Origin of the sequence: Vibrio sp. 10N.222.51.C5, from assembly GCF_041474575.1 — a bacterium.
In the GTDB taxonomy this organism is placed as follows: Bacteria; Pseudomonadota; Gammaproteobacteria; order Enterobacterales; family Vibrionaceae; genus Vibrio; species Vibrio crassostreae_C.
Genome location: NZ_JBFRUJ010000060.1, coordinates 1 through 49,059, shown reverse-complemented (window position 1 = coordinate 49,059; position 49,059 = coordinate 1). Strand labels below are relative to the sequence as shown.

The following is a 49,059-nucleotide window of genomic DNA, read 5'->3' as shown; positions in this document are numbered from 1 at the left end:
CTTAAGGTTCTGTCTATGAAGACCTAAAAACTTGTACCTAAACTCTAAACTATCAAGTCTTTCATCAAATGACTGCCTGTGCATCTGATACTTCTGAAAGTTCCGCATTTCATCCTGTTTTTCATCACGAATCTTAACTGCTCCCCTACTCTTTCGCCCATCATAGATTAAATATGCTAGTGTGCCTGCAGTCCCTAAAGAACCCAAAGTACTAGCCAATTTGTAAAAAGACTCAACCGGATCACGCCAAAGGAAGACGCCTACCAGAACACCTAGAGTCGTTCCGAGGATAATGAAGAGAACATAAAAAGAATGGTCATTATCTTTTCGATTTTTATTAGAATTGTTACCCTGCAAAACAACACCATATCAACATACCAATAAGATTAACCAATTGTTTCATAGGTAATATTCAGCTTCAAATACAAATTCAAATAATGAACGGACTATTCGATATAATATTGTTCCCTCCTCAAACGCTCTTAACGAAGATATTGGACACTTGATTAATACGATATGCCACACTGCCTTGAAAGTTAGTGATACCTTTAAGTGCGCTACCCACGTAAATGAACATCTTTTGAATTCAACCAAAAGCTATACAAAATCAACGAAAAATCACACCTTAACGGACAATCACCTAAATGATGCGAAGACTCAAACCTTAATCATCGCAACAATAAATAAAGAAGTGAGATATTAAATGATTCTCGGACAAAAGAGTTTTTGCTTATCTCTATCGATTGTTGTTATCACCAATCGATTATGTGTGACAGAGATAAGGTGACAAGCTCTATTGCGTCTGTTTAGATTTAATGTGATTGATGACCTTTGTTGTCTTCCGACAGATACATCAAATACATCAAGATACCCCATGACGTGAAAAACCGGCATGACTCCAATAAACATACTGTCTGTAGAGTATTAAATAATATGATAGAGAGTTAATGAGCACCTAATCAGACGGTGACGATTCAGATAGTATAGGCCCCGCCTACCGATTATCCCTTCAGGATGCTCTGTACCACACAATAACACGCCAAATATTATGTATATAAATACCCTTTGTCATACAAAGCCTCATTTACTAACAGAAAATCTATCATCGTTATTTTTATCAATGTCTATTTTCTAGTAGTCTATTCTACAAAATTTACTCAATAACAAAATAAACTGTTAGTAGGGAATCTTTGTATTTAAAATTTCACTTTGTATCTCTCGACTATTGCTAGACGCAGAACTATCACTCATTTACCTAACAGCCTAACAGAAAATCAGTCAGTATTTTGATTTGGTACAAGCGTCTAACAGTGCATGAGTACCATAGCCCAGAGCACAAAACAGCCAACTTTGTTTGAAAGAAAGCCCACGTTTTTTTGCAATCAGGTGATGCAGAACCAAAGCGCAGATCAAACTGCCAATGGGAATAAAGAAGAGTGAATGGGTAAATTGTCGATGAAATTCCAAAGCCAACAAAGGGTCACTTTGAGACTTAATCAGTGCATCCAAATCTGGTGCTAACCCGGAGAGCAGCCCTAATACCCCAGCAACAACCAAATGTTGTTTTTTGCTGGCCGATTGTGACAAAGAAGCGCCTAACACGCCCTGCGTTAAAGGATCCATAAATCACTCATTGATAGCATTCCGTTGAATCAAACAAAATACATTTAGCTATAGCGGTGAACTGTTCATAACTAAACGGTTTTATCAATATACTCATGTACATAGCTGTATAAGCATAGACCGATAAACAAAAAAAGAGCAGTTATGAAACTGCCCTTTTCTAATTATTGGTGGTTGATCAATTTATTCGTTTTTGTTCTGTATATTCACACTTGAACGATCTTTTATTAACGAGCAACCATGCTTGCTGCGATAACCACCAGCAGTACTGAGAAGATTTTCTTAATCGTTGGAACCGGTAAATGGTTGGTGGCTTTTGCGCCTAACGGAGCCGTAAACCAAGACGTGCACACAATACCCAACAGCGCAGGCAGATAAACAAAGCCAGCAAAGCCATCTGATAGAGCAAAGTGGCTGCTGCCTGAACTGATGTAACCTATCGAGCCAAACAACGCGATCACAATGCCACAAGCCGAGGCACAACCGATGGCCTTTTTCATATCGACAGAGAAGAACGTTAATAGCGGAACCAGCAATGCTCCGCCACCAATACCTATCATGGCAGATAAGCCACCCGTAATGGTTGTCAGCACAGTGAGCACGCCTTTGTTCGGCAGTTTTCGTTCCTTAGGCGCATCATTTTTGCTGCTTAAGAACATCTTGATCGCAATCAGAACCACACTCACAGCAAACACAATACGAACGACTTTTTCCGGTAACAACGCCGCCATAAAACCACTAACCAATGCACCCAGAGCAACACCGAGCATGATCCAAGGCGCCAGATCCCAAGGCACGTTGCCATTCTTGTGGTGAGCGAGTGCAGAAGATGTGGAAGTGAACAGTATCGATGCCAACGAGGTAGCAATCGCAGCGACAACAACTTGGTCGGAAGGTAGAACTTCTAAATACAGTAAAATGCTGCTTAACACAGGAACAATGATCAGCCCTCCGCCAATACCTAACAAACCGGCTAGAAACCCAACACCACTGCCCAGTAACGCACAGTAGAAAATCAACAACAGCAATTCACTCATTTCATCCATCTCTTAATTAAATTAATCGTCTTAAATAACACACTATTAATGCGGTTATATTTCCATCAAGCTAATTAATATAACTGACACCGACTAAAATATTCAAACAGAATAGATCATGAATATTCCTCATGTTGAATGTGAAGTAATACCATTGTTAATGGTCAACCTATCAACGTATAAAAACCTTAAGCGATTAACTTTATACGACATTAATTCTACTAAGCATTAATTTCAGACAGCATAGCCTTCGATTCTTAATCCGGTCACAAGCAAAAAATAAAAGCCGTTTTAATACTAAAGACCGAGAGAATCAGAAAAAAAATTGGGATACCAAATCAGCATGAATAAAGAATTTAATTTTACGATTAAGAGCATTAGCCTCGACGAAAACTACCAGCCTGCAGACAGCACGCGTATCACTACCAACTTTGCTAACCTGGCTCGCGGTGACAGCCGTCAAGCGAACTTACGCAATGCACTACAAATGATCGATAACAGTTTCAACGCGTTAGCGCACTGGGATAACCCTAAGGGCGACCGCTACTCTGTTGAGCTTGAAATCATTTCTGTTGATATGGATATTGAAAGCAACGGCGAAGCATTCCCTTCAATTGAAGTGCTGAAAACCAATATTGTAGACCGTAAAACTAACGAGCGTATTGAAGGCATTATCGGAAATAACTTCTCTTCTTATGTTCGAGATTATGACTTTAGCGTACGTCTATTGGATCATAATAAAGGCCAAGATAAATTCAGCATTCCAGAAGATTTTGGTGACTTACACGGTAAGCTTTTTAAATATTTCGTTAACTCTGACGCTTACAAAAAGAACTTTAATAAACGACCTGTTATTTGCTTAAGCGTGTCAGATAATAAAACCTATTACCGCACTGAAAACCAACACCCAGTATTAGGTTTTGAATACCAACCGAATGAGTCTTCTTTAACTGAACAATATTTCAAAAAGATGGGCTTACAGGTTCGTTATTTCATGCCGCCTAACAGTGTTGCACCTTTGGCCTTCTATTTCTTTGGTGATCTGCTGAACGATTACTCTAACCTAGAGCTTATCAGCACCATCAGTACCATGGGTACGTTCCAGAAAATCTACCGACCTGAGATTTACAACGCGAACGCGGTTGCGGGTAACTGTTACCAACCAAACTTGAAAAACTTGGATCACTCGCTGACTCAAATCGTGTACGACCGTGAAGAACGAAGCCAGCTAGCTGTTGAACAAGGTAAATTCGCAGAAGAGAAGTTCATTAAGCCATACCAATCAGTTCTAGAGAACTGGTCGGCAAATTACGCACTTTAATCGTCTATTGCGCTCTCAAACCACCCAAGGATAGGCAATATTATTATGAAAACACTATTACCGACTTCAACAGCGGGCAGCTTGCCGAAACCGTCTTGGCTTGCACAACCAGAGACGCTTTGGTCGCCATGGAAACTTCAAGGCGATGAACTCACAGACGGCAAACAAGATGCGCTGCGTGTCTCTCTGCACGAGCAACAGCAAGCAGGCATTGATATTGTGAGTGACGGCGAACAAACACGTCAACACTTTGTAACGACCTTCATTGAACACCTGAATGGCGTTGATTTTGAAAAGCGTGAAACCGTTAAAATCCGCGACCGTTACGATGCGAGTGTACCGACGGTTGTAGGCCCAGTTTCTCGTCAGAAATCTGTGTTTGTTGAAGATGCGAAGTTCTTACGTCAGCAAACCGACCAACCGATCAAATGGGCTCTGCCGGGGCCTATGACCATGATTGATACACTTTACGATGCGCATTACCAAAGCCGTGAAAAACTGGCGTGGGAATTTGCAAAGATCCTCAACGAAGAAGCCAAAGAACTTGAAGCGGCAGGCGTGGATATTATTCAGTTCGATGAACCTGCGTTTAACGTGTTTTTTGATGAAGTGAACAATTGGGGCATCGCTTGTTTGGAAAGAGCCATTGAAGGGCTTAAGTGCGAAACAGCAGTCCATATTTGTTATGGCTACGGCATTAAAGCGAATACGGATTGGAAAAAGACATTAGGCACCGAGTGGCGCCAATACGAAGAAGTCTTCCCTAAGCTGCAGCAATCGAATATCGACATTATCTCTTTAGAGTGTTACAACTCTCATGTACCTCTTGAGCTGCTTGAGCTCGTACGAGGCAAGAAAGTAATGGTCGGTGCGATTGATGTTGCAACCGATTCGATTGAAACACCGGAAGAAGTGGCTAGCACTCTACGTGAAACACTTAAGTACGTTGATGCCGACAAGCTCTACCCTTGCACCAACTGCGGCATGGCTCCCCTACCTCGCGAGATAGCCTCAGCGAAGCTTAATGCGCTAAGTGCTGGCGCAGAGATCGTTCGTAAAGAGCTTTCAGCGTAACGCTTTCCTAAAGAACAAAAACTATGCCTTTAAGCCTAAGTATCATATTGATGCTTAGGCTTTTTGTTATGTGAGTTAATGAGCTTTACGCGCTGCTTACCAGGTTTTATCTAGGTCTTGAGCATATAAAGAGATCGCTCGTTGGTACTCTTTAATCGCATCGCTATTCGTCGTGGAAACTAAAAGCTCAAGTAACAGCGATGTCGCTTCTTTATGGCGACCTAGTTCGACACGCTAACATACGGCTCCATTCTTCTTTGCTCATTGCGCCTTTAGAAAGGTAAATATTGTGTTTCTGCATTGCACCTTTCGTGTATGAAAGCTTGATGAATGAGCCAATTTCAAACGGAAGAAAGCTACGCTGTAAAGTCACATCACAAGCAACGCCATTTAAACGTACATGACCGTTCGTGATTTCAAACGAGCTATCGCGAAGCTTCCACCACAACATTAGAATTTTTATTAATGGAGGAACACAAATTATCAGCCCTATGGTTAGCAGCGATGAACGATCACCGTCTGATATCCAATAGACAAGACCTAGTGCAATAACAATAAACAGCAACTCTGAAAATAAGTATTTAACAAAATTTAGTTGGATACGGTTATCCATGACACTCTCTCAATGATGACCCTAAAGGCAGCTCCATTTCAACGAGCCCTTTCACTTCAGACAACTGAGTAAAACCTTTTGATTGATAAAGCTTAATGGCGGGGTTCTCACTGAACACGCGCAACACTAACTGAGCCGATGCTTGATTGTTCGCATGTTCAATAGCCAAATCGAGACACTTAGAGCCAAAACCTTGACCTTGACAGTCAGCTAATATCTGCAAGTCCCTAAGAAACGTTGTACCACTAGCGTAACTGAAGCGAACAACACCAATACGGCGATCCCCCACATAAATTTCATAGTTATCCAGCTCATCCCAGCTGCGTAAAAACTGGCTATGACCCCAAGCGATTCCACGAGCTTGATAGTAACTCGCCATATTCGTTTTGGTGATCGATTCAGCGAACTTAGGCTCTGAACCTTTGACCAACCTTACTTCCATATTGTGTCCTTTTTTTCCTAGGCTAAACATTGAGTAATATGTAATTAAAGCACCAAGAGTATTGCATCATGTTTGAGCCATTCTTATCACTCTGCTCCCTTGTTTAATGCCTTCTCTAACCACATTGAACTGATGTATTGGCCGTTTTTCTTCGCGTATTCATTGAGCACTCCTACTTCTCGAAATCCAAAACGTTTATGCAGTGCTATTGAAGCCTCATTAGGCAAAGCAACACCTGAGACTACGCGGTGAACATCATAATCACTAATCGATGCAAATAGCTGAGAATAAAGCTTAGAGCCTAAACCTTTACCTTGAGCTTCTGCCGCAAGATAAATAGTGACCTCTGCCGTATCTTCAAATGCCGACATAGCCCGGTATTGCTGAGAACACGCGAAGCCTAATACCACACCACCTTCTGTCGCGACATACAGTTGATGTTTACTTTGGCTCGAAAATTGAGAAAACCACTGTTGGCGATTTTCCAACGACAACTTCTCTTCTTCAAAGCGCGCATTGGTATGTTCAATATAAAAGTTGAAGATATCGGTGATGCCTGCAATATCAGGTAATGTCCCTACTCTGATTTCCATGTAATGTCCTTTTAGTTGTCTATTTTGAATGACTAATAAACAGGCATCAATAATGACTACAGAGCTGACTCTCGCAAGGAATACCATCACGATCACCATCTATTTTCACATTTGGACAGTTTGCCAAATAAAACTTTGCTTCATCACAAGATAGCATCTCACTACAATGCGTTTTACCTTGGCAACTAAACCCCATGTTCTCATATGCGGGATTTAACTTAGGCTCCAATACCAAAAGATACAAACCTGCGCAAATAAGACCGACGAAAAGTGCAGACAAAATAATTGAAAGAGGGTTAGATTTGGATGGTTCTATACCAACTAGTTGAGCACTCGAAGCGCTGAGTTTAGAGCCACTATTCGACAATTGAAATTCAACTTCATCCCCAACTTGAGGATGACGATAACCGTCCGTAAACTTCGATATATGAACAAAAACATCGCCCTCTAATTCATCTGAGTTGATGAAGCCGAAGCCTTTCTCATCAACCCAGCGAACAATTTTTCCATTCATAGCTATTCCTTCTTCAAACCGCTTTCAACTCTTGACTCATATCACCAACATTATGCAGATTACATTATGGCAGCTCAATAAAGGGCTTAGATTTAAGTAAAAGTATCTACCCCTTTAACGCATTGCGCCAATACTGAACGGTTTTCTCCGACACCGAGCCAGTCTCGGTCGCCGCTGATACTATGAAGTCACATAACCGAGCCGCAACCTCTTCATTACCCAACAAGTACAAACTGCGAATGGCTCGCGTTAACCTTAGCTGGTTATGGTCATGATTCTTTAACCATACGTGATTAGCCGGGCTAAGTGGTAACGATGAAGATATTTCACTCCCGTTTCGCTGCATACCCCAAAACTCAAGCATCAGGTCAAGCACTTGTAGATGAGCTGTGCGGAGCGCTTCTGAATTAGCAAAAAGCACCCTATCTTCTTGAGTAACCAACGGTGCATGTTGATTAAACTTAGTCCCCTCATCTATTGGGAAGAACACTTGAATGTACTTATGGTCATGCTCCAACCAAAAATGATTGTAAGCCAATAACTGTTCTATATTTCGACCAAATTTATCCGGCGCTTCACCAGATATAAAGCGAGCAATCTCACTCATTTTAAAATCCTACTGACTATAAACCCCCACTTGTGGGCGAATGCATTATTACGCAGTAAGCCGTCAAAAGCCTAGTCCTTTACGTTGTAAGTACCGATTTGGCTTAGAACTCCACGTCCCACCCGTTAGGAATCACTTTTGAATAATTTCGACTTACTTTTCTAACAAACGACACGGGAACTCTGCGACACATTTTAGCTCTGCTGTATGTTCAGGGAATCGTTCCTGAAGAAAACACAATGCATCCGTTGGCGTTGGCGTAGCGTATGAGTTTTAGACTAAAGCCAGCAACCAGTGTGTTAATAACTGAGTACCAAAACCTGAACGACTAAAAGAGGTAGGTAAAATAAGCAGCGAAAGATTACATCTTTCAAAGAAAAACCCTTCAGAAAGCGTCCTTCGGTGCATAGAATTTCAAGCGACTTACACTAGTGAATAATGTAAGTCGCTAACATAAGAGGCTAACGCAAGCGTCTGAACACAACCTGCTGGTCGAGCTCATTCTGATAGTCCGTGTAATCAAGCCCTTGATCAAATATGTACTCAGTGACAAGAGTACGAATGCACTCAACCAATGTGCTTGCTTGCCAAGGCTTTTCAAAGTAACGGTCGATGCCTGCTGCATTAATCGCATTGATGGTATCAGTATGAGTGGCCTGCCCCGTAAGAAGAATTTTCTTTGTATTCGGAAAGCGGCTGTCATGGAACACTTCAGTGAGTAACTCCACCCCCGTTTTCCCTGGCATCACATGATCAGACACGATGACGGTAATGTGTTCGCCTTCTGCGTCAAGTTCATCAATGAGATCAAGCACTTCTTGCGCTGATTCACAATCTTCAATATTCAGCCAACTCGCCAGCGGCTCTAAATCTTGTATCACTGCGCTCAGTACTTCTCTCTGGTCATCGACACAGATTAAATTAAGCTTCTCCATGTTCACCCTCTATTGGTAACTTGATTCTAAATACCGTTTTAGAAGCATCACTTTTCACAATAATACTTCCGCCATAACCTGCCACAATCCGCTTAACTACTGATAAACCCAAGCCCAATCCAAACGATAAACCACCTTTTTTAGTGGTGAAGTTGGGCTGAAATACCTTTCTACGAGTCGCCTCGTCTATCTCAGGGCCGTTATTCGCGATCGTAACTAATATCCTTTTCTTACTTAATCTGGTTTGAATCTCTATTGCGGCATCGTCTGAATTCGACATTGCATCACAAGCATTCTTTACAATGTTGACCCAAATCTGAACGAGCTCTGTTTTCGAGCCTTTAAAAGACGGTAAATCCGCAGGGCTCAATCGCACAGACACTCTACGTAACTCACTTTGTAGCAACGATAAGGCATGGTTAATGGAGTCGTTAATATCAACCGCTTCTTCGGTGTCGATATCAACTCTGCCAAGTTGTTTAACCGATTTTACGATGCCGACGGTGTGTCTAGATGCCAAACGCAAATCATGTAAATCACAGCCCATCTGCCAAAAACGAATCGCTTCTTCTGGTTTTTTCAGCCAATGCTTTGAAATAACGTCTGTTGCAGATAAAGCATCAATTGGAATCGCCTTTGCAAGAGAGCGAGCAATGTTTTTGTCTAAACCATATTTTCTTTCAAATTGTCGCCCACGTGTTCGTGCTTCTGACGACGACGTTTTCTGACCATGCATTAACCCAAAATCGAAAAATTGACTGGCTTCTGGATGCACTTCTTCAAGCAGATCCATGATGACCGTTTCAAGTCGACCAGATTTACTATTTACGACACCAATAGCGTTGTTAAGCTCATGAGCAATCCCTGCAGCCAATTGACCCAAGGTCGTCATTTGCTCAGCAGTATGTAACTTCTCTAGCGCTTTTTGTTTCGCTATCGCTTCTTGTGTTGCGCGGCGTTGACGACGCGACAACTCATTGACAATTACAGGTGTGAACTGTGCGGTAAGAGGACCAAATTTACGTTCATCTTCTGCAGGCGTGTCTTTATCGATCCACGCTAACTGAACATCGGTTTTAGCAACAACCGTTGAAGATGCTGTCCAATTACCTGAAAAGAAGCTATGAACGCCTATAAAAGCCCCACTACCCGCGCTAAATACTCGCACTTGCGGTGTATTCGCATCGGTATAAAACCCTTCCAGTTCTCCACTAAACACATAATATAAACGAGTGTTTAACGCTGATTGTTCAATAATGGTGTTACCGGCACAGCACGTCACCCGACGTTCTGTTTGGTTAAAATAGCGCTCGATCAGTGCTTCTAGCTTTTGTTGATACACGTATCGTTATCCTATGTGACCAATTGAATGTAGCACCCACACCATAACAAAACTCAGTAGCACACCAACCACACCCAAAATAATACCGATTCTGGCCATTTGATTACTTTGCACATGACCAGTGGCATGAGCCAACGCATTCGGTGGCGTACTGATTGGCAGCGACATACCCAATGAAGCGGCAAAAGTCACAACCAGAATTAACGTTAACTCACCGCCTAGTGGCGTGAGTGAAGCCATAGACGAACCTAATGCCGCCATAATTGGCATTAACAAGTTAGCCGTTGCGGTATGAGACATAAAGTTTGCCATTACCAAACACAAGAACGCCGCTCCGAACAACACCACATAGGGTGAGTAAGCATCAAACGGAATGCTGTGTACCACGAGCCTTGCTAAGCCAGTTTTATCGAGCGCTAAACCAAGCGCAATACCACCTGATACAAGCCACAGTACGTCCCAAGAAATCTTTTTCAGGTCTTCTTTATTGATGATCCCTGTGAGTGAGAACACAGCGACAGGAATCAGAGCGACGGTATAAGAGTTCATGCCATGGCTTGAACCCATTAACCAAAGAATGATGGTCAGCGCAAAAGTGACGTACACCGCAATGGCTTTAGGCGTTTTAAGGAATTTACCTTTGATGCTTAGCTCGATTTTCTTTTGGTCAGCTTTGTACATAAAGCCTATTAAAAACCACGCTAACGCCATCATAATCACAACAAACGGCACACCAAATGCCATCCATTCACCGAACGTAATGAGGTTATCGCCAACTAAATATTTAAGTGCGATAGCGTTCGGAGGGGTACCGATCGGAGTACCAATGCCACCGATGTTAGCGGCAACCGGGATACAAAGCGCAAACGCTACACGACCGGGGTCTTTCGGACCAAACACAGCCAGTACCGGCGTTAAAATAGAGAGCATCATTGCCGTTGTTGCCGTGTTAGACATAAACATCGAAAAGATACCAGTGATCAACATTAAGCCGAGCATCACAAACTTTGGGTCTTGTCCAAATGGCTTCAACAACACGCGAGCTAAGTTTACGTCTAATCGATATTTAGTGGCGGCCATCGCTAAGAAAAAACCGCCCAAAAACAGCATGATGATTGGGCTGGCGAATGTCGCCATGATATCGCTGTATTTTAACAACTCACCAAAATGTTCCTGCCCATGCTCAAACCTTAAAAAGATCAGCCCTTTATCCGACAACATCAACAATTGCAGAACGATAATAACAACAGACGTCGCGTAGATCGGGATAGGCTCGAACACCCAGCACAATGCCGCTAATAAAAAGATCGCGATAACACGTTGTTGAATAATCGTAAGGCCTTCAAATGGGAACGCTGATAGCGGCATTACGAGGATAATGAAAGGAATTAAAATAGGGATAATGTATTTAATATAGGGGCGCATAGCACAAAAACTCTTCCTGAGATAACAACTACTTAGAAATTAGATTTAAAGTTCTAATTTAGTCCGACAACGAATTATCGACCTCTTATCACTATCTCACTATCGGCTAGATCAATGATTACGTAATCGCGATATCCCCTTTTTCGATTTTGTGCGCTACCTCTACGTTTGTATGTCATTTATTGTTGCAATTAAATTCAGGAGAGTGGTTTCTGCGTTTCTAGTCATAATCCGTTCCGGTTATTCTAGGTACTGTCAGAACAGATCAGTCGCTTAAGTCATGTCCATAAATTGAGGACCGCTTCTGAGTAACCTCTCAAATATATGAGTTAGACTTACTCGGATTGTGCGTGGTTTTGCATTTCCTTTTGCCGTAAGTTTATTTTCAAGCTCGCTTAGTAGAGCATGGAAGAAATAATAAAAAGATACCTATTCTCCCCCGAAAACAGTTCTACACAACACAACTTTCGACCGGCTAATAACATGACTATTGTTACATCTAAAAAACGTCCTACCGTTGGCATTGTGCTGCCTATGCTCAGTGGCTTCTACATGGGCGAGCTAAATGCAACCCTTAGAAGGCTTGCGAAAAACCATAAAGTCAATCTGATCTTCATCCGCTCGGGTGAGCGAAGAGATTTTAAACTTCCTATATATTTTAATCATCTCGATGCCCTTGTGGTCGTTCTCCATGCAGCGACAGTAAAGTTGATCGAAGAAGCTATAAACGCAAACATTCCAGTCATTTCTATTGGAGCAAGCTATGCGCCGCTGCCCGTTGAGCAGTATTATAGTGTGCAAAGCGATGGTGTCACTAAGCTCTATGAATGGTTACAAAGTCAAGGACACGAAGAAATCGGCTTTTGTGGCGATCTCACTGTTAATGATATCAGGTCTCGCTTCAAAGCGTATCAACGCACGGTGATTGATCATAAAGGCTCATTCAACCAACGCCATTTCTTCCGCGTGTCGAATTGTTCTCTATCTGGGGGACGAGAAGCCGCAATAGAATTTATACAGCGTAAATCCAAATGCACTGCGGTTATCTGCGCAACTGACCACAATGCTGTAGGTATGATGGAGCAACTGTCTCACAGCAATATCTCGGTACCTGACGATGTCGCCATCGTAGGCATTGATAATATTTTCGTCGGTCAACAATTCAATCCCAAGTTAACAACAGTAGACCAACAGCTTGAGCTTCTAGCGACGCAAGTATTTCACCGCGTGTTGGAACGTATTTCTGGGAAGCCTTTTAATAATGCCAATAATAGTGTCCCGCAAAAGCTCATCGTTCATCAGTCTTGCGGTAACACAAACCCAGATCTCGAACATAAAGAAGATATCAACTCAACTCGCCAAATCCTCTTAAATGTGCAAGGGCGTTCTCCCGCTGAGATATTCGAAAATTTCTATTCACAAGCACAAGGAGGTTTTGACTCAATTAGAGATGCTCAAAGCCTTTACGGAAACAATCTTGACTGGGCCTGTCTCGCTGAGTGTAATTCGGAGCAATACACTATTAGGAAATGGGTAGAAAAAGGCATGACTCAGCCAACTACCCTACCGCAACAAACAGATATTCAAGACGATATTCGCAATTTCCCATTTTTCGAACGCTATGATCATTTCGTTGCTTCCATTCTTCCTATCAACTCAGGGCAAGAAGATCACTGGAAGCTCGTCGCTGTTGTTGATTCATTGCAAGATCACCAAGATATCGGTACACAATCGGTATTCAACAATTATTTAGATATGCTCGCACTGTTCATCGAGCGCGACGAGCTTATCAATACAAGTAACAATCGTCAGAAGAACTCCCAACAGTTGTTGCAACAGCTCAAAGTAGTATCTAACAGCTCAAACGATGGTATCTGGGATTGGGACTTACTAACCAATACTCTTGTCTGGAACAGTCGGTTAACCAAAATGATTGGCTGTCAAGATACCTTTTCTGATCGTAAGTTAGGATGTGACCATCTGTTCCAATATATACACTCAGAAGACTTAGAACTTCTCGAGTCCGCCATTCATAACCACTTAAACGAAGAAGTACCGTTCAAATGTGAATTCAGGATGAAGACGCAACATCGCGGATATATCTGGGTTCATGCCAATGGCTCAGCGGTTCATAATGCAGAAGGGCAGGCTGTGCGCTTCATTGGCTCAATGACGGATGTAACTCAAGAGCGAGAAGATGCGGAAAAGATTCAACACATGGCGTATTATGATGCGCTTACTGGCATCGCTAATCGCCGGAAAATAATGGAAAGCATCGCGCAACACATTGTGAATCGACCTAACCAAAAACGCGCGGTCATGTTGATGGATCTTAACCGTTTTAAGATTATCAACGACTCTTTTGGTCATCACGTCGGTGATGCACTTCTTTGCCACGTGACCAAACATATTCAGAACGTGCTATCAAGTGAACACCTTGTCGCACGTTTGGGAGGTGACGAATTCTTGTTTTTGTGTAATGTCAGTTCCGAAGCAGACATCAACGCACTCGCCACGCAGATTTTAAATGCCGTTCAAAACCCATTGATCGTTGATGATATTGAGATTATCAGCCAAGGAAGCCTAGGCATCGCTATGTATCCTTATGATGGCGTAAGTGCCGAAGAATTAATTAAGCAGGCCGACATTGCCATGTATCAAGCTAAAAAGCTGGGAGGACAAAGCTATCTCAACTTTCAAAGGTCAATGGCAAAAGAGACGGAAAACATAATCGAAATAGAGCACCAACTCAGTCGTGCCATCGCTCAACAAGAAATAAAGGTGCACTACCAACCTCAATATTGTGGGCAAGATGAAAAGATTACTGCTGTTGAAGCACTAGCAAGATGGGGATCTCCAACATTGGGGGATGTCCCTCCTGACCAGTTTATCGAGGTTGCTGAATCAGCTGGCCTAATCAGCAAGCTTGGTGAATGTATCATTCATCGAGTTTGTAAGGATGTTGAAGGATCTGAATGGCTACAAACCATGAGCCATATTTCCATTAATATCAGTGCAAAACAGCTGATACAGCCTCACTTCGCTCAAGAAATCATTCGAACTATTCGCCAATACCAGCTTCCTTTGACGTTATTCTGTATTGAGATAACCGAGTCAGCAGCAATTGTCGATTACGAGTTATGCATAAACTCACTTAAAGAACTACACGATGTAGGAATTTCTATCTCTCTTGACGATTTTGGCACGGGATTCTCTTCTCTATCTCTACTAAAGCAACTTCCACTAAGTGAAGTAAAGATCGACCGTTCATTTATCTCTGACATAACTCAAGGGCAGACCAACTTAGACTTCGTCAACACTATGATCATGATGGGTAAAAGCTTGGGCTATCGTGTTGTAGCTGAAGGGGTGGAAACTGCTGATCATAACCAACGCCTAAACGGACTGGGGATAGATCTGCTGCAAGGTTATTACTTCAGTAAACCTCGACCATTAAGTGAACTGGAATCAGAAGTGGCTATCAAATTGACTAGAGCTTAACCGTGGCACAACGGCATTATTTAAAAGTAATGCCATTCTTATTCACGCTTTGCGTTAACTTTACTGCCTATTGGCAGGTTAACGGAATAAAAATGAGCGTAAACAGTAGATGACATAAAGGTCGTTTAGAACCACAGATAGACCTCGTTGAGATGCCTTATCTGGACTACGACAAACAGACGTACTACCCCAATCAGACAGTTATCTTCTGGCCTCGCTACCGCTGGGGCGCAGGCGGGAATGCTGTCGCATCGTTTGCACCAGTCACTATTTCGCCAACAGAGTAAGTCGTTTCTTATTGAGTTAGGGCTTAATTGCTAGGCCCTAACCCTTCATTATTGAAGCTAAGTAAAACACAAGAGGCCTACTCAGAACCTAATTACAGGGAGTAATCAAACACGATAATGTCGTCTAGCAACGGACGAAACACATCTTTCAGCGCATCATGCTCTGGGTGCGGAAGGTAATTCTGACGGCCTTGTTCATCGGCGAATGTCATTAACACTGAGTGGGTATAACCTTGATTCTTGTTTTCAGGGCTGTCATTTAGCCCCCACTCGACTGAAGTGACCCCTTCAACTTTGTTTGGCATCGCTTCGAACAACATCTTTAGTTTTTGAACCTCTGAAGCCTCAGCGTTTTCTTTAAACTTAATCAATAAAATGTGACGAATCATTCCCGTTTCTTTTCGAGTCATTCCTATCCCTTTTCGAATCGTTCGCTTGCTCGTTTGTCATGCTTAACCAACACCGAGTCGCGTTCTTAAGTTAGAGGAGAACAAAATGCCACACGTTACACAACATGCCAAGGCTAGAACGCTGGATTTTATAAAATAACCCAAATCCCAACACAAAAATGCTGCACCCAAGGGCGCAGCATTTCTCATGACAATGGTAAGCACGTTTTAACGTTAATCACGACGACCTGTAAGCTGGATCGTTTGGTCTTGATCGACGCTCTTGTGGAATTTTATTCCGCCATTAGCGGCGTCATTTCTTCCTTCAAGCACTGGCTCAGATTCAACACGCTCAGCCTTTACTTGATTACCTTCGCTTCTCGTCATATCGAGAGTACTCGCATAAGTACCGTCAGCCGCGAAAGCCGTGTTCATAGATAAAGCCATCAATCCAAGTGCGATTAACTTGTTCATACATCACCTCGTTGTATTTCTAATTCTTTGTTCGTTTGGTATCTGTGTTTTTGTTGGAGTAACTTTAACAATCGAACATGAACCATAGATGTGAGCTATGTGATGAGCTGCCGCCGCTCGCAAAAAGACGCACCTTTGAATCAGTGGTTATTCCAAATGTTGAAGTCTACCCTGAAAAACAAACAAGCGTAGTTCAGCTTTTAACGGGTTAACTACTTAAAGGCTTAACTGCCTAACTCCTCTACCATCCAAAAAAGAAAAGGCTCCCGAGGGAGCCTTTGATTATGTTTCTAGTGACTATTCGCTTATGTTTTTATTTTAAAATGCTTCTTCGAGCGTTTGTTCATTCTTTTTTTCTGTCTGTTTTTCAACGGTTTCAACCTCTTTCAAGCGCGCAGTAAAGTGTCTTAACACTGGCGGTTCATAGGTAAAGTCGAGCCCTTTCACTTTGCTTGCGTTCTCTTTCACTTTTTCGAACGCTTCAATAATGAAATCCATATGGGTTTGCGTATAAGTGGCACGTGGAATGGTTAAGCGTAATAATTCTGCAGGACATGGATGTTGCTCGCCCGTTGCAGGGTCACGACCTTGCAGTAAAGAACCAATTTCAACCGCTCTAATACCTGCCACTTTATACAGTTCACACGCCAAAGCATGCGCCGGGAATTGGCCTGCTGGAATATGAGGAAGCAGTTTACCCGCATCGACAAACGCTGCATGACCGCCTGCTTGCTGGCACACGATGCCCATCGCTTCTAAGCCATCAACAAGGTATTGAACCTGGCCAATACGGTACTCTAACCAATCTTGGCGCATGCCGTCATAAAGGCCAACCGCAAGACGCTCCATCGCGCCACCTTCTAAGCCACCATAGGTTGGGAAGCCCTCTTGCACCACACACAAGGTTCGACACTCTGTGTACACATCCATGAAAGAGTCGTCTTTAAAGCACAACAAGCCGCCCATTTGTACCATGGCATCTTTCTTGGCAGACATAGCTAAACCATCCGCGTATTTGTAAGACTCACGCGTGATCTGTTCGATTGTCCAATCCTGATAACCCGCTTCACGTTGTTGAATGAAGTAGGCATTTTCTGCGTAGCGTGCCGAGTCCATGATCACAGGAATATCGTACTTCTGAGCGATTTCATACACGGCTTTTAGATTGGCGATAGACACTGGCTGTCCACCAGCAGAGTTACAAGTAATGGTGCTCACAATGTAGGGAACATTGGCTGCGCCCGCTTCTAAGATCGCTTCTTCCAGCTTCACCACATCGAAGTTGCCTTTGAAATCCGCGTTCACTGAGGTATCGAACGCTTCTTTGGTATAAACGTTCTTCGCCACACAGCAATTCACTTGGGTGTGGCCTTGTGTTGTATCGAAGAAGTAGTTCGACAAGGCGACCATTTTGCTGCGATCGAGCCCTTTCTCCATTTCACGCTTCTTAATAAGAACCGGAATGTAGATCTGCTCTGCACCGCGTCCTTGGTGTGTTGGAATCGTCAACTCGTAACCGAAGATATCCTTAACCGCATTCGACAATGCGTAGTAACTCCGGCTACCACTGTAAGCTTCATCACCCATTAACATCGCGGCTTGCATACGCTGAGTGATAGATCCTGTTCCGCTGTCTGTCAGTAAGTCGATAAACACATCATCACTGTCGAGCAAAAATGGGTTCATGCCCGCGTCGACAATGGCTTGTTCACGATAGGCGCGAGTTGTTCTTTTTACTGGCTCTACAACACGAATACGAAACGGTTCTGGTAGATGTTTGAAGTTTTCCATAATAATACCTTTCAATACATTCCGATCAGGTCGAAATGTATTTTCTTTAGATGTCACGAGTCCTCACTATTAAATTAATAGTTCCGTATAAAGATACACAGAAAATTAACAGTGAAAATAAAAAATTAAATAATGACTTATTAATCAAACCTAAACAGAGGCTAAGATAATTAGCGAGAACGACAAAAAACGAATACCCTACACGGAATAATAAGTGCGACATTCATACGTTCAAAGGTTATCAAAGCTGCTGATAGGTAAACAAAGCTCGCTGCTTTGCTGGCGCGTGACGCCTAGAGGGTACTACTCTGAAGAAAGGTGGAACGAGAGTTGGTGATCTAAGGTATACCAAGCTAACAAGGTTAGCCAAGTTGTTGATTGCCATTTCAGATACATGTTCACAATATATCCCTACGTTGAAATCAAGATGATCCGAAATTTAAATATAGTGTAATTGTTTTATAAATACAGCTTAGAAAAGTATAAATGTGATCAACATTTAGAATGATAATTAAATATGATAGCATGTTATATAAACTGTGAATCACAGCCGTTTATATACTATTAAACTAGTTCAGCGAGTTACTTAATAATATCAAATCTCTTTTAAACTCAATGCTTCCTCGAATAAGGGGCGAAGATGGCTGTTTTCTAAAAAGCTATCTTCTAGGAATCTACTGAGCTAAAAAGATAAGCTCTGATGAGGCTCAAACCTCACCAGAACCGTATTCGCAGTGAATAACTTACTTCTTCTTCACGACTTGCTTGATGGCCATTTCAGCCAGTTTTGGCGTCGCTGCTTTCAATGCACTGGGGGCAACCTTCTTACCCGCCTTGACCGCTTTATTCAGTTGGCCTTTAACCGACGTCCCTCTTTTCATGGCTTCTAAACGTTGGCGATTTCTCTGAACGTTATTTGCGTCAGCGATACGCTCGATCAACGTCTGCCTTAAAGTATCTAAACCAAACTGTACCTTTTCTGGCGCAATCGCCAGCGGTAACACGATATCGGTTTGCAGCAATATATGATTGTATTCGAGCGCTTGAGCAATGATCTTCGCTTTGGTCGATGTTGGATTCTCTAAGTCATACGGTGGCTGCCAATCGTCTACAGGCTTTAATCTGTCTACCTGATTCACAACCGACACCACAATCGGTTTCTTGCGTGAGATGTTCTTCGGATCGTCATAGAAAGCATCAAATCTATCTTTCAATTGCTTATCCAAATCACGCGCAGACTGATTGGCTTTCAATACCCATAGCACTACATCGGCTTGGGTCATCTCTTTCAGCATTAAGGCTTCGGTTTTAGAGTTGCCATCAAGCCCTTGAAGATCAACAACTCGAACATCATTGTCGTCGACAAACGCGTTATACACCGTTGAAGTGTCGGTTGATGGCAGCACATCCACTTCTGCAACCAACTCTTGCTTGAGTGCATTGATAAGTGAAGATTTACCCGAACTGGTTTGTCCCACCAGCACGATTCGCACAGGCTCTAGCTCTGGAGCAAAGCGTTGTTCGTCGAGTTCAGAAACATCAGACACTTTAAGTGCTTCATCTTCAATGCTGAAACGTCCGCTATAGAGGTCAATCGCGACCGCCGCGACTTCATCTAATAAGGCTTGTTTGGCGGCGTATTGCATGTCATCAACCACACCTCTTGTCATTGAAGATGTCGCTTGCTCTCTACCTAAATCAGAAACAACTTTTAGCGGGTTTAAATAGAGGTTTTTGAGGTGATTCCCCCAAATAGCGGCCTTAACGATCTTCTGTCCTAGCTCACCGTATTTATCGTAGGCTTCGTAGCCCGCTTTGATGTAAGAAACCTTGAGATACTCAATGCCGGGGATATGCTCTCGCACTACCAATTTGTAGCGTCGGCTGACCTCTTCGAACAGCTTTAGCCCTTCAGGAATCGAAAAATCGAGTGATTTCTTATCAAACTTTTTCGCAACAAATTCAAGTACCTCTAAACCGGTTTGGTCTAGTTTACCCCACTCTATGTCGACCATTAATTGTTGGCGTACATGGTGTTTTGAATCATTCCAGATCGACAGCTCTTTTTGAGACCAATCAGCCGAAGCCTTAACCAATGCATCGTTGATATCAGCTTTTTTATGCTGTGATTCAGCTTCAGCAGTATCCTCGCCAAGGCCGCCACTCTCTTTATTCGAGAAAGACTCTTTATTTGAAGAGCGGCTTGAAGAACGGCTAGAAATGAATAAAGGAATGGTGAACACCAAGGTACTCACGGCAATGGCAATCGACATTTCGAGTAGATAACCGTATTTGATCGCCAAGAAGACACCAAAACCCATCATGATAATGCTTGGGAAGATCGCCGAAATCAGGGCAATGCCCCAGCGTCCGCTCGATAGCACCGCCAGTAATCGAAATAGGTTTCTAATTTTCTTCATAACCCGACGCCGCCTTTCCTTTTTTCAGAGATTCTTTGTAGATCTTCTGCATCTCTTGTTCAGACACTTCTTCACCTTTGTTCTTATGATAGAAGTAAAAACAAGCCGCGCGACCTAAACCATAAGAGGTGCCGAAACTCATTGCCGCTGCAGCCACCGCACCTACCGTTTGACCATAAACTGGAATCAGCTTTATCAACTGTCGAGTGCCCAGCTTCATTCCGTATTGCAAAGCAAAGCTGCTTCCCAGAGTGCCTATCAACTCACTAAAGACTCTCTTATTCCATTCGACCCCATATTGATTGGCCAAGCTGTGAAGCATTTTGGCTTGAATCGCAGGTACCGACACCAAACCAACACCCGGAATCAGGTCACTCGCTGCGGCACTTCCTGCAAACCAAAGCACTTCGTTTTCTACTTGATCAAAGTTGGCTTCTTCTTGCGTGGAATGTTCTTTGTCTTGCACCATCATTCCTATCACCGGAAGAATACTGCTCAGCTTTTCTAACAAGATGTCATAGTTGTAAACCGCTTCGCTGTTAGACATAGCGTTGTCATCCGTTTCGAAATCGACCGCTACCGATTCAAACTCTTTACCCCAAGCCTTCTCTACTTGGTTGCTGTTGAACTGAATTTGCCTTGCTCGATCTGGTTCACTGGAAGACAACACCGCCGTATGAAGCAGCAACAAGTTTTTAATCTTCTTCTGTTTCTTAATCTGTTTTAGAGCCGTAAGCACAGCGGATTGTTCAGGTTCGTCGGCTTTCATTACAACGACTAACGCATTACCTGCCTGACCAATCTCTTCCAAATCCTCTTTCGCATCGTAATTCGCTTCGCTGAGTCCTCTGGTATCAAGAAACCTCATCACGGGTTTGTCTTGCGGAAACTCATACGACATCGCCGTCATGGTACAAGGCGCAAAACCATTGCCCACTTCTACAGAAGAGTCGCCCGTGACCGCTTGAATAAACGATGACTTGCCCGCCCCCGTTTTGCCCAACAGCCACAATGTAGGAAGATGCTTGCGCTGATATTCATGAGCCTGAGTCAAGTCTGGGTTCTTGCTCGGATTAATGAAGTCTTTTATTTGATCAAACATGTTTAGAGTAACGCTCACTTGATGTTGAGATTCGAGTTGATGACAAAGCAATACTGACTTATATAATCACAAATCATATTAAACTTATGTTTGTTCAGTCGCACAGGTTTACAATGCCTAAACGCTTGTTTTTATTTGCGCGCTCATTTTTATAGACGCTTTTTTATACGTGCGGGTATCATCGTATTAATTCAGGTACCTAACGAACATCAACAAACACAGAGAGCTCAAAGAGAAGTATGAAACAAATTTATTTAGCTGGCGGTTGCTTGTGGGGTGTACAAGAATTTATTAAGTACGTTCCTGGTGTTATCAGCACAGAAGCAGGCCGTGCCAATGGAAGCGCCCAGCCAACAGAAAACAAGACGGCTCAAAGCGACAGCACACAAAATGATTACGATGGCTACGCAGAGTGCGTACAAATAGAGTTTGATCCAAGCATCACGTCAGTAACGATTCTGATGGAACAATTGTTTGAGATTATCGACCCTTACAGCGTGAATAAACAAGGTGTCGATGTCGGAGAGAAATACCGCACAGGCGTTTACAGCACTAATGCAGAACACTTAACCGAAGCTAAGCACTATATTTCTTCAAGAGATGATGCCGACCGTATCGCTGTTGAGGTGTTGCCGTTGACCAATTATGTTGCCAGCGACGACATCCACCAGCATCACTTAAGTCACTTCCCTGAAGATCACCACTTATGTCATATCCCTTGGGATCTACTGCATAAGTATAAATCACAGTAGTCTCGACGTAAGATTGAAATGGTCACGACCTAAGATCGAGAAAGCCTCAACAGACATTATCCGTTGAGGCTTTTAAGTGTTATGGTCAGGACTGCTATCGTGAATTGATTTGATAGCTTAAACCATTAGCCATTAGCCATTAGCCATTAACTAATAAATTACTTAGTCGTATTCTCAAGCACGTAGTCTGGACCCGCTGTTTCAGCCGTCACGACCGCAAGTTTAGACACGTCTGCGCCTTCACCTTGATAAGCGTTCATGCCGTTTTCTACAACAACTTTTGGTAGCTCAACCGAGTAGCCTTCGATCAGTTCAGAATCCGTCACTTGACCCACGTAAGTTTCGTCTGTGTAAGTTGCGCCAACTAATGGGAAGTCTTGCGTTGCACGTACACTTACAAACTCAGGTGACTGCGAGTTATCAACCACGTTGTGTTTAAACGCCACATCAACGCCCGCATAAATGCCTTCCACTTCTGCGTTGTCAAACAAACTTACACGGTGGCTTTGGTTGCCGTAAACAATGCCCCACTCAGTATCGACTAGAGAGTTGTTCTCAATGGTGATGTTTTTCGGTGTCCACTGCTTGTTAAGCTCTTTGCCTTTCACCGATTGATCTAGCTGCTCACCATTCGCTACGTCGATGATGCCTGTGTTAATAACAATGCCGCCACGTAGGTCAGCGTTGCCTTCAATCAAGCCATCGCGGCCTCGAGTGTTTGCAATGTAGTTGTTACGAATCACATGATCTTCATCGTAGATACGGACGCCGCCGGTTAGGCGCTTTCCATTGCCAAGAATCATGTTGTTCTCAACCGTGTTGCCTTTTCCGTGACGCAGTGAAATAAGCGCGGTGCTTTGGAAAATAGTATTACCTGAGATCGTGTTGTCGCCCGACTTAATCGAGATAAGCTCACGCTCACCATCCATATCGATCATCAGGTTGTTCACGAACTTAGAACTTGAATCCCACTGTGAAGCTTTAGAATCACCAATACGGATCGCTTCCCAGCTGTTGCCGTTGTAACGAATCGCTTCTTTGATATCGAATTCATTGAATTGGTTAGGCTTTTGATCCATGAAGATATTATTTGCGATCAGGTGGTTGTCGGCTGTGTCATCTTTTTGTACACCGATCAAAGTGCCGCGTTTTTGCTTACCTTCGAAACGGTTGTTGATGACTTTGCCATCTTTACCCCATAGAGAAACCCATAGGTACTTTGGATACTCAGAACGACGCTCGTCTGGCTCGTACGTGTAATCATGGTTGAAGTAGTAGAATGTTGAGTTTTGCAGCGTGTTGCCATTACCCATCATACGTACTGCACCAAAGCGTTCGTTAGGACCGCCCTCAGTAAATACCAAGCCATCAAGCGTGATGTCATCGCCTTTCAGTTCAAACTGAATCAAACCAGTGATCCACGCAGAGCCTGCTTGCTCAGCCTTGATAGTGATGTCATTCGCCGTGATCGTCACTTGACCTAAGTTCGCGTATTTACCGGCAGGGATAACCACTTCGTCGCCATCTTTTAGGTTTTCAAATTGTGCTTTAAGCGCAGCCACTTGCTCTTCCGAAGCAACGGCTAAAGTGTCGCCATCTACCTCTGTTAAGCGGTCACTGCTCAATAGGTAACTACGGTCAATTTCGCTAACAGCAGGCGTAGCTTGTTCAGCGACACTGACTACGGGTGCTGTTTTTTCTTGTGTTGTACAGCCTGTTGCAAAAGCGAGTGTGAACGCGCTAATAATGCTTACCGATAATAGTTTTTTGTTCATCGTACATCTCACATTAAAGTTTGGATTATAAAAATGACGACCACCCGTTCAGGTGGCCGTGATGTTATTTAGGATGCGTATTAAATTAGCCTTCGGCTGGAGTCACTTCGTCTTGTTGCTCGACTTTGTCATCGACTGCTTTAACAAGTAACAGACCAACAGAGAACACAATCAAGCCACACAGAACGAATACCATGCGTCCCCACATTGGGTTTGGCAGTACGAACATAGTCATTACGCCCACACCCGCTACCGCGATAAGTGAACCCAACATACGACGTTGCTTGTTATCCAGTTTCTTCTGTTCATTACTTTCAGCAACTAGTGGCGTCGCTAGGTTGTTGAAGAACTTGTCTACGTCTTTCTCACGGTGCTCAGCAAGAGGCTTGTAGAACAGTGTTGAAAGAACAAAGAAGCCAGCAGTAAATATGATGTGACCGATAAGGCCGATAGCCACTTTCAGGTCAGCCCACTCACGGCCAGTTAGTTCATTTAGACCGAACCAGTTTTGAATCATGTCCGCAGTGATAACGAAACCAACGAAGTAAGAAACCACACCACCTACAACTAGCGTGCCCCAACCTGCCCAATCCGGTGTTTTACGGATGAAGAAGCCACAGAATGCTGGAATTGTCATTGGGAAGCCGATCAATGCGCCCACGTACATCATGGTGTCGAAAAGGCTCAGACCTTTAAGAGAGTTGATGAACAGAGCAACCAAGATGATCGCGATACCGAAGAAGGTAGACGTTAGTTTAGAAACAACCATTAGCTCTTTCTCTGTCGCTTTAGGACGAAGAATCGGCTCGTAGAAGTTCTTAACGAAGATACCTGAGTTACGGTTTAGACCTGAGTCCATTGAAGACATTGTTGCTGCGAACATAGCGGCAATCAGAAGGCCAACCATACCTGCAGGCATGTATTCTTGAACGAAGTAAAGGTAAGCGAAGTCAGCGGCTTTGCTGCCAGCTTCTGGGTAAGCTGCTGCTAAATCAACACCTTGACCTGCCATGAACCAAGAAGGCATGAACCAGATGATTGGACCAAGCGTCATTAGTACACAAGCAAGTAGAGCTGCTTTACGTGCGTTATTTGAATCTTTCGCAGCAAGGTAGCGGTAAGAGTTAAGCATGTTGTTGGTGATGCTGAACTGCTTTAAGAAGATGAACACAGCCCAGATGCTGAAGATGCTCATGTAGTTCAGGTTATCACCCGTAATGAATGAATCTGTTGGGAAGTCGTTAACGATCTGCGTAACGCCGCCACCGTGGTAAATCGCAACCACAGCACACGTCACCGTTACCGCCATGATGATAACCATCTGCATAAAGTCAGATGCGATTACCGCCCAAGAGCCGCCTGTTACTGACATTACTAGTACAACCAGACCCGTTAGGACAATCGTCGTTGTCATATCAAAGCCGAAGATACCCGATGCGATGATTGCTAGACCATTCAACCAAATACCTGCAGAGATAACGCTGTTTGGCATACCAGACCAAGTAAATACTTGCTCATTCACCTTACCAAAACGCATACGAATCGCTTCAATTACCGTCACAACACGCAGTTGACGGAACTTCGGAGCGAAGTAAAGGTAGTTCATTAGGTAACCGAATGCGTTCGCGATGAAGATAATCGCTACGGCAAAGCCATCGGTAAAGGCTTTACCTGCTGCACCAGTAAATGTCCAAGCACTGAACTGGGTCATAAATGCGGTTGCACCTACCATCCACCACAGCATATTACCTCCCCCACGGAAGTAATCACTTGTCGTACTTGTAAACGTTCGAAACATCCACCCTATCGCAATTAAGAATAGGAAGTAGATGCCAACTATCAGGGTATTGAGTTCCATCGTTAGACCTTTTATTTATGTTTTTTTGTTGAGGTCACTATAAATAAATGGCAAGTATATTTGTACTACAATAATCCAAATGCGTGACAATGATCTTACAGTCTGACACTCAATTAATCATACAAGTGATCGAGTTCAAAGTTGCACCACCTAGGAGCGCAATTCCTCAAGTCAGTGCAGTTATCCGCACTAAATTTCGACAAAAACCCCGAAAAACATGAACAAAGTCTCTAAAAATCGAAGATTCATCGTTAAAAACTATTATTCTTGACGATCAAAGCTTAAAGAAGAGCAGCAAAAATATCGTTAGATATAATTTATAAAAATGAATTAAACCAATATATTTGTAGTACAAATAAGATCGATAATTTGCTTTTAAAAGTTCCCTATATTAGGCAGCCAATAATGAAAACTTGAAAACCACTATTAGATACTGACAGGGATACACGGAAGTGAAATGCTTTTAACACACCCGTTACACTTTCCCCGTCCAATAAAAAGGTGTCATTATGAAGAAATACGTTCCAATCTTAATTGCTCTTAGTACGGTATCTTCTATGAGCTATGCAGCAACACCGCGTGAAGATGCTGTTGACTACTTACAGATGCGTAAAGGCGTGGCTTACCAAGTAAACCATTCAAAACCTTTCACTGGTCAATTTGAAGAGAAGTTCGATAACGGCCAAGTCGCGACCCAAGCTCAGTTTGCCGATGGCTTAGAACTTGGGCTAGAAACTAACTGGTATCCGAATGGCCAAGTCGCTTCTAAAGTGAATTACGTAAAAGGTGAACTGCAAGGCAAAGCTGAAACCTGGTATCCAAACGGACAGAAAAAAGCAGAACTCAATTATAAAGACAATGAACTATCAGGCACCGCCTCTCGCTGGTATCCCAATGGGGAGCAAAGCTTGACAGCTGAATACAGCGACGGACAAAAAGATGGATTGGTAACGGACTACTACCCGAACGGTAATAAGGCCAGCCAAGCGAAGTTTGATGAAGGTGAAGTCGCGAACGGAAAACTTACTCGCTGGAATACTAACGGTGACAAAGTTGAAGAACTGACCTTTAAAGATCACAAAGTCACCTCTAAACAGGTGTGGATGCCTACAGAAAGCTAAGCCTCAAGAACAGCTCTCACGGAGCTCTTTGATATAACTAAACGCCTGCTGTTAAAGTTTGCAGCTACACGTCTGCAACTAAGAGACAAGAGAAGAGAAGAGAAGGGAAACGAACATTCATGTGATTAAGCGTGAATGTTCGTGGCTTTGATGCTGTAACAGACTCACTTGAGCGTGTTGTCATCAACCTAAAAGCCTATTCTTAAGCCGCGGTTTACACGCTTATTGAGCCGCACACGACTCTCTACTCAAATTTCAAATAAAAAACGCTCATGTTGCCTGTATCAACATGAGCGCAAGGGTAGATCTTCGACTACCATCTCCTACCTTTCTAGATGAAAGCAGAAGTTATAATTAGAATAGTTGGGAGCAATAATCAAAATGCTTTCGCAAGCACTTCAACGATTTCTTCTTTGTCGCTGATGAGAACAACGGGTAACGATTCGAACCCAGTTCATTCCTATCAAGTTCATACTTATATAGCAGGCTATGTCACTACCTTGCCTACTACATTTCAAACCTTCTCTGATTGAGCTTTAAATCACCTCAAGTAAATGTCTCATGTTCTTAAAGCGGTGGATTTAATCCATTTAGCTTCAAGACCACTCTTACTTATTCGGCTTCACACCGTCTGTTCATGCAATCAACACAGCAAAGTTATGTGTTGCTAAAGAAAGTTAGTAAATAATAATGTATTACAAATAAAAATGATATCTAAAGGTTCAATTTTTTGCTGTAGCGCACATTTATTGATGAACAAAACTCTTCAAAACCATTATCAACAGCCAAACAAATCACTAAAAAACATCAACTTAACGAAACAACTCGATTTTGTAACCCTTTGTAAATAGTGGTTTTGTCCTAACAACACGATCAAGTTCACAGATCATCACGCCTCGGATCGCTACCATATTTGTATTATTTAAATGCAAAATAAATTTGAAATAACCAAGAAATAATTTCAAAAACAAAATGCATTTAAGACAAGAACTACTCTATTTGGCTTGTAATTATGGCCAATACTCAACCTATAAATATGGAATTAATACCATGAATAAAACTAAAATCGTGATTGCTGTGGCATCTGTACTCGCTGCTGGCTCTGTATCTGCTGCGTCTTTCGATATGAGACACGAATACAAGAGTCATACAGATCAACACGCTACTCGTGTAAAACTTGGCGATAGCATTGGCAACTTCCTTGTAGATATCGAAGCGAAATTCAAGGGAGAAGACGGTAAATTCATGGAAGATTTGAAGAACAATGGTTGGGAGCTTGGTCTAAACTACCGTCATGTACTAAACGATAACTGGACAATGACTTACGGTATGCCAATTGAAGGTCGTGAATCTGGCGTTACATACAAGCCTCAAGTTCGTGCAACATACAAAGTGGATAGCGTTGATGGTCTAAGCCTAAGTGCTCGTTACCGTTACGATATGAGACAGAACACTAGCAGCTCAGAGTATCAATTCGATGACAATGGTGATGTTATTGTTGATAGTGACGGTGTTCCAATCACGGTTGATAAAAACGTTTCTAATCAACGTCGTCACCGTCTAACGGCAAACGTTAACTACTCAATGGAAAACTGGCGCTTTGGTCTAGAAGGTAACTACTACAAAGCGGATGGCTATGACATCTACGACAACGACGATACCAACTACGAGTTGAACGCAAGCATTCGCCATATTATGGGTCAATGGGCACCATATGTAGAGTTTGGTGATGTGAGCACTTCATCAACTAAAGCGACTCGTGAACTGCGTAGCCGTGTTGGTCTAACTTACAGCTTCTAATCGATAGCTACATGAATAATCTAAGATAATTACTGTCCTAATTTTCTAAGACCTAAACAAAAGCCAGCTTAATCGCTGGCTTTTTTTCCTTTAAAATCAGTAAAATAAGAGCCGCGCACTTGCAGATCTTTTTCCTAGTGACTAATCCGATAGAGAAAGGCAACGGTCACATTATCGTTAGGCACAACTCGCTTCTGCTGAGCCAAAAACAATTCCGCTGTCGAAACGGCATCGGCTAATGCATTGTGGCTGTTGTACTCAGGAAGCCCGTACCTTTCGCGAGTCCCTGCCAAGGTTAAATCGACTTCTTCATGATTGCTGATCGCTTTCTCCATGCTTTTCTCAATACACAAGGTATCAAGCCAAAGCAGAGGAATCGCTCTTAAACCGTAGCAGCGAAGAAGGTATTGGCTAATGAACTTCTCTTCGACTACACACGCGTGCGCGACGATAATCTTGCCTTTCGCTGCTTCGAAGAAAGCGAGCATCGCATCATGAATAGATGCGCCCTCTTCCAGCATCTGTGGTGTGATGTGGTTAATCACCGCAGTTTCAGCGTTAATCTGAGAATCATTGTTCAGGTAGATATGCTTGGCAGAAGCCAAATCGATTCGTCCTTTCACCACATCGACCCATCCCATAGACAAGATAAGATCTTGTTCGCTGTCTAAGCCTGTGGTTTCGAGATCCAACACGATATAGTCGCTGTCTTTGGCCAAATCCGTCATTTCAGGACAAGGCTGTTCTACCAGATCATGTAACGCTTCTGGCAGCTTAACCGTACCCAAATATTGCTTACGCTTGCGTTTAATTCGTTCAAGCGGGTGAAAATAGTTTAGCATTCGTTTTAAACATTTATTAGTTGAACATAGCTTCATTAACGTGCTCCGAAACGAATTTTCGCCGCTTCTTGAAGGTCAGCAATGATCCTAAAGGCATCTTTCAAGTGTTTACGCTCAAAGCTACCAAAGCTATCTGGGTTGATGTTGTTGTCAGGCACATCCCCGTTCTTCAGCGCTTCAAGTTGATGGCCAAAACGGAAAGAGAGAATGAACTGGTAAGCACCCAGAATGTTCTTGAATGCATCGTCGCTCAGCATGCCTTTTTCATTGGCAGCAGCGAAACGTTCGTCAGTCGCCGACAAATCGCACTCCACAGCAAGGCCATAAATACGCGCTAAGTCGATAATCAAGTTGATCGCGTACTTCTTCACGTTCAACGTTTTCTTATTCTCACCTGACTTCTCTAGCACTAAGCTATTGAAGATGCCAAGTGGCGGGTTGGTATTGACCGCGTCTTTCACTAGCGTGCTTAAAAACTCACGGTTACCGCGAATATTGCTATGCAGCTCATCGCGCAGAATACCTTCAAACTCACTGTTGCCGTAGATAGTACGAATTTCTAGGAACACACTGATATTAAGCAAGCGTTCGTACTCTGGGTTAGCCACCCACTTCTTGTAGTAGTGCTTCCATACACTGAGTGGCTGACACCATTTTGGCGTCGCAGCCATGAATTTACCTGGACATAATGGGTAGTGACAGCTTGCTAAGCCGTTGGTCACCATCATCGCTAAGTGTTTGAAGTAAATACGGTCACTGTCGGTTGCATCGTCAGCAAGAACAATCGCGCTGTCTTGGTCCGACAACATGTGCACTTCATTACGTGCGTGCGATCCGGCTACGATCCAAGAGAAATCACACGGTGGTGGGCCTAACTTATCAATCGCTATTTGAATCAATCGACGGGTGTAGGCGTCCATAATCATGGTCATTACCTTGCCGACGGTTTCAGGCGCCACTTTACCTTCCACCAGCGCTTCAAAAATAGCTTGTCGCTCTGAGGTGAACGAAGACATGGTTTTCACGCTGCCCGCGTATTTGATTTTCTCGATCAAGAATATCGCTTGAACACGGTGGTTTTGAACCAAATGAGACGTAGTAAGAAGACCAACGACCTTATTCTCTTTCACAACGGGCAAGTTACGGATATTAAATTGCATCATGATAGAGGCCGCATGCAGCACCAGATCATCCGGTTTTACAGTAAGTGGAGAGTGCGTCATTACCTCTGAGATCAGGCTATCAGTACTCACGCCGTGGGCAATCACTCGCTTAGTCATGTCTCGGTCGGTGATCAAACCAACAATGGTTTCACCTTCATAGATCACGGCACACGGTGAGCGTTGATGAAGCATTTCAACCGCAACCGACTGGATGGTTTGCTCAGACTTAACAATTGCCACCTGCCCGCTTGCCACTTCCTCAACTTTACGAATGAACAGGCCTTTCTCTTTATTCGACCAGACCACATCCAGTGCCGACTTCAAGCGAACCTGCGCCTGTGAAGCAAAGTGTTCTGCGCAACTTGGAAAGGCTTTGAAAAGCGTTTGAAGTGCCGAGTGTGGAATCACATAAAGTAAGGTGTTTTCGATTGCGACAGCTCTATAGCCTTTTTCGTCGTTGACTTCAGAATCTAAGAACGTAAAGCCAAACAAATCTTCACTGCCTAGACGGGCACGAAGCACACCATCCGATTTTCGTTGCTCCATAGAGCCCGTTCGAATGATATAGAGCGATTTTTCCTTCCCAGACTCACACAAATCGACCACATCTCCCTTGCCGAGATAAGTAATTTGCACGTTAGAGGCAAGTTCGCGAAGTGCTTGTTTAGGGATCTTATCGAATGGGTCGATTTGACCTATGAATTGAAGAATATTTGGCAGTAGAGACTGGGGCATAATCACACTCACAATAATTTAATTAGTATTATTATATAACTTAAAATACTGGTTACTAGTGCTTTTAACGAAACAGCAAATAATAGATTAAATATTGGACACCAGTCAGGTTTTCATCAAATTTGGATGCAAAAAAAGCACGTATCAAACGTGCTTTTTAGAGGTCACTGCTGAAATTAGCTTTTGAATAACCGTAATTTTAACTTTGACTACCCTAGTTTTACGAGAATGCCCTCTCGTCGATAATGCAAAACGATCAAAGCTAAAATAACAGTGAAAACAATTAACTAGCGGCTGGTAATCTGTGGTTTGTTTCTAACAGGTGACTTGCTGACGCGTGGCGTGCTTTGTCACTATTACCTGCCATGATTGCTTCATAAATCTGGCGGTGTTCGTTAATACAAGTACTTCCCTCTTCAGAAGAGTGAGAAATAAAGTTAACAAACATGGTCGTTAAGATGTTACCAAATGGAAGATAGAAGTCGTTACCTGTTGCATTGAAGATCAGGCTATGGAACTTCATGTCGATATCTAGCCAACGCTCTTGATCAAGCGTTTCTTCGCTAGAAATTTCTACCATTTGTTGGAAAATACCAGACAGCTCAATGCGTTGTTCTGCACTCGCGAACTGAGCAGCTAAAGCACACGCTTCTGGTTCAATCGCGCGGCGTAAACCCAAAAACTGATGACAGAATTGGTCTGTATCGGCCAAACCGTCCATCCATTCGATCAATTGTGGATCTAAGAAGTTCCAGAATGCACGGTCAACAACGCGAGTACCGATCTTAGGACGAGATTCTAATAGGCCTTTTGAAGTCAGAAGCTTAACCGCTTCTCTTAATGCTGTTCTACTGATACCAAATTGCTCACACAGAGCCATCTCACCAGGGATAATAGAACCTTGAGGCAAATTGCCCGACAAAATACCACGGGCGATTTCACGTGCAACTTGCACATGAAGGCTTCGCTTAGAGCCTGAAATAGAATTGAAAGAGCCAGCCATGTGTCTACTTACCGATTAGATATGTATTATTTAACTCGGACTATAGCACTGATTTATATCTTCACCAACACAGCATCAGAATAACGTGAGGTCACTACCAGTAAAGGTTGGAGCAATATTTCACAAACCTGCTCATCTTTAGGTTTATAAAACCAATTCAACCTATTAATTCATACAAATAGTTCTCATTTACTATTTCAATGTATGCGTGAACTCACAAAACCACCCTTACTCTCACTATTTATGTCGGTAATAACCCGTTTTTAGATAAACACCCTTGAATATAGCAAGTGTTATTGTATGATTTATTGGCGTGAATAATCTACAATATAGGCGGCTCTGATGTTTAACGATTTAAAAGGCAAACGCATTCTAATTACTGGCTCTACTGCTGGTATGGGTTTAGCTACCGCACGTGTCTTTGCAAAATACGGCGCAAAAATCGGCATCAATAGTCGTGCTTTCAGCCCAAAAGTCGATGACGTTCTATCTGAACTTACCGCACTGGGTGGCGATGTTGCCTTTTTTCCTGCAAACCTAATGGACACATTAGAGTGCGAAAGGTTAGTCAAAGAGTTCACTGATCATTTTGGTGGCATGGACGTGTTGATTAACAACGCCGGTGGCCTTGGTGGTCGCGCCAATCTAGAAAATATCGACGATGAGTTTTATGAGCGCGTAATGAACCTTAATGTTCGCTCTGCGCTGATGACAACCAAGTTCTCTATCCCGCACTTACGCGCCTCTGCTGCTGAGTCCGGGCAAACATCTTGTGTGATTAGCACAGGATCTATCGCCGCTCGCGAAGGCGGTGGTGTTGGTGCAGGCATCTATGCCGCGTCTAAGGCTTGGTTACACGACATTCACCGCAATTGGGTGAAAGAGTTCGCGCAAGACAATATCCGTTTCAACATTGTTTCACCGGGCACTATCGACACCGCATTTCACGATGGCAAGAGCGACGATTTGAAAGCGACCATTGCTAACAACATTCCAATGGGACGCTTTGGCCATATTGATGAAGTTGCCCCTTCATTCGCTTTCTTTGCATCGCACGCTTGCAGCGGTTACATCACAGGTCAAATCCTAGATGTTAACGGCGGACAAATAACGCCCTAGTTAGCTGGTTTATATAAGCTCACTCAGCGATTTAAGTTCGCCACACTATATAAGGTTAACAGACCCGAGTAGATGAGGGAAAACCTCACACTAAATTCGACGTATACACTGACACTAAACACCAGATTCGTCTGGCTTTTAGTGTTTTCAAAGTTTCAATTTCAGGTGGTTTAAATGTCAATATTTACATTGGTGGAAGATTCAAGCCGCCGAATTCATGTTCAAGTGGCGAGACAAATTGCTCGCAAGATCTTGTCAGGCGAGTTAGAAGAAAATCAAAAGTTACCCAGCGAAATGGAGCTGTGCGAAATCTTTGGAGTGAGCAGAACTGCCCTTCGAGAATCAACTAAGCTACTTTCGGCAAAAGGTTTAATCGAGTCGAAGCCAAAAGTGGGCACTCGTATCAAACCGAGAACACAGTGGCACTTCTTGGACCCGCAATTGCTGTACTGGATCCAAGATTTAGAAGATACTAAACCCTTCTTGTCTCAATTTTTAGGCTTAAGAAAAGCGATTGACCCGGAAGCGTGTGCGCTCGCTGCAACCAATGCAACTGTAGAGCAACGCAAAGAGCTTTCGATTCTTTTCCAGAAAATGACCATCGCAGCAAATAGCTTCGATTATGAAGAGTGGACGACCAACGATCACCTGTTTCACCAAACGATTTTCTTATCGACAGGTAATCAATTTTACATTCCATTCGCGAACATTCTGTCGACTATCTTCAAGCAGTTTATCGACCACTCCGCTGAAGGCGGTCGCTTCTGTTTAGAAGAACACAAAGCGATTTACGACGCAATAATGTCTGGCGATGCCAAGCAAGCTCGAATTGCTTCTCAAGTCCTGCTAGACGATGAGAACCAAAAGCTCTCTAGGGTTGAATTAGCCATCGCATAACCGAGATTAACCAAACTGACTTGTTTTTCAAAGACACAAGTCAGTCTTGTTTTAGCACCCATTTTTTAACCATCAACTACCGTAGTGTTTTCTTCTTTAAACGCTCTACTCCGCCACCTCAGAGAAAGCTTACGGTTATACACATAAGGTGTTGTTTGTGTCTTCACAATCGTACGTAAGGAAAAATTTCTCTCTCGCCTGGCCCCTCGCCTTAAACGGTATCTTGATGCAGTCGATGTTGATGATCGACACACTGCTTGTCTCTCCTCTTGGTGAAATCCCTTTAGCTGCAATGGGGATTGCGACGACTATCGTTGCCTTTGTACTGGGAATTCAAATGGCGCTGGCAAACGGTACTCAGTTAGTATTAAGCCGCGCAGTGGGCTCTGGCATCGCCGCATCATTATCTAAAGCATTTTGGGCAGGGTTATTTATCAACCTTGGCGTAGCAACACTATTTTGGCTTCTACTTACTTTTTTCGAACAACCCTTGATTCAAGCTTTAACAGATGACGCTTCCCTTCACTTAGAAATCAGCCGCTATCTAGACATCTCGAAATACATCGTTATTTTTACCGCGTTAACGCAGGTGATCATTGCTTTATTTAATGCGCTAGGCAGAACTAAAGTCCCATTCAAAGGTTACTTAATTGAACTGCCTATCAATGCTGTACTCTCATATGTGCTGATTCATGGTTTTTCTAATTTTGAAGGGATTGGAGTACAAGGCGCTGCATTAGGCAGCATTATTGCAATAACGATCCGCTTGCTGTATTTGGTTTTGTGCGTGCATTTAAGCTCAGCGATTTCACTCAAATTAGACGCTCAGCGCTCTGAATTCTTTACCAACGTTCGCCGTCACTTTATCGAAATATTCCCTGTAGCAGCGAACGTGACCATGCTTTTGATTGGCGCAACGATATATCAATTGTTGTATTCGCAACTTAACATCAACGCTTACGTAGCGATTACTTTGGTGATGCCTTGGATCAGGGCTGTCTCTCAATTTATTACCGCTTGGGCTCACTCTTCCGCAATTACTATCAGCCAAGCGATTGGCTCTAAAAAGATGGATGACCTAGTCAAAAACGTCGATACCAGTATTGATATTGCGGTCGTCATTTCTTTTGTGTGTGCAATCTTGTTCGCAGGATTAAGTCTGGTCATTGGTGACATTTACCCGAACTTGGATGAGTCTACCTATCAAGCATTGGCCGTTATCGCCCCACTCTACATCTTCTTGCCGATTGTCCGTGGCTACAACACGGTTCATGGGAATGTATTAAGAGCCCTAGGAAAAACGACCGCAGTCTTCAAAATCAACTTTACTGGTCAATGGGTAATTTCAATTCCATTGTGTGCATTGATCATCTTTGGATTAGACGGTTCTATCTTTTGGGCATTTGCCATCCAACCATTCGAAGAAGTCGTGAAAGCTTTCCCATTCCGTCACTTGGCTCGAAAGTCTCTTAAAGAGTTTGATGCCGACAAAGCCAAAGAGTTGATGTATGACTAAACTCCGTATCGAGTTGTCGTCCTAAAATCTTCCTACGCTTTCTGAATGCAACCTTGTCTTTTGACAAGGTTGTATTGTTTTAGCTGTACCTTTCATTGGTAGGCTTCACGTACACCCTCATTGATACCAAGGTCACATTAATACCAAGTTCATCTTAAAACTCATATAAAACAAAAAGACCACTCAACATTCGGTTAAGTGGTCTTCGAAAATATTCCTTAAGGACTGCGTCTAGCTAGACTATTGGTTATGCTATGTGCTATTTACCGTTCAACTTAAGCGCAGAGAAAGTCACACTGTTGTAATCGCCATTCTTTTTATCGACAGCGAAATCGCCAGTACCGCCACAACCAGGCCCCCATACAGGGTGAGAATCGCTCACGCTACATTGGCCGTATGCGCCCGCTTTGTAGTAAAAATCATCTTCAGCATAGCCCGTTGGTGAGTCAAGTTCATCGATGCCCTTACTCAGGTCGATTTCATACTTAACGGTATCGTGACGCTCGGTTTCAAACGTTAGGTACATCATGGTGCCTTTCACTTCCACTTTGTAGCTAAACTCTTCACCAAGAGCAATACCGGCTTCACCCGGCTCTGCAGGGTTTTCCCACGTGTTACCCCACACTGGATAAGCGATATCGGCACGGTTAGGATCTTTTTTCTCTAGGTTACGTTCATAGTTCCAGAATACTGAACCCATTTCTTGGTCAGGAAACTTCTTATAGAAGATCTTTAGTGGTTCATTACCATGCCCATAACCGGTTCCAGCTTTGATTAGCTCGTTGTGTTTTTTAGCATGAATCTGACCAACCACAACAGAATGAGCTGGGTATTTTTCTGGGAACTTAGCGTTAACTGAGACGTGATTCACTTTTAATGTCGCTTCTAATGTTCCGCCCACAGCACTGTATTCACTAGCCGCTGGGTGACTCGACAGTGCCCACTGGTTTCCTTTATCAGCCGTATCGATTGAGAAATCAGCACCGCGTGGCATCTGGCGTAACTCAGAGCGTGCGTTTTTCGAGTTCTTCGTGGTAATCGCTTGGTTTTGTACTTCAAAGACGAGATTACCGTCTTTATCAAGGTGGAAGAAATCGCTGTGTGAGTAGCTCATCATTGCCACCCCTTCGATTTCGTCAACACGTCCATCTTCATTAATATCTGAAGGGATCGTTATTTTCCAATTTCGCATATCAAACTTATCAGCGGGAACTGGATAAGACACACCGTTATTTGCAAACGACACAATAGGAACTACTGATAGCAAAGCTACAGCAAGCATATTTTTTTTGAACATCCAAATTATCCTTAATAACAAACGAGTATTTGTAATCCCATTAATATTAACTAGGTGTAAGAAACCTAGTTGGTAATAACAGCTGAATCTTTAATTGAATAAACTAAATTGTAGAAGTGGGCTTCGCTTTCACCATTCTTGAATTGGTTATAAACGCCCGCTTTATAATAGCTAACCATATCTTTCCAATAACTAATGTCATGATTAACAACTGTGCTGTCGTTATGGTTTATAATTAACCTTTGGTTGCCGACATAAATATCGAACTTATCTGTACCTTTTTCAGCTATTGGACCCAGTGGCAATTTTATATAAGCCTTTTTGCATTCCGTTGATCCTTTATTCCCACTATTTGAGCTGCAATTAACGGCATTGTTTTTAATGATTGCCCAATACCAATCTGTCTTACCACTTCTGTCGGCGTCATACACCACACGAACTAAAGGATGGGGAATATACCCTTCGCCATGAGAACCTGGCTTTCCGTCGTAGTACGTCCCTTTGTTATGTACTTGCAGATACGTCATTTCATCACGTTTTTTTTCGCTGTTTTTTACCGAATCGCGAGGGTTAATGGGCATGAACTCAGCACTCAAATGATGGTACTTATTAGGCTCATCGACCTTAAAGTTGTCATTAACGCGGATCTCACTGCGATTCTTGTAACCCGCCATTTTAAAGACCAGTGCCTGAGTGGGTTCATCAACATAGAAGTGTTCAAACACAACACCATCAAAATTGCCTTTGCTCGCATAATCTTTCTTGTTGCCAGGTTTACCATCAGGATCTGACATCTGAAGTTTTGACATATTCAAAATATCTCGAAACTGACTGTAGTTGGCTGGAGCTTTCATGTCAGAAGCATAGGCTCCCAAAGAAATTGAAGCAGTTACTGCCAAACATATTACGTTTTTCATTTTTTCCGCGACCATCCATTGGACAAAAATTCTAAGCATGACACTCCCAAAACCACGGCCCATTAAAAGATAAAAGTCATTTATCTGATAGCCGAGCGCTTCCTATTGTCACACCACCCATAAAACATTTGTATTATTTTATCACATGTTTTTTGCTTTTCTCGTCAACATTGGAAAACTGAGAGGGGCGTCATTATTGAGATTAAACACAGCATTAAAAATGGGATATTCATAACGCTTTGCTATAGATAGCGACTTAAATGTTAAATTAACGACCAAAAAACCGCTAATTTTAACAAAAAAGACCATTTATTGTATGTCACATTCCAAAAATGAGTGACTCACCCCTCAATTAATAAACTAGTCAATATTTGATTTATTCGCATTGCAGCCTAGCTCACACTTTTTCATAATCTTAACATATAAGATTATTGTATGAGTTATTGGGTGGCTCACTAGGAATACCCTACCTTTACTTAACCTTAAATCTAAAAATACGAGAGTAATGATGAAAAAAATGAATATGGTTGCTATCGCAGTGGCAACAACTTTATTTGCAGGAATGGCATCAGCGACAACACTTGATTACCGCTATGAGTATCGTGCAGCGACTGATTATACAAAAACCAACGGCGATGAAGCTCATGTCGACGCTCGCCACCAGCACCGTGTAAAACTAGGTCATAGCTTCAAACTATCAGATAAGTGGAAGCACTCAACTGGCCTTGAAGTGAAATTTCATACTGACGATTCTTACTACGACGCAGATTCTGGTGAAGTTAAGTCAGCAAACAGTAGAAGCTTCTATGACGGCAATTGGTATATTTACGGTATGGAAGTAGAAAATACAGCAACTTACAAAGTCGATAACAACTGGTATCTACAAGTTGGTATGCCGATCGCTTGGGACTGGGATGAGCCGAACTACAACGGCGGTGACTGGAAGATGAAAAAAGTCACTTACAAACCTCAATTCCGTGTTGGTTATAATGCGGATATGGGATTAACGACTGCCATTCGTTACCGTCACGAGTATGCTGATTTCCGCAACCACACTCAATTTGGTGACAAAGATTCAGAGACTGGTGAGCGTTTAGAGTCAGCACAGAAATCAAAAGTCACACTAACGGGTTCTTACAAAATTCAATCTCTACCTAAACTTGGCCTTTCTTACGAAGCTAACTATGTAAAATCGCTAGATAACGTACTTCTATATAATAGTGATGATTGGGAGTGGGACGCAGGTTTAAAAGTAAACTACAAGTTTGGTTCATGGAAACCTTTTGCAGAAATCTGGTCATCTGATATCAGCTCGTCTTCTAAAGATCGTGAAGCTAAATACCGCGTTGGTGTTGCTTACTCATTCTAAATAGTCAAATTAATTAAATTAGCCCTCTCCTCTCGTAAAAATTTGGGCTATTCAAATTACTTTATTTTAAAGAATAGGATGTTCTAATAAATATTAGCTTTATCCTAAAAATATTTAACGACTACTTATTATCTATTTCTTATGTGATTTACATATGGATTTAATATCATAAAGAGAATATTTTATGCAGATTTCTAAAGTCGCTACTGCTGTCGCCCTTTCGACAGGTTTATTATTTGGTTGTAACAGTGATGGTTTACCTATTCCGACGGATGGTTCTACCGATCCTGCAACACCTACCTCAGCATTATTAAATGGTTATTGGGAATTTTCTGATACTTCAGCATTCTCAGCAGCCTATTCATCATCGAGTAGTACTGATTTACCCAACGTATATCGCTTCTCAGCAGATGGTGAGACACTTTATTACTACACTGACAATTCAGCTGACACCACACTCGGTGAATACGAACGATTTGAAACCACTTATGAAGAGACAATTGAAGATGATACTTCAGGTCAAGTTGCGTTCACGCTATTCAATAATGATGGTTCAGTAAGCACAATATCCGTAGATGGTGATTACTCCGCAGCTGACGGTGGGCTTAGTATTGGCGGCAACATTCCTATTTCAGGTACCGACCACAGCGAAAATAATGAAGTTACGAGTTCTGCAGACACAGCAGATGAAGCTTCAGGGGTTAATAATGCCGCTCAAATTTTAGATACGTTAACCGATGATACTGGTGAGTTGAGACTGAAGATCTTAAACACGAGCTCTACGGTCGGCAAAACGATTTCTTCAGGTAAGTTAACTGTTGATCTAACCTACCAACTTAATCCAGATAGCACTCAAATTGATGAAGGTCAGAACAACTCTTATATTTCGCTTTATTCAACCAATGATGAGAACGATAAAGTAAGCAACGCTTATCATCACGGTGACATAGCGATTGGTGACGGTATTATTCAATTCCGCGACGCTTCTGGTTCACTAACTGCGACTGGCGGTACCTTTGATGCAAACAACACGTTTGATGCAACTGTCGAGGTGGTTTGGACGCCAACGTCACATACCTTTACCATCAATGGTGAAACCTATACTGGAGCGGTCTCATCAAATAGTTCAGGTGAAGTTCAAGTTATTGCCCTTCGTCTAGGTACAAACAGTGGCGTAACGCCATATGAACTGATTGCCGACAACCTAAAAGTATACTCACTTAATGAGTCTACTGGAGAGTATGTTGAAGAGTTCAAAGACACTTTCAATGACTACTCCGTTGGATATGACTTAAACAACAACCCGTATAACAGTAGCACTTCTGAAGCTACGGTTATTAGTTTGACTGGAGAGGCTCCTGTCGATCCAGAAAACCCAGAGCCGCCAGTTGGAGACTTTCCGGTTGCGTTAAATGAGTACACTTTTGATAGCTCCGATTATGCAGTAGATAGCGGCAGTGCTAAAAATGATCTAACGAGTAAGTCAGGATCTCCTTTAATCACAACGACAGCAGGCGCAGCTGGTACAGGTGCAATGCATATTGACCAAGATTCAGCTACAGGTGGTGGCTATGGTTACGTGTACTACAATGCAACTTCTGAAACTACTACTGGTGCTCAAGCAATTGAAGGGTCATTTTCTGTAGAGACAGTAATCAAAGCAGATCGTTTTGGGTACTCTTCAGACGTTTCACTTGTTGATTTCGCGGAAACAAGTGATTACTTAGGGTTTAAGCTCTACCTAGAGTCATCAGACAACTCAATCAAGTTTAAGGTGTATGGAGGCCTTGATGCAGAGGATAATGGCTTAAGTACCGAAGCGAAATCTAGTGAAGGAGACGTATACCTTGTTGAAGATAATTGGTACCACATCTTGGCGACATACAGTCACTCAGACTCGACTGCTAACTTGTATATCGATGGTACTCTTGTTCACTCGAAAAGTGTCGATTTCGATGTTGTTGAAAATACAACAGATGACAAGTTTATTCTTTTAGGTGGTTCTTCTAGTAGTGATAAGAACTTTGATGGTTCAGTTGACAATATCGCAGTTTGGAATGAAGTACTTACTGATGAACAAATCCAAGAGCGTGTAGCTCAGTTTACAGCTGAGTAGTGCCTATTTAGTTCTGCCAAAAGCCTCTAGTTTTGCTAGAGGCTTTTTTGTACCGGTCCAATGTACACGCCTAGAACCTAAACACCGATTATCTAAAATCACCTTCACTTCTAATAAGTCACCTCGCGAATTTCTATTGAGGCTTCTAGAATGTTATCGAACGTCAAAATCAGTTTCTGTTGGTAACTAAAACCACATCTGTTAATTCAATAACTTCCGCTGTTAACAAGCCGTATTCTCAACTAGTAAACTGCCCTTAGAATCCAGACATTAGATATCAGTATTAATGCGGTGGTTGGTTTAATCATACCCAAGACAACCTAAGCCTATCGTTCTCAGTAACAACAGCTTGAACCAAGGCTTACAAATGCAGTCACATAAGGCGAATAAGAAGCGCTGTTGGAGACTGAGCGAAGAGTTTCGATACATAATATAGAACTGACAACAAGGCTAACCACCAGCTCTTGAGTCGAACTATCGAAGGGCCTGCTATTTACCTTACCCAAACAACAGGCACAAAAAAGCCTCCAAACCCTGAGGTTGGAGGCTATTGCGATAACTTAAATATTAAGTGCTATTCGGTTCGATTACTTTTGGTATTGATCGTGCGATACGTCTAGCTGGTAGAAAGTCGCTTGAGAGTAATCGTCTAGGTCACCGCTGATGTTTTGGTTGTAAACACCTGCTTTGAAGTACATGTACTTGCCGCCAACGTCATAGCCGCTGTTGCTCATATCAACCACTTGTACAACATCGTCTTTGCCTTCACGCATTAGCGTTACCGTCATCGTGTTGCCTTTAACGTCAATACGGTAGCTGAACACTTCACCAAGTGCGATACCATCTTCACCTACTTCAGCCGTCATGTCTCCCACTAGAGGATAGAAGTCCTCTTTGGTCGCGTCTTGGCTTTCGTGTGCAAAGTAAACTGCGCCCGTTGGTTGGTTTGGCAATTTACGGTAGTACAAACGAATCGGCTCATCGTTTTGATCGTGAATCTGACCAATGATAAAGCGACCTACTTCATTCGCATTACCCGTTGTTGTCGCGTGGTCGATTTTCAATGTCGCTTCTAGAACGCCATCGATACCTGCCGCAGCTTCTAAATCAGATTCAGGTGCACTTGAGAATACCCAGTTGTTCTTGTTAACACCTTTCGTACTGATAGACTGGTCACCACGACGCATCATCTCACGAAGCTCAGTACGTGCGTACTTAGTGTTTTTAGAGGTACGTACACCTTTCACATAAGCCTTGAATACTAGGCCGCCATCGTCCGCTGTGTAGAAGATTTCTGGGTGCTGGTAACCGTTTGCAAGGTTCCACTCAGACACATCATCAGGCTTGCCGTTTTTGTCATGATCGAATGGCTGAGACAGGTACCAATGAGTCATGTCGAAGTTTTCGCTCGGTGCATTACCTGCAACTGGTGTTGCTGGTAGGCCTGTCGGAACAGGTAGTGCGCTGCGAGTATCACATTCAACTGACGTCTCACAAGGGTAAACCGCTGCTACGCCGAAGTTACCAGAGCGTAGATCTTTACGCGCTGCTTTACGTGCTTTTTCTGCCGCTTTCATTTCAGCGATAATAACTGCTTCTGCTGCTACCACGTCTGAAGTGATGATATGGCTAGCAGGACATGCGTTAATGCTACAGTTAACTGCGGCTAATCCTGTCACACTGTTCCAACCGTTTTTGGTGTTGCCGTGACCAACATATCTTACGTAACGTGCTTTTACCGCAGGCTCAAATTGGAAACGCTCAAGACCGATAGCTTTACCAGAACTCAGTTGGTTCTCAAGTACCGTCGTCCAGGTTTCACCATCGACACTCACTTGGATATCAAACTTAGATTGGCGCTCATTACCTTTACTGAAAGATGCTTGAACAGCGTCAAATTCTTGAACTGAACCATAATCTAGCATTGCCCACTCACCGTCACCCGCTGAAGACCAACGTGTGGTTAGATCTTGGTCAATAAGACGATCTGGGCCGTTACCATCATGGCTACTAGCGGCAACTGAAACTGGCGTCAGAAGCGCTTCACCAGTTTCTTTGTTATTTGGAAAATCAGCAGTAGGCGTGCTCGTGCTCGCACAACCAACCGCAAGTAGAATAGAAGAAGCGAGTAAAGTTTTTAGAGTAATTTGTTTCATATTTAATCCATTATTATAATACAAAGACAGCGTTCGTAAGTGAAAGCCAAATCAGCAAACACGAGCTATAAGGCGATTCACCTATCAGTATTTGCGATAACATTAAAATATTACGTAATCTTATAATACAAATAAAACACTTCATTGGATAAATGAGACTGGGAACACTTTCCGATTTTTCTATGCTTTAACTGGATCACACTTCCTATTGATAAAAGACAATATATAGAAATTTAGAATACAAAATAAGCTCGTCATCTACGGCTCTCCTCCACTGAATGTGCGAGCTATAAACTCAATAAGACGAGTTCCCAGCAATCAGAAAACGCCGATTTATCTCTCCCTAAAAACCGAAAAGACCACATTAATGTGATCTTTTAATTTAATGTAGGAACGGCTTAAATCTCGACTCAATCAATAGTGTGCCGCTCTAAGAGAACTAAAGCTGACATCGAACACCTCACCAGCATAGCCGCTATCAGGTTTAAATTGAGGGTAAATGCCCGCTTTGAAATAGAAAGCAATATCTGTCGATGTCCAATCGGAGGTTAACAACACAGTGTCGCCATCTTTGTCTGTATAATCTTGTCCCCAAGGGATTAAATGAGAAACGGTGTTGGTTCCATCTAAATCATGAGTCGCCAAGTAGATACCTTCTGGATTGGCTCGAATCGTATATCGCCACTCTTCACTTGCCGAATAAGTCCCTAACTCGACACTGAACGGGTCACAATGATCACAGTCTTGGTTGTTGCGCTCAAAATCAGAGTTCAGTATCACTCTTACTGGCTTACTCTCGCCTTCCCATAACAGTTTCACCAATGCTTGATTGATCTTCCAACCATGGATTTGTCCAAGTACCACTTTTGGATCTTGATTGTTGATGTTCGGGTAATCTTCAATTCGCAAGCTTGCGGTTAACTCGTGACTGGTAGCGTTCGTTCTAGTGTCGTCCAAATACCAACTTGTATCTTCATCGCTGGTGCTACAATCCGGTTGAACACTGCTTTGATACAACTCCCTGAGCTCAGAGCGAATATAGCTAGAGTTTTGGGTAGAGGTGCCGTATCCCATATCCGCTCTAAAGTGCATTCTTCCTTCATCAGTATTGAAGTAAGAAAGATCAATATCACTGTCGTACACATCGCTGTCATTTGAAAGAAGATCTTTACTCGATTCACAACGTTCTGGTTCTAACTCAGCAGCACTGTCACCACCGCTTCCATACCAATCATTCTTACTCGGTGGAATAGTCAGCTTCCAATCATTAATGTCCCAATCGTTTGATCCATCGATTTGAGTCGTGGTGTATCTCAACGCCTGATAGTAAGCAATCGCTTCACCATTCTCAAATTGGTTATAGATACCCGCTTTGAAGTAGCTCAATAAATGCTGCCAGTAAGCGATGTCTTGATTCACTTTTACTTCATCATTCACTTTGAGCGACAGTGTGTTCTCATAAACAGAAAGATCAAATTTGGTAAAACTGTCCAATTCCGCCTCACCTAAATCGTAGCGATTGTATGACGTGGCATAACAATCCGAAGAGTCAGCAGCGCTGCTACAATCAATGGCATTGTTTTTCATGACTGCCCAGTAGTGACCTGTGAGGCCATCTCGTTCTTGCTCCCAAACCACACGCAATAGCGGATGAGGGATATAACCCGTACCACTCTCATCAGTCCCCTTATTGTGTATCTGCAGCAACGTCACTTCATCATGGTCGGCAGGTGAACTCGCCATTGCATGCTCGATATCAGGTAAGCTTATTTCCGCATACAAGCTTCGTCTTACACCCGTTTCATTGATATCGAAGTTTTCTCCCTCACGAACCTCAGAACGCATCTTATAGTTCGCCATTTTAAAAATTAGGTTTTCCGTCTCTTCATCTGCGTAAAAGTAATTACTGATGTAACCATCGAAATCGCCATCTTTCACTTCAGAGGTTTTGTTGCCCTCTGTGCCGTTAGGATCCGATACCTGAAGGTCAGAACTGGAGAGGATGTTTTGATACTTAGCAATATCATAAGGCGCAACAACGCCATAAGACGTTCCTGGACTGGTGTTATCAGAAGGGTCATCGCTATCACTTGAGCTATTTGAACTGCTTCCACCGCAGCCATAGGTGAGTGAAGCGAGAGCGACGATGAGGGTTGGCTTATTCACATTTATCTCACTTATCCATAAGAGTAGAGTGATAAGATATATTTGTACTATTTTATGTCAATTATCTATTTATCATAATGTGAGATGCGACAAATGAGGTGATATGAGGTGGCGCTACCGAGGATTTAGAGACAAAAACAACGCAGAAAGGCCACTCTAAACTCGACAGGTTTGGAGTGGCTCTCAGGCTAAAAGCCACAATTAAAACATTGATTTTTAGTGTTTATTAATAGAAACGTTAGACTTTAAAGCTACTCATTAGCTCGCTAACGCTGCCATTCAGTGTTTTGATTTCAGCCGACTCTGTCAGTTGATCTTGGCTTAGCTTATTGAGTTCCTCAACGAAGCTTTCAATCTTATGCATGTTCTTAGCGATACTATGAATCAAGGCATTTTGCTCGACAGAAGAAGCAGAGATATCGTTGTTGAAGTGACTCACGGTTTTCATCTGTTCCGTCAGCTTCGCTAGCATGTTTACCGCTTGCACAACTTGAGCACGAGTCATCTCACAATTGCTCTTCGTTAACTCGATCGATTTAACCAAGCCATCCGATTTAGATTGCAACCCAGATAACGCCTCTTCGATTTCAGAGGTGCTGATTTGAGTTCGGTTTGCTAGCGCACGGACTTCGTCAGCCACGACAGCAAAACCTCGACCATGCTCGCCTGCTCTCGCCGCCTCAATGGATGCATTCAGCGCAAGCAAGTTGGTTTGCTCAGCAATACCACCAATCACAGACACTATCGACTGGATGCTCTGTGTTTCATTGGCCATAGAACGAATATCATCCGACGTCGTACAAACTTGCTTCTCAAGATCACTGATGTACGTTTCGGTCACAGTGTTAATTTGCTTAGTCTCGTCACTGGACACGGCCGCATCTTGCGCTGCTTCTGCCGCAAACTGTGAGTTCTTCTCGACTTCACTTGAAGCCTCGGACAATCCATTAATCGCAGAGACCACCTGAACCGTTTCATCGGTATGAACTTTCAGTACATCGCTGGTTTCCTTGCAGCCTTCTCGAATACTTAATACCTTGGTATCAAGATCTGAGTTCTTGAATTTCACGTCTTTAACCATCTCTTGCAAGCCAATGATGAACAAGTTGATGTCTTTGGCGATGTGTCCTAGGTCGTCATTACCTTTCTCTGCGAGCCTTTGGGTCAGGTCGCCATTACCTTGAGAAAGGTCGTGAACAATCTTACGCAATGACACGATTGGGCGGTAGAAACGATTCAGGAGTAAAGTCATCAATATGACCGACCCCAACACACAGGCAATAATCAGCATTCGAGCATCCGACATCACACCATTCAGCTGATCGAGCGCAAGTTCAGGATCAATACTAGAAATCATGTACCACTCTTTCTGGCTGCCAATATCGACCTTCTTAGCCATCAAGATTCGCTGATTACCATCAATCATACCTTCAATGAATTGGTCAGGTAGTTCAATAGCTTCATTGAGTTTCATTAAGGCGTCAGCAGAAGATATATTGCTCTGTGGAAGCACGTTTTCTATTGTGGATGCAATTACCATCCCTCTCTCATCCACGATGATACCTTTGGCTTCGTAGATGCTATCTAGCTGTTTGAGCTGAGTTTCCAAATCATCAAATCGAATGTCTGCCATGATGACGCGATCTTGATAGGTGTAAGTCACACCAATCATAGGTACTTGAGTACTCTTGGTGAAAAACAGATCACTAAAAGATAAACCTGATTTCAATTTCGCTTGTTGATACCAAGGACGAGTCGTTGGGTTGTATTTTTCTTTGATTCCAACACCGTTTGGGAAAGACTCTGAAGGACGAGAAGTGTAAGAACGACCATCATCAAAACCCACTACAATCTTGTCAATACCACCGAGCTTAGCGGCAAAATGCATCAGCGCTTCGTTTGGTACTTGGTATGGGGATTTCATGAACTCTTGTGCAACGGAATTGACCGTATCGATGGTGCGCTGGACGGTGCTTTCAATCTGATTAATTTCTATCGTTAACGAGTGATCAATCTCGTTATAAATCGTTTGGTTTACTTGATCCGTCGCCAAGTTAAGCGTGAACCAGTTCGTAAATGCCAAGGCACTGGAACTGACGATCGCCACCATTAAAATCAATTTTCCTTTAAACCCTAGAGACAATTTTGAATTCATAAAACTCATAATCCATATCAACCTATGTCTATTATTTTTATCCGAATGAAATGGTCATTTTTTAGATATTCGAAGATACGGGAAGCAAAACTTGTTCATGCCGTTCCATCGTCACAACCATCAATTTAATTAATATTGTATGTTTAATTTACTGCACTTTCTGTGAGCAATCTTGACATATCAAAACTGGTTAAAATCACCCTGTGACATAGGTATCATTTATGAGTTTGAACTTTTAACATGATTAGAAAGGAATAATTAACCAATTAAAAATGATCAACTTTCAGATGATTACCTCACAACTTCGCCGATAATGCCTCCACTCAAATTATTCATATTACTTTCGGTCACCTGACTAGGAAAGTGAGCCTTAGGTCACATTTTCACCAACCAACCATTCACTCAAGGCATTCAATCTTAAAATTTATTTGTAATACAATAAGCCTTAAGTTATGGTGTATTTGAATCATAACTTAAGTTCTTTCTGGATGCTTTTGTTCAGTTCAAAGTGATAATTGAAGCAGCCGCTTTAAGGTCATTGAACTCGTTTAACGTAGAAACTGTCGGGGGATCTCGTTATTCGTTTTTTCACTTTCTATTGATCATTTGTTTTTCCAGACGGCTCGTCCGAACATGCCCATACAGTCACCAGCTGTGTGGGTTTTTTTTACTTTCTTTTCAGACCCGATATACGAGCGGTGTTAAGCCATCGCCAACAATCAGTTAAGTGCACTGGTTTAAGCTTGCGAGGAAAAGTGAGTGAGTTGGTGCTAGAAGGCTTTGAATTTACAAATAGATATAGATATAGATAT

Annotated in this window: 36 protein-coding genes and 3 pseudogenes; 13 read left to right on the top strand and 26 right to left on the bottom strand. The window is 42.7% G+C overall.

Annotated features, from left to right (window positions below; all coding sequences use genetic code 11):
- The 3 genes and pseudogenes from AB4558_RS18890 to AB4558_RS18880 form a co-directional block, all read right to left on the bottom strand.
- Positions 1–357, bottom strand: a 357-nt coding sequence (locus AB4558_RS18890) for a hypothetical protein (protein ID WP_372158993.1), incomplete at its 3' end; no start/stop codon positions are given.
- A gap of 936 nt (positions 358–1,293) precedes the next feature.
- Positions 1,294–1,623: pseudogene (locus AB4558_RS18885) on the bottom strand (metal-dependent hydrolase); the annotation flags it as partial.
- A gap of 227 nt (positions 1,624–1,850) precedes the next feature.
- The gene (locus AB4558_RS18880) at positions 1,851–2,660 is read right to left on the bottom strand and encodes a sulfite exporter TauE/SafE family protein (RefSeq protein ID WP_029235341.1); all 810 of its coding nucleotides are present in this window, start codon (positions 2,658–2,660) and stop codon (positions 1,851–1,853) included.
- A gap of 343 nt (positions 2,661–3,003) precedes the next feature.
- On the opposite strand from AB4558_RS18880, the gene AB4558_RS18875 reads away from it, so the two are divergent.
- Together AB4558_RS18875 and AB4558_RS18870 are read left to right on the top strand one after the other, a co-directional pair.
- Entirely contained in the window at positions 3,004–3,981 is a 978-nt protein-coding gene (locus AB4558_RS18875; RefSeq protein WP_017064213.1) for a DUF1852 domain-containing protein, read from the top strand.
- 45 nt (positions 3,982–4,026) lie between these two features.
- Positions 4,027–5,055: a methionine synthase gene (locus AB4558_RS18870; RefSeq protein ID WP_372075026.1), complete on the top strand. Its 1,029-nt coding sequence runs from the start codon at positions 4,027–4,029 to the stop codon at positions 5,053–5,055.
- Positions 5,056–5,266: 211 nt separating this feature from the next.
- On the opposite strand, the gene AB4558_RS18865 is transcribed toward AB4558_RS18870, so the two are convergent.
- From AB4558_RS18865 to AB4558_RS18830, 8 genes are all read right to left on the bottom strand, one after another.
- Complete coding sequence (locus AB4558_RS18865) at positions 5,267–5,668, bottom strand: hypothetical protein (RefSeq protein WP_017062409.1); 402 nt, start codon at positions 5,666–5,668, stop codon at positions 5,267–5,269.
- Positions 5,661–6,110 (bottom strand): N-acetyltransferase, encoded by a 450-nt coding sequence (locus AB4558_RS18860; RefSeq protein ID WP_136973884.1) that lies wholly within the window; start codon positions 6,108–6,110, stop codon positions 5,661–5,663. Before AB4558_RS18860 ends, AB4558_RS18865 begins: the two co-directional genes overlap by 8 nt.
- Before the next feature lie 86 nt (positions 6,111–6,196).
- Positions 6,197–6,703 (bottom strand): GNAT family N-acetyltransferase, encoded by a 507-nt coding sequence (locus tag AB4558_RS18855; protein ID WP_137002387.1) that lies wholly within the window; start codon positions 6,701–6,703, stop codon positions 6,197–6,199.
- 46 nt (positions 6,704–6,749) lie between these two features.
- Positions 6,750–7,217, bottom strand: a complete 468-nt coding sequence (locus tag AB4558_RS18850) for a cold shock domain-containing protein (RefSeq protein WP_372075027.1) — start codon at positions 7,215–7,217, stop codon at positions 6,750–6,752.
- A 106-nt stretch (positions 7,218–7,323) separates the two neighbouring features.
- Positions 7,324–7,824 carry an opioid growth factor receptor-related protein gene (locus AB4558_RS18845; RefSeq protein WP_372075028.1) on the bottom strand — a complete coding sequence of 167 codons (501 nt, stop codon included), beginning with the start codon at positions 7,822–7,824 and terminating at the stop codon, positions 7,324–7,326.
- Between the two features lie 461 nt (positions 7,825–8,285).
- Positions 8,286–8,759, bottom strand: coding sequence for a response regulator (locus tag AB4558_RS18840; RefSeq protein WP_017063648.1), 474 nt, complete (start codon positions 8,757–8,759; stop codon positions 8,286–8,288).
- On the bottom strand, positions 8,746–10,101 hold the full coding sequence (locus tag AB4558_RS18835) for an ATP-binding protein (RefSeq protein WP_372075029.1): 1,356 nt from the start codon (positions 10,099–10,101) through the stop codon (positions 8,746–8,748). Before AB4558_RS18835 ends, AB4558_RS18840 begins: the two co-directional genes overlap by 14 nt.
- A 6-nt stretch (positions 10,102–10,107) precedes the next feature.
- Positions 10,108–11,526, bottom strand: a complete 1,419-nt coding sequence (locus AB4558_RS18830; protein WP_102578842.1) for a DASS family sodium-coupled anion symporter — start codon at positions 11,524–11,526, stop codon at positions 10,108–10,110.
- Between the two features lie 483 nt (positions 11,527–12,009).
- Between AB4558_RS18830 and AB4558_RS18825 the strand changes: the two genes are divergently transcribed.
- Positions 12,010–15,027: an EAL domain-containing protein gene (locus AB4558_RS18825; RefSeq protein ID WP_372158992.1), complete on the top strand. Its 3,018-nt coding sequence runs from the start codon at positions 12,010–12,012 to the stop codon at positions 15,025–15,027.
- A 122-nt stretch (positions 15,028–15,149) separates the two neighbouring features.
- Positions 15,150–15,260: pseudogene (locus AB4558_RS18820) on the top strand (DUF3103 family protein); the annotation flags it as partial.
- A 146-nt stretch (positions 15,261–15,406) separates the two neighbouring features.
- Here the strand turns inward: AB4558_RS18820 and AB4558_RS18815 are convergent.
- Positions 15,407–15,724: a Dabb family protein gene (locus tag AB4558_RS18815; RefSeq protein WP_372112135.1), complete on the bottom strand. Its 318-nt coding sequence runs from the start codon at positions 15,722–15,724 to the stop codon at positions 15,407–15,409.
- Between the two features lie 213 nt (positions 15,725–15,937).
- Complete coding sequence (locus AB4558_RS18810) at positions 15,938–16,177, bottom strand: hypothetical protein (protein WP_017101685.1); 240 nt, start codon at positions 16,175–16,177, stop codon at positions 15,938–15,940.
- Between the two features lie 81 nt (positions 16,178–16,258).
- Here AB4558_RS18810 and AB4558_RS18805 point away from each other — a divergent pair.
- Positions 16,259–16,369, top strand: a pseudogene (locus AB4558_RS18805) (LysR family transcriptional regulator); the annotation flags it as partial.
- 126 nt (positions 16,370–16,495) lie between these two features.
- Here the strand turns inward: AB4558_RS18805 and tnaA are convergent.
- The 3 genes from tnaA to AB4558_RS18790 all read right to left on the bottom strand — a co-directional run bounded on the left by tnaA (position 16,496) and on the right by AB4558_RS18790 (position 21,490).
- Positions 16,496–17,968 carry a tryptophanase gene (tnaA, locus tag AB4558_RS18800; protein WP_372158990.1) on the bottom strand — a complete coding sequence of 491 codons (1,473 nt, stop codon included), beginning with the start codon at positions 17,966–17,968 and terminating at the stop codon, positions 16,496–16,498.
- A gap of 743 nt (positions 17,969–18,711) precedes the next feature.
- A complete protein-coding gene (locus tag AB4558_RS18795) occupies positions 18,712–20,388 on the bottom strand; it encodes a GTPase family protein (RefSeq protein ID WP_372158989.1) in 1,677 nt (558 codons plus the stop codon).
- Positions 20,375–21,490 (bottom strand): YcjF family protein, encoded by a 1,116-nt coding sequence (locus AB4558_RS18790; protein WP_372158988.1) that lies wholly within the window; start codon positions 21,488–21,490, stop codon positions 20,375–20,377. The genes AB4558_RS18795 and AB4558_RS18790 overlap by 14 nt, the downstream gene beginning before the upstream one ends.
- Positions 21,491–21,729: 239 nt before the next feature.
- On the opposite strand from AB4558_RS18790, the gene AB4558_RS18785 reads away from it, so the two are divergent.
- Positions 21,730–22,242 carry a peptide-methionine (S)-S-oxide reductase gene (locus AB4558_RS18785; RefSeq protein ID WP_372158987.1) on the top strand — a complete coding sequence of 171 codons (513 nt, stop codon included), beginning with the start codon at positions 21,730–21,732 and terminating at the stop codon, positions 22,240–22,242.
- Positions 22,243–22,400: 158 nt separating this feature from the next.
- On the opposite strand, the gene AB4558_RS18780 is transcribed toward AB4558_RS18785, so the two are convergent.
- Together AB4558_RS18780 and AB4558_RS18775 are read right to left on the bottom strand one after the other, a co-directional pair.
- Positions 22,401–24,017 (bottom strand): polysaccharide lyase 6 family protein, encoded by a 1,617-nt coding sequence (locus AB4558_RS18780; RefSeq protein WP_372158986.1) that lies wholly within the window; start codon positions 24,015–24,017, stop codon positions 22,401–22,403.
- A gap of 85 nt (positions 24,018–24,102) precedes the next feature.
- Complete coding sequence (locus tag AB4558_RS18775) at positions 24,103–25,875, bottom strand: sodium:solute symporter family transporter (protein WP_017061461.1); 1,773 nt, start codon at positions 25,873–25,875, stop codon at positions 24,103–24,105.
- Positions 25,876–26,384: 509 nt separating this feature from the next.
- On the opposite strand from AB4558_RS18775, the gene AB4558_RS18770 reads away from it, so the two are divergent.
- Positions 26,385–26,996, top strand: coding sequence for a toxin-antitoxin system YwqK family antitoxin (locus AB4558_RS18770; RefSeq protein WP_017061462.1), 612 nt, complete (start codon positions 26,385–26,387; stop codon positions 26,994–26,996).
- Between the two features lie 1,050 nt (positions 26,997–28,046).
- Positions 28,047–28,796, top strand: a complete 750-nt coding sequence (locus AB4558_RS18765; protein ID WP_048616477.1) for an oligogalacturonate-specific porin KdgM family protein — start codon at positions 28,047–28,049, stop codon at positions 28,794–28,796.
- 134 nt (positions 28,797–28,930) lie between these two features.
- On the opposite strand, the gene AB4558_RS18760 is transcribed toward AB4558_RS18765, so the two are convergent.
- The 3 genes from AB4558_RS18760 to AB4558_RS18750 all read right to left on the bottom strand — a co-directional run bounded on the left by AB4558_RS18760 (position 28,931) and on the right by AB4558_RS18750 (position 32,539).
- A complete protein-coding gene (locus AB4558_RS18760; RefSeq protein WP_102394492.1) occupies positions 28,931–29,674 on the bottom strand; it encodes a 3'-5' exonuclease in 744 nt (247 codons plus the stop codon).
- Entirely contained in the window at positions 29,674–31,536 is a 1,863-nt protein-coding gene (locus tag AB4558_RS18755; protein WP_017069961.1) for a DUF294 nucleotidyltransferase-like domain-containing protein, read from the bottom strand. Before AB4558_RS18755 ends, AB4558_RS18760 begins: the two co-directional genes overlap by 1 nt.
- A gap of 283 nt (positions 31,537–31,819) precedes the next feature.
- On the bottom strand, positions 31,820–32,539 hold the full coding sequence (locus tag AB4558_RS18750; RefSeq protein WP_017072471.1) for a FadR/GntR family transcriptional regulator: 720 nt from the start codon (positions 32,537–32,539) through the stop codon (positions 31,820–31,822).
- Between the two features lie 342 nt (positions 32,540–32,881).
- On the opposite strand from AB4558_RS18750, the gene AB4558_RS18745 reads away from it, so the two are divergent.
- The 3 genes from AB4558_RS18745 to AB4558_RS18735 all read left to right on the top strand — a co-directional run bounded on the left by AB4558_RS18745 (position 32,882) and on the right by AB4558_RS18735 (position 36,071).
- On the top strand, positions 32,882–33,658 hold the full coding sequence (locus AB4558_RS18745) for an SDR family NAD(P)-dependent oxidoreductase (RefSeq protein WP_017072470.1): 777 nt from the start codon (positions 32,882–32,884) through the stop codon (positions 33,656–33,658).
- A 174-nt stretch (positions 33,659–33,832) separates the two neighbouring features.
- Positions 33,833–34,555 (top strand): FadR/GntR family transcriptional regulator, encoded by a 723-nt coding sequence (locus AB4558_RS18740; RefSeq protein ID WP_017063624.1) that lies wholly within the window; start codon positions 33,833–33,835, stop codon positions 34,553–34,555.
- 148 nt (positions 34,556–34,703) lie between these two features.
- A complete protein-coding gene (locus tag AB4558_RS18735) occupies positions 34,704–36,071 on the top strand; it encodes an MATE family efflux transporter (RefSeq protein WP_080582237.1) in 1,368 nt (455 codons plus the stop codon).
- A gap of 259 nt (positions 36,072–36,330) precedes the next feature.
- Here AB4558_RS18735 and AB4558_RS18730 read toward each other — a convergent pair whose 3' ends face one another.
- Positions 36,331–37,368: a polysaccharide lyase family 7 protein gene (locus tag AB4558_RS18730; RefSeq protein WP_372158984.1), complete on the bottom strand. Its 1,038-nt coding sequence runs from the start codon at positions 37,366–37,368 to the stop codon at positions 36,331–36,333.
- Between the two features lie 65 nt (positions 37,369–37,433).
- Complete coding sequence (locus AB4558_RS18725) at positions 37,434–38,324, bottom strand: polysaccharide lyase family 7 protein (RefSeq protein WP_372158983.1); 891 nt, start codon at positions 38,322–38,324, stop codon at positions 37,434–37,436.
- A gap of 469 nt (positions 38,325–38,793) precedes the next feature.
- On the opposite strand from AB4558_RS18725, the gene AB4558_RS18720 reads away from it, so the two are divergent.
- Entirely contained in the window at positions 38,794–39,654 is an 861-nt protein-coding gene (locus AB4558_RS18720) for an oligogalacturonate-specific porin KdgM family protein (protein WP_372073777.1), read from the top strand.
- A gap of 184 nt (positions 39,655–39,838) precedes the next feature.
- The gene (locus AB4558_RS18715; protein ID WP_372073775.1) at positions 39,839–41,770 is read left to right on the top strand and encodes a LamG domain-containing protein; all 1,932 of its coding nucleotides are present in this window, start codon (positions 39,839–39,841) and stop codon (positions 41,768–41,770) included.
- 587 nt (positions 41,771–42,357) lie between these two features.
- Here AB4558_RS18715 and AB4558_RS18710 read toward each other — a convergent pair.
- The 3 genes from AB4558_RS18710 to AB4558_RS18700 all read right to left on the bottom strand — a co-directional run bounded on the left by AB4558_RS18710 (position 42,358) and on the right by AB4558_RS18700 (position 48,202).
- On the bottom strand, positions 42,358–43,926 hold the full coding sequence (locus tag AB4558_RS18710) for a polysaccharide lyase family 7 protein (RefSeq protein ID WP_372073773.1): 1,569 nt from the start codon (positions 43,924–43,926) through the stop codon (positions 42,358–42,360).
- 414 nt (positions 43,927–44,340) lie between these two features.
- Positions 44,341–46,092, bottom strand: a complete 1,752-nt coding sequence (locus AB4558_RS18705; RefSeq protein WP_372073771.1) for a polysaccharide lyase family 7 protein — start codon at positions 46,090–46,092, stop codon at positions 44,341–44,343.
- 238 nt (positions 46,093–46,330) lie between these two features.
- Entirely contained in the window at positions 46,331–48,202 is a 1,872-nt protein-coding gene (locus AB4558_RS18700; protein ID WP_372073794.1) for a methyl-accepting chemotaxis protein, read from the bottom strand.
- Between the last annotated feature and the right edge of the window lie 857 nt (positions 48,203–49,059).

Bases quoted from the DNA above. Each gene is read 5' to 3' on its own strand.
- AB4558_RS18880 (WP_029235341.1), bottom strand. From the start codon at position 2,660: ATGAGTGAATTGCTGTTGTTGATTTTCTACTGTGCGTTACTGGGCAGT.
- AB4558_RS18875 (WP_017064213.1), top strand. From the start codon at position 3,004: ATGAATAAAGAATTTAATTTTACGATTAAGAGCATTAGCCTCGACGAA.
- AB4558_RS18870 (WP_372075026.1), top strand. From the start codon at position 4,027: ATGAAAACACTATTACCGACTTCAACAGCGGGCAGCTTGCCGAAACCG.
- AB4558_RS18865 (WP_017062409.1), bottom strand. From the start codon at position 5,668: ATGGATAACCGTATCCAACTAAATTTTGTTAAATACTTATTTTCAGAG.
- AB4558_RS18860 (WP_136973884.1), bottom strand. From the start codon at position 6,110: ATGGAAGTAAGGTTGGTCAAAGGTTCAGAGCCTAAGTTCGCTGAATCG.
- AB4558_RS18855 (WP_137002387.1), bottom strand. From the start codon at position 6,703: ATGGAAATCAGAGTAGGGACATTACCTGATATTGCAGGCATCACCGAT.
- AB4558_RS18850 (WP_372075027.1), bottom strand. From the start codon at position 7,217: ATGAATGGAAAAATTGTTCGCTGGGTTGATGAGAAAGGCTTCGGCTTC.
- AB4558_RS18845 (WP_372075028.1), bottom strand. From the start codon at position 7,824: ATGAGTGAGATTGCTCGCTTTATATCTGGTGAAGCGCCGGATAAATTT.
- AB4558_RS18840 (WP_017063648.1), bottom strand. From the start codon at position 8,759: ATGGAGAAGCTTAATTTAATCTGTGTCGATGACCAGAGAGAAGTACTG.
- AB4558_RS18830 (WP_102578842.1), bottom strand. From the start codon at position 11,526: ATGCGCCCCTATATTAAATACATTATCCCTATTTTAATTCCTTTCATT.
- AB4558_RS18825 (WP_372158992.1), top strand. From the start codon at position 12,010: ATGACTATTGTTACATCTAAAAAACGTCCTACCGTTGGCATTGTGCTG.
- AB4558_RS18815 (WP_372112135.1), bottom strand. From the start codon at position 15,724: ATGACTCGAAAAGAAACGGGAATGATTCGTCACATTTTATTGATTAAG.
- AB4558_RS18810 (WP_017101685.1), bottom strand. From the start codon at position 16,177: ATGAACAAGTTAATCGCACTTGGATTGATGGCTTTATCTATGAACACG.
- tnaA (WP_372158990.1), bottom strand. From the start codon at position 17,968: ATGGAAAACTTCAAACATCTACCAGAACCGTTTCGTATTCGTGTTGTA.
- AB4558_RS18795 (WP_372158989.1), bottom strand. From the start codon at position 20,388: ATGAAGAAAATTAGAAACCTATTTCGATTACTGGCGGTGCTATCGAGC.
- AB4558_RS18790 (WP_372158988.1), bottom strand. From the start codon at position 21,490: ATGTTTGATCAAATAAAAGACTTCATTAATCCGAGCAAGAACCCAGAC.
- AB4558_RS18785 (WP_372158987.1), top strand. From the start codon at position 21,730: ATGAAACAAATTTATTTAGCTGGCGGTTGCTTGTGGGGTGTACAAGAA.
- AB4558_RS18780 (WP_372158986.1), bottom strand. From the start codon at position 24,017: ATGAACAAAAAACTATTATCGGTAAGCATTATTAGCGCGTTCACACTC.
- AB4558_RS18775 (WP_017061461.1), bottom strand. From the start codon at position 25,875: ATGGAACTCAATACCCTGATAGTTGGCATCTACTTCCTATTCTTAATT.
- AB4558_RS18770 (WP_017061462.1), top strand. From the start codon at position 26,385: ATGAAGAAATACGTTCCAATCTTAATTGCTCTTAGTACGGTATCTTCT.
- AB4558_RS18765 (WP_048616477.1), top strand. From the start codon at position 28,047: ATGAATAAAACTAAAATCGTGATTGCTGTGGCATCTGTACTCGCTGCT.
- AB4558_RS18760 (WP_102394492.1), bottom strand. From the start codon at position 29,674: ATGAAGCTATGTTCAACTAATAAATGTTTAAAACGAATGCTAAACTAT.
- AB4558_RS18755 (WP_017069961.1), bottom strand. From the start codon at position 31,536: ATGCCCCAGTCTCTACTGCCAAATATTCTTCAATTCATAGGTCAAATC.
- AB4558_RS18750 (WP_017072471.1), bottom strand. From the start codon at position 32,539: ATGGCTGGCTCTTTCAATTCTATTTCAGGCTCTAAGCGAAGCCTTCAT.
- AB4558_RS18745 (WP_017072470.1), top strand. From the start codon at position 32,882: ATGTTTAACGATTTAAAAGGCAAACGCATTCTAATTACTGGCTCTACT.
- AB4558_RS18740 (WP_017063624.1), top strand. From the start codon at position 33,833: ATGTCAATATTTACATTGGTGGAAGATTCAAGCCGCCGAATTCATGTT.
- AB4558_RS18730 (WP_372158984.1), bottom strand. From the start codon at position 37,368: ATGTTCAAAAAAAATATGCTTGCTGTAGCTTTGCTATCAGTAGTTCCT.
- AB4558_RS18725 (WP_372158983.1), bottom strand. From the start codon at position 38,324: ATGCTTAGAATTTTTGTCCAATGGATGGTCGCGGAAAAAATGAAAAAC.
- AB4558_RS18720 (WP_372073777.1), top strand. From the start codon at position 38,794: ATGAAAAAAATGAATATGGTTGCTATCGCAGTGGCAACAACTTTATTT.
- AB4558_RS18715 (WP_372073775.1), top strand. From the start codon at position 39,839: ATGCAGATTTCTAAAGTCGCTACTGCTGTCGCCCTTTCGACAGGTTTA.
- AB4558_RS18710 (WP_372073773.1), bottom strand. From the start codon at position 43,926: ATGAAACAAATTACTCTAAAAACTTTACTCGCTTCTTCTATTCTACTT.
- AB4558_RS18700 (WP_372073794.1), bottom strand. From the start codon at position 48,202: ATGGTGGCGATCGTCAGTTCCAGTGCCTTGGCATTTACGAACTGGTTC.